We start from the raw sequence: 57,671 nt of genomic DNA on the forward strand, positions 1-57,671 counted from the left end.
CCCAGCTGAGCTAATCCTCCGAAGTGGTGACCCGTACGGGATTCGAACCCGTGTTACCGCCGTGAAAGGGCGGTGTCTTAACCACTTGACCAACGGGCCAAAATTATGGCAGAGAAGAAGGGATTCGAACCCTCGCACCGCGTAAGCGATCTACTCCCTTAGCAGGGGAGCCCCTTGAGCCACTTGGGTACTTCTCTATATTATATGGCTCCGCAGGTAGGACTCGAACCTACGACCGATCGGTTAACAGCCGATAGCTCTACCACTGAGCTACTGCGGAATAAGAAAGACATTTTTCATCTTATAAAAAATCATTTTACAAGTCAAGCACTCCTTACAATATCTTGTAGTGAGCTGACATGTTTATACTATACTGGATTGATTTTTAACTGTCAAGGTGTTTTTTCACCTGCTTCAAACATCCTTTACACTTTCCGCAAACGTAGCGATTTGTATTTATTCTTCTCCTTCTTATGTATTGGAAGCCACACGATAAACAAACATATACGTATTGTTTTTTCTCTCTCCTCTCATCAGGAATTCTTTTGCAAAAACGTGGCGCATCTACCTTATTCAACAACTCACGAAAATCTCTGTCTCTATGTTGATACCCTTTCCCCATAAGATGTAAATGATAATGACAAAGCTCATGCTTAATTACTGCAATTAATTCCTTTTCTCCATAAGCTTGATAATAATGATAATTCAATTCTATATTGTGTGTCTCTAACATATATCGCCCACCTGTCGTACGTAAACGTTTATTAAATGTCGCTTTATGCAAAAAAGGCCTCGCAAAATATTCTACTGATATTTTCTCCACCAATCTCTGAATATCTATTCCCTGCATCCGCATCTCTCCTACTTATAACTAAAATAAATTCACACGTCTTATCTGTCCCCTGCATACATTAAATAGTACATATACCCATCCTCACTTCTGTAAAAGGAGGGATTCATATGCCAGCATGGCTTCGTAAACAAATGCGGCGTGCTTATTATGAAAAAAACCGATATCAAATCAAATTACTTAACGAATGCTGGTTTTTTTATAAAAAAAAGCAATATCCTTAGTAAATAAAGGGAGCGGAACATCCCTCCACTCCCTTTTCATGTATCCGACACTTAATGGATAGCAGCTCCTATTAGCAAATTAACTCTCAGTGTAGAATGAAGAAAGCCACAATGATTCCTTTTACTTCATCACTCTATTGGTAGCATAGATAAAGCGACGCGTCCTTTTTTCATATCAACCTCATCGACCCACACTTTTACAATTTGTCCGACAGACACGATATCTAATGGATGTTTTACAAACTGCTTACTCATTTTTGAAATATGAACTAATCCATCTTGCTTCACACCAATATCAACAAAAGCACCAAAATCGACAACATTACGAACTGTACCTTCCAATTCCATGCCTCGTTTTAAATCTTCTAGTTTTAAAATACCTTTCTTAAGAAGCGGCTTCGGTAATTCATCACGTAAATCTCGCTCTGGACGAATAAGAGCATCAGTAATATCTCGCAAGGTCGGTTCACCAATGTTTGTTTGCTCTGATAATGATGAAATTTCTACTTCTTCTAAACGCTTCTGCAAATGAGGTTGTCCAACATCTGCAATAGATAATCCTAAGCTTTTCAATAACAGCTCTACATTCTTATATTGCTCCGGATGAATACTTGTTCGATCAAGTGGATTTTCACCTTCTAGAACACGTAAAAAACCGATACATTGTTCATATGTCTTTGCACCTAATCGCGGTATATCTTTCAGCTCAGCACGTTTTATAAATTTCCCGCTCTCTTCGCGTTTTTTTACAATGTTTTTCGCAACTGTTTTTGATAAACCAGAAACATATTGCAATAAGGAAACAGAAGCAGTATTTACATTCACTCCAACTTGGTTTACAGCTGTTTCAACAACAAATGTTAATGATTCATTCAACTGTTTTTGTGATACATCATGTTGATATTGCCCTACACCAACAGACTTTGGATCAATCTTTACTAATTCTGCAAGCGGATCTTGCAAACGTCTTCCAATGGAAACAGCGCTTCTTTCTTCAACTTGCAAATCAGGAAACTCTTCCCTCGCTAAGTCTGATGCTGAATATACACTCGCACCAGCTTCATTGACAATAATGTAAAATACATCACGTGTAACTGCTTGTAATACATCCACTACAAATTCTTCCGTTTCACGAGAAGCTGTACCATTTCCAATTGCAACTACTTCTACTTCATACTTTTCTAAAATTGAAATACATTTCTTTTTCGCTTCTTCATATTTCCTAACAGGCGGATGTGGATAAATAACATCGATATGAAGTACTTTTCCCGTATCATCTACAACGGCAAGTTTACACCCCGTACGATATGCTGGATCTACAGCTAATACAAACTTCCCTTTCATCGGCGGTTGTAACAATAAATTCCTTAAGTTCTCTGAAAAAATATGAATCGCTTGTTCTTCCGCTATCTCTGTTAACTCTTTACGAATTTCTCTTTCAATAGATGGTTGGATTAAACGCTTGTAACCATCTTCAATCGCCTCTTGCACATAAGAAGTACTTGGCGCGTATGATTTATGAATTACTTTTTTATGTAAAAACTGAATGATTTCTTCAACCGGAGGAACGATTGCTACTTTTAAAATTTCTTCTTTTTCACCGCGATTCATGGCTAATACACGATGAGGTACAACTTTTTGTACTGGCTCTTCATAGCTGTAATACATTTCGTATACATTCTTTTCATCTTTTTCTTCATCTTTTACAACTGCTGAAATGGTTCCTTTTCTAAAAGTAGTATTACGAATCCAACTGCGATAAGATGCTTCATCAGATACGTATTCTGCGATAATATCTTTTGCACCTTGTAACGCTTCTTCTGGTGAATGAACTTCTTTCTCTTCATTTACGAATACTTTTGCTCTTTCCAACGCATCATCCTTCGCAAACGTTAATAACCAATCTGCTAAAGGTTCTAACCCTTTTTCTTTTGCAATCGTTGCTTTTGTTCTTCGTTTTTCTTTATATGGACGATATAAATCTTCCACTTCTTGTAGTTTTGTTGCAGATACAATGTTACGACGCAACTCTTCTGTAAGCTTTCCCTTTTCATGAATTAAACGCAACACTTCTTCTTTACGATTTTCAAGTTGAGTGATATACTGCCATCTTTCTAAAATCGAACGAATTTGCACTTCATCTAATGAGTTTGTCCATTCTTTCCGATAACGAGCAATAAATGGAACTGTATTACCCTCCTCTGTTAATTGAATAACATGGCGTACTTGCTTCTCTGAAAAATTCAATTCTTTCGCTAACATTTTCATTAACTCTTGACGGTCATCTACCATTTCCATTTGCAACAAAACCTCCTTAATAATAAAAAAAGCTGCTCTTAAAAGAGAGCAACTTCAATGTTGAACTAAAAATCTATCAGTCCTAAACTAATTTGCAGGGCTTCATCTACACGATTCATCATCAGATCGTCTAACTGAGTGATTTTGTCCGTTAAGCGCTGCTTATCGATTGTTCGAATCTGTTCGAGCAAGATAACAGAATCTCTCTCAAATCCATACTTTTTTGCATCAATCTCCACATGAGTGGGCAATTTCGCTTTCTGAATCTGTGCAGTAATGGCCGCCACAATCACAGTAGGACTAAAACGATTCCCAATGTCATTTTGAATGACCAGAACCGGACGAACGCCTCCTTGCTCAGAACCAACAACTGGGGAAAGGTCTGCAAAATACACGTCGCCGCGTTTTACAATCAAAAGATTACCCCCCGCTAACTAAGCGTTCTACTGTATGAGCTGCTTCATACTCCGCTAAGAAAGCTTCAGATGCAATACCAAGATTAATTTTTCCCATTTCAATGTACCCACGTCGCATTGATTCATGCTGGTAGCGCTTCTTTGTTTTATGTTGGCGCAATAGCAATTGTGTTGCCTGGCAAATAAGTTCATGGCGATTCTTATTCTCTTGTTTTCCAATTCCGTCTAATTCTGTTACCACTTGTTTTGGCAACCGAACAACGATTTCAGTAGTTACACTTGATTCGGACACAAAAATACACCTCCACCGTCAACTACACACACACATATATATGACACCTATTGTAATAATACCATTGTATGAAGCCTGTTGCAAAGACTTCCTGATTTCTTGTTTTATGTTTTCCAATTTGGAAATAAAACATTCACTTCCTTGTACTTTTCTATGTCCTTCTTCCAAATTGAGTTTCTTAACTTGTCAAAAAGGGACATACTCACCTTTTTATAAAGGTACACTTGAACTATAGAATTCTCATCTTATATGCCATTTAAATAATTTACAACCTCTACAACTTTTCCATTTTTTACATATACACGCGGAACACGAAAACTAATTGTTGCAATAATTTCATAGTTAATTGTCTCTGAATACTCGGCAACCTCATTAGCACTAATATACCGATCATTTTGTCTTCCAATTAGAGTAACTTTTGTTCCAAGCGGCACTTCATATGGTACATGAATCATCATCATATCCATTGTAACCCTGCCTACAATCGGCACTCTTATATCATTTACAAGCACCTTGAACCCCTGCAACCTACGTAACCAACCGTCAGCATATCCAACAGGCAATGTGGCAATCCATCCTTCTGTTTTCGCTCGATAAGTAACGTTATAACTAATTCCAGCATCTTTTGTCACCTGTTTTATATGTGTAACCGTTGTATGCCAAGATAATGCAGGATCAAGCTTAATCGGTAAAAAAGGATGGATTTGCATAGATGAGAGCAGCCCATACATTGCAATCCCTATTCTGACAGCGTTAAAAGTAACACTTTGAAAACGTAAAGTTGCCACACTATTAGCTGTATGAATAAATTTTGGGGTTAATCCAAATTCTTTTAGCCAACTTAGTTGTTCCAAAAACATATTATACTGCTTATCAAAATAAGCTGTCTCCACTTCATCAGCTGTTGCAAAGTGAGTATAAACCCCTTCTAATTTTAAAAAAGGCGCATTTTGTAAACTTTTTAGAAACCTTTTCAATTCATCTTTTCTATGAATTCCAATTCTCCCCATACCGCTATCAAATTTAAGATGAAAATGGAGTGACCTTGAAGAATCCCACACCTTTTCCGCTTTTTCTATCCATTCTTTTTGAAACACAGTTAATGTAATCTCATTCTCCGCTGCCACATTAACGTCTTCCGGACGTGAAGAACCTAATACTAAAATAGGAACTGTAATTCCAGCTCTTCTTAAGACAAGAGCTTCATCCAAGAATGCAACAGCTAATCTTGTGGCTCCTGCTGCTAACGCTGTATTTGCAACTTGCACTGATCCATGACCATATGCATTTGCTTTCACAACAGCAAAAATCTCCACATTTTTCGGAATGATGGATTTAATACGAGTCAAATTATCATAAATCGCATCTAAATTTACCTCTACCCACGTATCACGATAAAATGGCGATTTTTCCATCCAGAAAAAACACTTCCTTTATACGATATGCAAAGCTTATTCTTTTATATTCACTTTTTTTCTTACCTTTATTCCATCATATTAAGCGCCGCTTTCATCAACAGATTCTACATATCAAAAATACTATTTGTTAAATCGTCATAAGGCGGAACTTCCATCAGTGGGGTTTTCTTCATCCACCACTGATGGAAAGCCCGCCCAATTGGGCTCTTACGGGATAAAAAACGTGGTGTACTCTGTAGCCACCACGTCTTAGTCGTTTACTTCACTTGTTTTTGAGTCACAGAGCGCGCTACCATTAACAACTCATCTTGTTTTAAACCTTTTGATACAAGCATATACTCGACTCCATTATGTGACCATGTAACAGAATCTTTTGTTAATGCACCAATTGCGAAACCTAAATCAACAGGCTCCCCATTCATATTTTGCAATGCGATAGTTGGTGCTACCTTCGCTTTTTCTTGTATTAATGTAAAACTCTTCTTATTGTCAGTGTACGTAAGAATACTACGTTTACCACTGTCTGTCTTAAATTCTTTCTCCTCTTTTAAAGTCATACCTTGCGGCGTATCACTTGGGTATAACACAGCAAATGACTTCTCTTCTTGTGCTGTCGTTTGTATATCGACTTGCGCTCTAGACATATTTTGTTTCGTATCAAACGCGCCTTTATCAAATTTTGTATCAAACTTTACTTTAGAAAAATCTACTTGCACAAGAACATTTTGATCATTGTCCATCAACTTCACCGAAACAGGTGCTAAATCTTTTTTATTAAATGTAATTTGTTGCCTTGGCAACATATTTTGATGATGATAGTTTGTTTTCGTTTCAAACACATAATATTTGTCTGTTTTCTTAAATGAACGGTCCTTATCGCTCAAAATATCCCTGACAAGTGATTCATATAAATATGCTTGGCTGCTATTTTGCGGCCAATCACTTTGAAAACGAAAACTTTTATTTAAAGACGGGGTAAGAACGAATACACCTTCATCATTTCGTAAAATAATCTGGCTTTGATCTTTCTTTGCATTTTTCAAATTCACTCGGTAATACGAGGGTTTTTTATACCAAACCTCAACATCGTATACTTGCGGTTCATTTCCTGTTTTAATCGATAATTTCGCTTCTGCTTGGTAGCTTTTCATATCTTTTACTCTTTCATTCAAATCTTGCACAACATCTTCCTTCTTCTTCTCCATACAGCCCGCTAACAGAAAAACGGTCAACAAACCGACAATAAACAAAAATAGCCGCCTTTTCATATGTTCAGCCCCTTTGTCTCAATAAGTAAGTGGAAGAAAACCTCTTCCTTAACGCTACTCAAATATATGAGACAAAGAGATGAAATATGCAGACTAGCTTGACGGGCTTTCTAAAATGACTTGTGCCACCGCAAACTCTCGGCTATGGCTAATCGAAAGATGAATAGTATGATTTGTATTTGCAAGTAAAATCGGTTTTCCTCTTTCATCATTCGTGATTTCAATATGTAAAAAGCTAACCTCTTTTCCAATTCCAGTACCAAGCGCTTTCGAGTATGCTTCTTTTGCCGCAAAGCGTCCTGCAACAAATTCACTACGCCTCTTTCCTTTTAACGAATGTGCTACTTGGCGCTCTTTTTCTGTTAAAATACGCTCTATAAATTTTGGTTGCCCCTCTATCATCTTTTCAATTCTTTCAATTTCAATAATATCGATTCCAATCCCTACAATCATATCCTTACGTTCCTTCCTTCTATTTTCTTCCTCATTTTCATATTGTAAGAATAACAGACAATCCGTTAACAGCAAAAGGGGTGAAGATATGAATACTCCATTAAAATACTCATTTACTTCTTTTCCTCCGATTACTACTGCATTACTTTTCATACAACTTACTTTACTATTATTAGGGAATAAGGTACTATCTATCGGAATCGCCTGTAATGAGTGTATCGCTGAAGGGGAATGGTGGCGAATTATTTCTTCATTGTTTATCCATACAACATTTTCTCATTTTTTATCTAATAGTATTTGCTGCTTAGCACTCGGCTTTTCATTAGAAAAACAACTGCGGAGCATTCGATTTTCACTTGCGTTTCTTATATCTGGAGTCACCGGAAATATCATCTCTTACTTTATACTTCCAATTCAGTATGCTCATACAGGAGCTTCAGGTGCCATTTTTGGGTTATTAGGTCTGCAGCTTTACATATTCTATATGCAATACCGCCCAAATAGAAAAAAAGAAACCCTTCTCTTTTTTGCTATTTTATCCATTCTCCTAGCGTTTACATTTGTCGACAAAGCAATAAACCCAATTAGCCATCTCGTTGGATTGCTCACGGGTGCCTGCTTAGGTCCATTACTCATAAAGTGAAACTTCCATCAGTGGGGGAGTTTTTCATCCCCCACTGATGGTTAGTTGAACCAATCGGGCTTTTACGGACAGTTATCCCCCACCTATCTTCCTTGCTTCTCTCTCAATCTTAAGGTGGGGGCTTACTGCCCGTTAATGCGGGATAAAAAAATAGATGGTGCATCGCTTACTTTACAAAAAAGCTTGCACCATCTACTATCTCTATCCCACCCTTATCTTTCATATCTCTCATCAACTGAAAGAGCGCTTCGTCTTTTTGTTTCGCTTCTATCATACAATGTATTTCCGGAACACTCTCTTTTATATATTGCAAGAAAGAAAAAAATTGATCAGAATCAATAAAATCAGCATGGGCCCTTAGATCATTTCCTTCTCGTGGACTAGAAATATGCATTTTAATCGGCAAAGGAGATTGCTCCCACGTTTGTACAACACGTTCCCAATGAGTTTCCCACTCTTCAAAGCCGTGATTTACCATATGATGATGCAAATCAAAAACTACTGGGATTCCAAGTTTTTCTCCTAAGTACAATGTCTCTTTTAAAGAAAATGTTGTATCATCATTTTCTAACATAATCATCTTTTGAATCCCCACCGGAACAAGTGACCAGTTTTCAATGAATTGTTCTAGTGCTTTCTCTTTATCCTCATACGCACCACCAACATGTAAAACACAGCGATGCGTTCTATCAATCCCCATTCCCTTTAACAACTTCCCATGCATCTGCAATGTTTTCACGGACTGCTTTAAAATCGGAGGATGTAATGAATTTAACACGACAAAATGGTCGGGATGAAAATCAATTCGCATTCCTTGACGCTTTGCATATTCTCCAAGTTGTTTTAAGTTTTCTCTTAACGGCTTTATATAATCCCACTCTAACAACGCCTCATGGTTTGCCAAAGGAATGATTTTCGAACTTAAGCGAAAAAATGAAACATCATGTCCATAATTATGTTTTAACAACCGTAGACAATTCTCTAAATTAGAATTAGAAATCCTCTCCAATTTTTTGATTGCTGCTTCTCGATCCTGTATTCGCCGAAACTGCGCATACGTCATTGTTTGCGAAGGAGAAGCATTCTTTAAATGGACACTCATTGCAACATACCCAAGCTTTACAAGCATTCCATTTCCTCTTTTCCGATACAAGTTTCTATGTAGTATACCCAACTAAAGAAACAAAAAAAGACAGCCTTTATGAAAAAGACTGTCTCTCTTCTATGAATTTAATTAAGCTTGCGGCTTACGGCTTGTGTGCTTTCTCTCGCTGCTACGTCCTCTAGGAGCTCCAGAACGACCTTCACGTCCTTGACCTTCTCCTTTACGGCCTCCACGATTGCGGTTACCATCGCGATTACGACCGCCTTCACGATTACGGTTACCATCGCGGTAACCACCTCTTCCATTTCCACTTCCGTTTCCGTTTCTCTTTCTAGAACGATCTTTTGAAACTACAGGTGGTTCTGATGTTAAAGAAACTGGCGTTGCATCCGGCTCTTTTGTCATCATTTTTAAAGCAGCTGCTACAACCGCTACAGAATCATGCTCTTCTAACAGCTCTTCTGCAATACGTTTGTAGTACGATAAGTTTTCACTTTCAATCGTGCTTTGAAGTTTTTCAGCGATTAAACGTTGTTGTCCTTCTAAAGCTTCATCTAAAGTTGGTGGATTCATACGATCCATTTTGCGTTTTGTTGTACGTTCAATATTCTTTAATTGACCCGTTTCACGTGGTGTTACAAACAGCATAGCAAGACCTGTTTTACCTGCACGGCCCGTACGACCAATACGGTGTACGTATGATTCTGGATCTTGTGGAATATCAAAGTTATATACGTGCGTTACACCTGAAATATCAAGACCACGCGCCGCTACGTCTGTCGCAACAAGAACTTCGATTGAACCTTCTTTAAATTTACGTAATACAGAAAGGCGCTTCGCTTGTGTTAAATCACCATGAATTCCTTCTGCTGCATAACCACGTAAATTTAACGCTTCTGATAATTCATCAACACGACGCTTTGTACGACCGAATACGATTGCAAGCTCTGGAGATTGAATATCTAATAAGCGTGTTAACACGTCAAATTTCTTTTTCTCTTGCACTTCTACATAGAACTGCTGAATGTTTGGCATTGTTACTTCTTTAGCTTTAACCTTAATATGTTTAGGCTCGCTCATGAAGCGTTCAGCAATGCGACGGATTGGGTCTGGCATTGTTGCTGAGAATAATAATGTTTGGTGTGTTTCAGGCACATCCGTTAAAATTGCTTCAATATCTTCAATGAAGCCCATGTTTAACATTTCATCTGCTTCGTCAAGAACAACTGTCTCTACGTTTTGCAGACGAAGTGTTTTACGTTTAATATGATCTAAAATACGTCCTGGTGTACCCACGATAATGTGTGGACCTTTTTTCAATGCACGGATTTGACGGTTAATATCTTGGCCGCCATAGATTGGTAAAATGCGAACACGCTTATGTTGACCAATTTTGTATAGCTCTTCACCTACTTGAATCGCTAACTCACGAGTTGGTGCGATAACAATACCTTGAACTGTATCTTGATTTGTATTTACTTTTTCTAATAGCGGTAATCCAAATGCAGCTGTTTTTCCTGTACCTGTTTGAGCTTGACCAATAATGTCATCACCTTGTAAGGCTACTGGAATTGTTTCTGCCTGAATTGGTGTTGCCTCTTCAAATCCCATACTTTCAACAGACTTTAATAAAGAACTGCTTAATCCTAATTCTCGAAATGTTGTCAATGTTACTTCTCCTTTTCTATCTAAAATAGCCCAGATTATTCCTTCTTCTAATATTCACAGGATATACAAGTAAGGTTGGGCTAAGTCTTCTTCAGACAAAATGCGTCATCAGCACAAGATTGCCTGACAATTATAATAAAACTAGCTTTTGAAAACTGAATGTAGAAAGTCGCAACAAAAATATGCGCCACACAAGACATTCAAACGTAAAGCTAGACAAAAGTAGTCCCAAAAAAATTTATCGACGGGATAGAGGGGTTAGGCGGAAATCAATCCCAACTCCACTAACGCCAAGCGCCGAGCAAAAATGCCTGGCACGCTAGAAACCCCCACTTCAAACAATTATAACTTTCAAGTGGCGGGAGCATTTTTCCTAACTATCCATTCAAAAAAGACATTTTCCGTGTTTGCGGAAAATGCCCTTTCCCTTATGTTCACGTATATAAACGGGCCTACATTTATCACAAAAATACTCTACAACGTTATTACACCCTATCAATTATAAGTTTTGTATGTGTAAAAAGCAAACCCAACTCTTCCCTTATTTTACATATTGATTTTTCTATCCTTGTTCCAACTTTCCATCTCCGTGTTGTAAGCGCTTCTTTATTTTATCCCGTATTAACGGGCAGTAAACCACCTACTAATGGAAGTTTCACTTTATCATCGCAATAACTTCTTCTAATTTCATTCCACGAGATGCTTTTACTAATACAACGTCTTTCACATCAACGACTTCTTTTAAATCTTTAACAAGTTCTTCTTTATTGTCATAAGCTTTCACGCGTTCACTAGAAAAATTAATTCTTGCACCTTCTGCCATTTGCGCCCCGAGCGTACCGTACGTAAATACATACGCAATACGAGCTGGATCAATTAATTTTCCAACTTCATAATGAAATTGTACTTCTTGGTCACCAAGCTCTAGCATATCGCCAAGCACAAGAATTTTTTTAGAAAATCCATTTAATTCATTCATTAAATGGAATGCTGCTTCCATCGCTGTCGGACTTGCGTTATATGCATCATTAATAATCGTTAACCCTGCATCTGTTTTCACAACTTCCATACGCATGCCTGTCATTTTCAAATTCACTAAACCTTGTTTCATTTCTTCCCAAGTTACACCGAAAAATTCAGCAACCGCTATTGATGCTAATGCATTATATACATTATGCTTCCCAAGAACGGGTAAATAAAATGCTACATTCTGCGCTTGATTCATCGTAAATTGTGTACCTGTTGCCTCTAATTTTACAGATACCGGGTAATAATCGTTCGCTCTTGCATCACCAAACGTAATTGTCTTTGCAGATAAATTCATCCCTGGCACGCGTGTAGTTAACAATGGTTCATCTCCGTTATAAACAAATACGCCATTATCTTGTAAGCCTGCGACAATTTCTAGCTTCGCTTCTGCAATTCCATCACGAGAGCCCAAATCCATTAAATGCGCTTCTCCAATATTTGTAATAATTGCTGCATCAGGGCGAGCAATCTTGGACAAAAATTCAATTTCCCCGCGGCTTGACATACCCATCTCTAATACAGCCATTTCTGTATCTTCTTCTAAATTTAAAATTGTCAAAGGTAGTCCAATATGGTTATTGAAATTCCCTTCTGTTTTTTGCACTTTAAATTTCGCTCCAAGTAAGCTTGTCACAATATCTTTCGTTGACGTTTTTCCGTTACTTCCTGTTACACCAATTACTTTCACGTTTAACTGGTCGCGATAGCTCTTCGCCAATGTTTGCAGCGCTTGTAATGTATCTTCTACAAAAATAACTGGTAAATTTGTTGGCGGGTTCGCTACACCTTTCTTCCAAAGTGTTGCAACTGCACCGCTTTCTATTGCTTTCTCCACAAAAGCATGACCATCAAAACGTTCTCCTTGAATCGGAATATATAAGTTTCCTTGTTCAATTTTTCTTGTATCAATGGAAACACCTTTTATAGCTACATCATTCCACTGCCCTGCTAGGCCAGTTCCGCATACCATTTGCTCAATTTGCTTCACTGTTCTTTGTATCATACAAAAACACTCCTTACACGGAAGAAACACTATTCATTTGAATAGTGCTTCTCCTTTCTTGTTAGATTGTATATTTAATTTTTTGTTTTTCTTCGTGACGCTCAATCGCTAAACGTACTAGCTCTTGAATAAGCTCTGGATACGGCACTCCCGTATTTTCCCATAAAAGAGGGAACATACTAAACGGCGTGAATCCTGGCATTGTATTTACTTCATTAATAAATACGTCGCCATCTTTCGTTAAGAAGAAATCTGCACGCGTTAATCCCGTACCATCTAAAGATTGAAATGCACGGATTGCATACTCTTTAATCTTCTCATATTCCGCTTCTGTAATTTCAGCAGGAATAACCATTGCTGTATCGCCATCAATGTATTTTGATTTATAGTCATAGAATTCTTTTTTCGCCACAATTTCGCCTACAACAGAACATTTCGGTGCATCGTTTCCTAATACTCCAATTTCCACTTCACGACCGATAATATTCTCTTCTACGATAATTTTACGATCAAATTGGAACGCCTCTTCAAATGCATTCTCTAACTCATCACGATTTTTACATTTATTAATTCCAACGCTTGAGCCAAGGTTTGCTGGTTTCACAAAACATGGATAGCCTAATGTTTCTTCAACTTTTTCATACGCTGCTGTACGATCTTTTTCCCATACACTGCGAATAAACGAAACATATTTAGCTTGTGGCAATCCCGCTTCTGCGAAAATATTTTTCATAATGACTTTATCCATACCTGCAGCCGATGCTAACACACCGTTCCCTACATATGGAATATTCATAAGTTCTAACAAGCCTTGTACTGTTCCATCTTCACCATTCGGTCCATGTAATAACGGGAAGATTACATCAATTGCATTCTCTTTATCAGAAGCTGCCATTGGGATAATCTCTGAACTTAATGATACAGGAGAAATTGCATTTTCTTCTCCATTTAATTGCAACGCTTGAACGCTTTTCACTTCACCTTCAATACGCTCACCGCGCATCCATTGTCCTTGTTCAGTAATATAAATTGGATGAACCTCAAATTTTTCTTGATCTAACGCTTTACTAACAGCAAGAGCCGTTTGTAAAGAAACTTGATGCTCCGCTGATTTTCCACCATATAATAAACCTAATTTAATTTTCATAATGAAATCCACCCTAATCGTTTGTTTTCATTTTTCTATTGTAGCACTTTTTACGAAAATAGGTAGTTCCTATTTGAAATAAAGTAAAACTTCCATCAGTGGTTTTTTCATCCCCCACCTATCTGCTTAATTCTCTCTACATCTTGAGGTGGGAGCCTTACTGTCCGCTAATGCGAGATAAAGTAAAACTTCCATCAGTGTGGGATTTCCCCCCCTACTGTTGGTTAGTTGGACCAATCGGGCACATACCAGCAGTTATCCCCCTACCCATCTTCTTCGCTTCTCTCTGAATCTTGAGGTGAGGAGTCTTACTGCCCACGAATAGCGAGCTAACTAAGCTAACATAATAATTTTTCTAGTTATGTACCTAATAATATGAAAAAAAGAACCTATTTGTGTATGCAGAAAACTTTATGACGTTTGTTTGACCATGTCATCTTTTTGTCTTTGCTCTACAAGTCGGTCTAATGATACGTAAACAAGGCCCGCTATCATACATCCAATCCCTAAAATCGTAAATAAAATGTGACCCAACAAACGATCAAGTAAAATACCACCCAGTAAAGGTCCAAACGCATTACCTGTAATCCATTGTAAGCTAGCTGCTCCCATATACGTACCTCGTAAATGTTCTGGTGCTAAATTTGCTACAAATGTCATTTGCACAGGAGACATAACCATTTCTCCTAGTGTATAAATTACATATACGATTAGTAATGTAACAAGCACTACAGTAGCATTTGTCCCAGCTCCTCCAAACCACCTCGGAAGCCAACCGATTGCAAGAAGACCTATTCCAAATAACCAAGCACCATACAACATCGTTTTCCCAACCGGTTTATCTGTCGCCCATTTCGAAATTTGAAATTGAAACAAAACCACCAAAAGTCCATTTACTGCCATTAAATAAGGAAATGGATTATTCATTCCAAATATCCCCTTCATTTCATTATCAAAATGAAGCGGAAGCATACCTTCTGTTTGCGAAAATCCCATTGAAATAACAATTCCGGCTAATAAATAGATTAGTAAAATTTTATCTTGAAACACAACTTTCCATACAGATTGTCTCGTTCCCTCTCCCTCACTCACTTGTTTTACTACACCCTTCGGCATTGTTTCTTTAATAAGTAGTAAAACTAGCAGCGCATAGAATAACATAGAGGACGATGCGATAATAAAAATAACAGTTTTAGACAGAAGTACAACCGAAGCACCTAGAATCGGCCCAATTGCCGCTCCAATATTATGTCCCATCCGCAGCAAACCATATGCTTCTGTTCGCTTTTCAGGTTCTGTTACATCCGCTACCATCGCAGAGGCTGCCGGATGAAACAGCGAATTACTAAGACCTAGACAAATAGATAGAATAGCATACGGTATAAAACCATCTATAAATAAGAAACCAAGCATTAAGACCGCATTACTAGCCATCGAAAATATCATAATTGGCTTTCGCCCATAAATATCTGCAATTCTCCCACCTATAAGCGAACCAAAACTTGCTGCAATAGGGGACAACGCCATAATAATTCCTACCTGTAGTAGTGAATCCACTTTATCTTTTAAATATAATGCAAAAAATGGCATTAACATCATCATTGCAATTCCATTTAATGTTTCTCCAATAAACCGGATCCAAACATTACGATCCATCCCCTTTAACTCTTGCCATGTCTTCTTCATATTCCCACCCCTTTTATCGACCACCTTTCATCTTATATCAATTTTAGAAAAATGTAAATTTTCAAAATAAAGAAGCCGTTCTTTTTGTAAGAACGGCTTTCTCTTTATAAATTCACAGTTTTTTTATCATCTTTTTCTTTATTTAATGCACTACGCTTTCTGCTATATACGAAATAGACTATAACTCCAATCGCCAACCAAATACCAAAACATTCCCATGTAATCGCTGGTAATTGAAGCATTAAGTATAGACAAAAAATTACTGCTAACGCTGGTAAAAACGGTACAAGCGGCGCTTTAAAGGCACGCGGTAAATCCGGATGTGTTTTTCGCATTACAATAACCGCTATTGCAACAAGTACGAATGCAGATAGAGTTCCGATATTCACAAGGTGAGCCAATACACTTAGATCAACAAGCCCTGAAATAAGAGCTGCTACAATACCTGTTATCCACGTATTTAAAAATGGCGTTTTAAACTTCGGATGTACTTTCGAAAGACGTTTCGGTAATAGACCATCACGGCTCATTGCATACGATACACGTACTTGACCATACATCATAACTAACATAACAGTTGTAATCCCTGTAATAGCACCTACCGAAATAACACCCGCCAAACCATCTTGTCCAATAAATTGAAGCGCAAATGCTACTGGATCTGATCTATCCAATTGACCAAACGGTACAATACCTGTCAAAACAAGTGAAACCGCAATATATAGGACTGTACAAATTAATAGTGATGCAATAATACCAATCGGTAAATCACGCTGCGGGCGTTTTACTTCCTCCGCTGCCGTTGAAACAGCATCAAAACCAATAAAAGCAAAGAATACTGTCGCTGCACCTACCATTACACCATTAAAACCAAACGGCATAAACGGTGTCCAGTTTTCTGGTTTTACGTATTTAAATCCAGCGAAGATGAATAATAGTACAACGGCTAATTTAATGAATACCATAATGTTATTTACGCGGGCACTTTCACGAACACCTCGTGATAAAAGAATAGTCATAATTAAAATAATAAGAACAGCTGGTAAATCAATTATTCCACCTTTTCCTGCCCCTGGAGCAGAAGCTAAAATCGTTGGAATATGAATTCCAAATCCATTTAATAAAGACTGAAAATAAGCTGACCATCCATTAGCAACAGCTGATGTCGCTAATAAGTATTCAAGCATTAAATCCCATCCAATTAAGAAGGCAAATACCTCTCCCATCGTTGCATACGTATACGTATACACACTACCAGATACCGGTACACTGGAAGCAAATTCAGCATAACAAAAGGCAGCAAAGGCACAAGCTAGTGCAGCTAATGCAAACGATAAAATAACGGCAGGCCCAGAATGTTTCGCAGCAACTACCCCTGTCAGCACGAAGATCCCTGTTCCGACAATTGCTCCTACCCCTAACAAGGTTAAGTCTAATGCCCCTAATGTTCGATCTAATTTTTTCTGACTTCCTTCTTGTAACAATTGTGTCAGCGGCTTTTTTTGAAAGATTTGCTTCATACTCTGCACCTCAACATTTATAATTTTCTGAAAATTTTAATATTTATTTTTATTGTACTTATTACATCTTTTTTCGTCAATAACTTCTGTCGAATTTAACAGAAAATTCATATTTCTTCATGAATAAAAAAATTTGTACGAAACAGATTGAGATTTTATACATTTTCTTTATCCTTCCCCTACCTTCTTTAAGCCTTCAAAAGATTGTGGTAAGTTACCATACTACTGTATGCAAAGAGGTTATATAGTTATATGGTTATATTTTTATATCTTTTTATAAACATTTTTGGTATTTTATATAATGTCGATTCTTTTATTAAAACAAGCACGCTCATAAATGAGCGTGCTTGTTTTGTTTTTCATACATAATAGGCATTCACCTTATACAGTATATGAGCCTTGTTCTAGCCAACTATACATATATTGTCCATCTTCCATCTCATGTGCATGCTTTATCACGCGTAGCGGACGGAATGTATCAATCATAACAGCTAGTTCAATAGTTTCTTTTTTACCAAGACTTGCTTCTGTTTTTCCAGGGTGCGGACCATGTGGGATTCCACTTGGATGAAGCGTGATAGACCCTTCCTCTACACCTTTTCTGCTCATAAAATTCCCTTCCACATAATAGAGCACTTCATCACTATTTACATTACTATGATAATACGGCGCCGGGATTGCTTCTGGATGATAATCATATAGACGCGGAACAAATGAACAAATGACAAAGTTATGCCCTTCAAATGTTTGGTGTACTGGTGGTGGCTGATGAATGCGCCCTGTAATAGGCTCAAAATCCTCAATATTAAATACCCATGGATATAAATGACCATCCCATCCAACAACATCTAACGGATGATGCTGTAAAACATGCTTATGCATATATCCTCTAGACTTTGTCATCACAACAAAGGCACCTTTTTCATCATACGTTTCTAACGTCTCTGGACCACGAATATCACGCTCACAAAATGGACTATGTTCTAATAATTGTCCATACTCATTGCGATAATTACGCGGTGTGGTAATTTGACTATTTGCTTCAACAACGAGGAATTTCGATTCTCCAACTTCAGGGATTACACGGTAAATCGTACCGATTGGAATGATAATATAATCTCCTTTTCGATAATGAATCGTACCGAACATTGTCTCAATTTTCCCAGATCCATAATGAACGAATAGCATTTCATCTCCATCGCCATTGCGATAAAAATAGTCCATTTTCTCCGTCGGGTTTACAACCCCGATTATTAGATCTTCATTTCCTAATAGAAAATTCCTTCCGTTCACGGCATCTCCTGTTTTTCTATATTCTTTCGTACGAAAATGACGATGCGCTAACGCCACGTCTTCTTCATACTGCATATGACACGATTGAGCTAAAGAAGCATGACCGACTTCAGTTGGCATGTAATGATGATACAAAATAGATTGCGTACCAGAAAAACCTTTCGTTCCCATTACTTGCTCACGATAGAGCGACCCGTCTTGTTTACGAAATTGTACATGTCGTTTACGAGGAAGTTCCCCCATGCGACGATAATACATGCTCATCCCCCGCTTTCTTTTCTGCTTTTACCGTATTACGCAATGTTCCTAAGCTAGTAATCTTTAACTCTACCACATCACCAGCTTTAAGCCATTTTTCTGTTCCAAGCTCTAAAATACAGCCGCTTCCAACTGTACCAGAACCAAGTATATCTCCTGGGTACAACGTAACATCTTGGGATGCTCGTTCAATCATTTCAGCAAACGTATAATAGATATCTTGAAAATTACCTTTTGACCATTGTTCTCCATTAATATGAGCTGTCATTTCTAAATTATAACGATCATCGCTTCGATATACGTCTAACTCATCTTTCGTCACAATATACGGCCCAAGTGAGGTAGCAAAGTCTTTTCCTTTTGCTGGTCCAAGCCCGACTTTCATTTCATGCGCCTGTAAATCTCTAGCGCTCCAATCATTCATAATGCAGTAACCAAAAATATATTCATGAGCTTGTTCACGCGAGATATTTTTACCTTCTTTACCAATGACACAAGCAATCTCTAACTCATAGTCAAGTTTCTTTGTTGCACCTGGGCACAAAATAGCTTCTTCCGGCCCAATAACAGCACGATGATTCGTAAAATAAAACACCGGAATATCATACCACTCTGGAACAACATCTAAACCACGGCGACCACGCGCTGTTTTTACATGTTGTTCAAATGCATAAAAATCACGAATACTCCCTGGGTTTGGTAAAGGTGCACAAAGCTGTACATCCGTAATATGATAAACACCGCTCGTTGGTGTGCCAATCTTACGAACTATTTCCATATATTCATCTGATTTCTCTAAAAAAGAAATCATTGTAGAAGGAAGTACCCCTCCACTTGCTGTATGCATATCAATAACCTTGTCACCTTCAAGCCAACCAGCTCTCATTTCTTCTGAAGGAAGACGAAATGTAATAAACTTCATCGTTTTCTCTCCTCGCTTTGAAAGTAAAGCAGCGGGCGGAAGGAGTATCTCTCCTAACCGTTATCCCGCTCCAACGGAAAACTTGATACCTATCTATTTACTGAGAAATCAAAGAAGATAACTATCAATACGAGTCCGATTGATTCCACTAACTATCAATTTGGAACTGCTAAGTTTCACTTTATAGATTTCCTCTGCGTGCCTGCTCTCTTTCAATCGATTCAAATAATGCTTTAAAGTTTCCTTCACCAAATCCCCTTGAGCCTTTACGTTGAATAATCTCAATAAATAAAGTTGGACGATCCACAATTGGCTTTGTGAAAATTTGTAATAAGTAGCCTTCCTCATCACGATCCACAAGGATTTTCAGCTCTTTTAATTTTTCAATTTCCTCATCAATTTTACCAACACGTGCTGTTAATTCTTCATAATACGTATCTGGTGTATCTAAAAATTCCACGCCGTTTGCACGAAGCGCAGAAACAGTTTTTACAATATCATTTGTTAATAACGCAAGATGTTGTACGCCTGCTCCGTTATAGAACTCTAAATACTCTTGGATTTGTGATTTTCTTTTTCCTTCTGCTGGTTCATTGATTGGAAACTTAATACGACTTCCGTTTGTCATTACTTTCGACATTAAAGCAGAATATTCCGTACTAATATCATCATCGTCAAAATGAATCATTTGTTTAAAGCCCATTACATTTTCATAATAACTTACCCATTCTTCCATTTTTTCAACATTACCAACAACATGATCAACAGCAATTAGTCCTGTTTCTTCAAAAGGAGTAGTAGATTCTAGTGGTTCATATCCTGGCATAAACGCACCTTTATAATTTTTACGCTCTACAAGCGTGTGAATTGTATCACCATATGTGCCAATAACTGCCTTTTTAATTGTTCCATGTTCATCAGATAACACTTCTGGCGGAGCAATTGCAACTGCACCGCGTTTTACAGCTTCTGCATATGCTTTCTCTACATCTTCTACAAGAAGTGCCACATCTTTTACACCATCGCCGTGCTGTTTCACAAACTCAGCAATGCGGCTATTCGTGTTTAAAGCACCTGACACAACAAAACGCATATTTTTTTGCACAAGTACGTAAGATACTTTATCACGGTTTCCTGTTTCTAAACCGGAATATGCAGCTATACGGAAACCAAATGCTCTCGCAAGGTAATAGCTCGTTTGTTTTGCATTACCAACATAAAATTCTAAATGATCCACATCACGTACTGGAAAAAAATCCTCCATTTGTGCTGCTAAAGTGTCCATAGACTTTTGTTCCATATTTTCCTCATCTCCCTGTAATATAATTTTCCAAATATTTCTCCTAAAAGAACGCAAGCGCTTCCAAATATCAGTAAAAAATAAATTGCACCGCAATTATTTTTTGTCAATTTTAATTTTTCTATTTTTTCTGTCAAATACCTCCCTTTTTCTTGCATAGAAAATTCGACTTTTTTCTATTTCTCTCCTTATATTATATAAAGTGAAACTTCCATCAGTTCCTCTTTACTGATAACTCAACGAAAACACAAAGAGGGACTCCGTTTTTTCGAAGTCCCTCTTTTCATTCACGTTCAAATTTACACAGAATTTAAATTATACTAAAGCACTTGAAAGAAACATGATAAGTGCTGTTAATGCTGTTGCCACTCCTGCTGATCCTAGTAAATCCATTTTTGTTAATTGTAATACTTCTTTAGTTTCCATTATTCTCATGCTCCCTTTAATAGATTTCTGTATGTAACTTTCATTTTGTAATAGTTTTCCGCCCTACTATGTACAAAAATTACTATGAATTATACTAAAACGCTTGAAAGAAATACAATAAGCGCTGTTAATGCTGTTGCCACTCCTGCTGATCCTAGTAAATCCATTTTTGTTAATTGTAATACTTCTTTAGTTTCCATTACTCTCATTCTCCTTTTTATAGATTTCTATATATAATTTGCACTTTGTAATAGTTTTCCGCTCTACTATGTACAAAAATTACTATGAATTATGCTAAAACGCTTGAAAGAAATACGATAAGCGCTGTTAATGCTGTTGCTACTCCTGCTGATCCTAGTAAATCCATTTTTGTTAATTGTAATACTTCTTTAGTTTCCATTGCTCTCATTCTCCTTTTTATAAATCTTTATATTAAATTCCCAAGAAATAATTTATTTATAGTTTTTAACTTAATGTCATATTGGATTATATAATGTAACGTTTGTAACATTACTGTAACATAACTTTTTTACTTAAGCAATAGTTCGTATAAAATTATTATGTTTTTTTTAACAAGTATAAAGCGTGGGGAGAAGATACCTCTCACATTTTTACCTTCTCAAGCATATTAAGTAGTTAAAATAAGCGAGTATATCTGTGTAACATTAATGTAACAGTTTCGATATAACATTTAATTTAGTATGATTGAAACAAAGAGGTGATCAGCTTGAAATTAATCGCACTTGATATGGATGGTACGCTCTTATCATCTAATCTAGAAATCTCCAAGGAAAATTTAGAGGCAATACGCAACGCTGAAGAAGCAGGACATATCGTTATGATTTGTTCTGGTAGAGCAAAAGAAGATATTTTAAAACTGCTTGAGCAATACCGCTTGTCTCTTCCACTAGGAGCTAGTAATGGAGCAGTAGTATACGCTGATGGAAAAGTAATTCATTCGCGCACTTTGCAAAAAGAAAAAGTATATGAAGTTGCAAAACAGCTCGAAGCTGGGGGATTTCCGTATAAGCTCTATACAAATAAGGGTGTATATGCACCGTATAATTGGAAAGAACAAGTAACAAAAGCTTTTCAACTAAACAAAGATTCCCTTGATGTTACAATTGAAGAAATTGAGCGAATTAGCGAGAAGCAACTAAAAGCTAATTTAATTACAACTTTTCAAAGTATTGAAGATGTGGTATCCGACTCAACCATTGAAATTTCAAAGTTTTTTATCCTTACATTCAACAAAGAGAAGCGTGTACAATTGCTACAATCTTTAGAGAAAGATGCGGCAATTATGGTGACAGCTTCCGCTCCAACAAACTTAGAGATTATGGACAAACATGGTCATAAAGGCAATGGATTACAAGAAATGGCAAAACATTTTCATATTCCTTTACAAGATACTGTTGCCATTGGAGATAACTTTAATGATGTCCCAATGTTAGAGGTGGCAGGTTTATCAATAGCAATGGGAAATGCAGAACACGATGTCAAACAACTATGTGACATTGTAACAGCGACAAACGATGAAAATGGCGTAGCTTATGCAATCGAGCAATACATTTTACAAAAAGCGCAACAAAGATAATAGAAAAGGAGAAACCATTAAATTGGTTTCTCCTTTTCTCATAATATATGGTTTTTACCAACATACAAGAATCCTACTTAAAAAATTATTCTATTATCGATAGATCCAGCATACGATAATAACAGTTTCTTAATAAAGGAGAGAAAACATGGACAAGTTATTCCTAGATGTTTTGAACTATATTTGTTTAATGCTCGTTATATTAGGAGCATTACTCTTATTTCCTTTCTTCCCGACACTCGTCCTCTTTTTAGTGTTTCTCTTCATGTTCGGGATTGCTATTATCATTTCACTTGGGCCATCAGAAGAAAAAGAAAAAGAAAGCAGAATTCAGCGCGCAAGGCTGTAAATTCTGCTTTCTTTTTGTTCAATCATAACGTATTCTTGTTAAACCGATGATAAAGAAGATACCAGCAAACAGAAGTAACACGCCAATATATCCTACACCAGCTTTTTAATTCTTCATATCCATACTATTCTCTAAATCCTCATATAATTTTGTTCTTAACAACTCTTTTTGCTCTTTTTCTTTATATAGTTTCTCCAATTCTAAAACATTTTTAGTTTCAGCCATTTTGCATTCTAACTCGTATATACTTTGCTCCACATTCATAAGCTGTTCTTCCAAATTTATAATGTCTTTATCTATAGGTATTTGTTTTGACACAGCTACTATTTTTTCCTTTTGTACAACAGTTTGTTGTTCTTTTTCTCTGCTCTCTTGCCACTTCTCGCGTGCCCAAGCATAATTCCCAGCAAATCCATACACTGTTTGATTATCAATCCAATACGTTTTCGCAAACAATTTATTTAAGAAATAACGGTCATGGGATACAGCCAGAATAGTTCCATTATACTGTTCAAGCGCTTCTTCTAATACTTCTCTCGATTCAATATCGAGATGGTTTGTCGGTTCATCGAGTACAAGAAAATTAATATCTTGATGCATGAGCTGTGCCAATCTTAAACGCATTCGCTCGCCCCCGCTTAATTGATTCACCTTTTTAAATACAGCTGGTCCGTAGAATAGAAAGCGAGCAAGTATATGGCGGGCTTCTCCTTCTGTTACTGCTACCTGTTCTCTGAACATTTCTAATACCGTTTGTTTACCGTTAACGATCATATGTTGAGACAAATAGCCGAGCTTTACTCCACTCCCAATACGAATTTCACCTACATCTGGATTCATTTCTTGTAGTAATAAATTCAATAATGTTGTCTTTCCTGTACCGTTACGTCCAACAATCGCAACGCGCTCTTGAAAACGAACATGTAATTCTACATTTTGAAATAAGATGCGTTCACCAAAATTCTTTCCAACTTCTTTCATGATAACAACATCTTTCCCGCTGCGTTCTTGTCCTTCAAACTGAAGCCCCATTTGCTTATGCTCTAAGACAGGCTTCTTCAATTTTTCCATACGCTCTAAAGCACGTTCCATATTGCGGGCGCGTTTATGCAATCCTTCATTAGGCGGATTCGCTTGGTTAGCCCACTCCCTAAGTCTTTTAATTGCCTCTTTCATTTTCTTTATTTTCTTTTGCTGCTCTTGATACGCTTGGAACTCTTGCAGTAATCTTTCTTCTTTCTCCTTTACAAACTGTGAATAGTTCTTATGATATACATGCAATTCCCCATCTTCTAAATCAAAAATCTTCGTTACGACCTCATCCAAGAAATAACGATCATGTGAAATCACAACGACTGTCCCATTGTATTCCTTTAAAAATTGCTCAAGCCATTCCACCGCGAATAAATCTAAATGATTTGTCGGTTCATCGAGAAATAGTAAGTCTGGCTTCTTAAGGAGCATATAAGCTAAGCTCACTTTCGTCTGTTCACCACCGCTTAGCTCTATAAAACTTCGCGGAAATAATTCTGTTATTTGCAGTCCATTAGCGACTTTCATGATATTCGCTTCGATTTCATAACCACCTAAAAAGGAAAACTGCTCCTGTATTTCTCCGTACTCTGTCATCATTTTTTCCGTAACGTTTATGGCCATCTTCTGTTCAAGTTCACGCATTTTCTTTTCTAATGCTTGCTCTTTCGTAAATGCAGAGCTTAATACATCATATACAGTCATTCCTTCAGTAAACTTCGGAATTTGAGCAACATGACCAATACGCGTACCTTTCTTCATATGGATCGCACCGCCATCCACATGTTCAATTCCCGTTAACAGTTGAAAAATTGTTGTTTTACCACTGCCGTTACGACCAACTAAACCAATGCGGTCGCCTTCCTTTATCTCAAACGATATATTTTCAAATATAATATTTCCACCAAATGTCTTCGCTATATTGTTTACACTACAAATCATCATCTTTTCCGTACTCCTTTCAACGTAAAAAAGCCATGAGTAAAGAACCTTACCCACGGCTTTTATTTCAAAATAGAAAAGGGAACCACCATAGTTCCCTTTTCACACGTTTCTATAAAATGGGTGAAGAGACCTCTATCGTTCAATAGTTGTTATGAAATTGCTAAAAAAGGGCATACGTATCCCGTTAGCAACTACACGATGAAAAATTGCACGACAAATGTAGATAAAATCTAAAAATTGCGTGCGTACAACTATAGAACGATTCATCTCTTTCACCTCTTTCGTACGGAATTTTATACTTACCATTTTATTATACTCTCCTAAAATACGTTTGGATAGTCATTTTTCTGAAAATAATGTAAATAGACACATTCATACATAAAAGACAGCTGTGGTTCAAAAATAAAAGGAGGCATAGCACATGATAGATATTGTAAAAACTGTTATTCAAATTTTAGTTGATGCAAAACCAATTGTTGATGAAATTAACAATTCATGAAAAAGACGGCGAAAAAAATAAAGACGAGATATCCTAAATTAGGCAGGGTATCTCGTCTTTGTTTTGCTCTACCGCAAATTGCTGTTATACAATTTTTTTATAATATGCGTGCTTCTCCATCAGTTCCTCATGCGTACCTTCACCTGTAATATACCCATCCTCTACTACAAGAATTTGATCTGCTTGTAGTATTGTCGATAAGCGATATGCGATGACAAACATCATTTTATTGGAAACGATACATTTCTTTCTTCTTTCATATGATAACTCTATTTTCTAATTTTTCCCTAATCCCACTATAAAGGATTTAAAATGACTTTTCACGAATATGTACTAGTTGGAATATGGCAAATAGGGGGAGAAATATGTTTTTAACAATGGTAAATTATATCCAACCACTTGAGGTTGTAGAACATTATCTGTAGGAGCATATTCAATTTCTAGATAAATACTACGACCTAAACAAGTTTATATTTTCAGGGCGCCGTAACCCTCGCGTTGGTGGAATCATTTTAATGAATGCTGTATCTGAACAAGAGATAGAAACAATTATTGCAGAAGATCCTTTTTATATTCATAACATTGCTCGTTATGAAATTATTGAATTTACACCAACAAAATACACAGACCCTTTTCAAATATTCATTAACGATACGCCAAATATAGGATAATTTTTCATATACATACGGTTACAGGGGGAGAAAAATGGAGACACAACAACAGCTATTCTTTTTAAATCAGATTGGACAACAAAAGCCAAACAGCATGCAAAATAAAGAAACAGCCTGCCCATTTTGCGATCAAACACAACTAAGCAATATTTTAGAAACGGATGAAACAATTATTTGGCTAAAAAATAAATATCCGACATTACAAAATACATTACAAACAGTCATTATCGAAACTGATAATTGTCACGATCATATTGCCACCTATACACAAAAGCATATGCGAAAGCTTATACGATTTTCAGTTAAGCACTGGTTATCATTAGAAGAAAGCGAAAAATTCCAATCTGTCATTTTATATAAAAACCATGGAACGCTATCAGGGGGAACAATCCACCATGCACATATGCAAATTATTGGTATGGAACATGTCGACTATCGACAAAATGTAAAAACCGAACATTTCAAAGGAGTCATTGTAAACAAAGAACACGGAATCGAGTTGAATATTTCTACTCATCCAATTATCGGTTTTACAGAATTTAACATTATAATAGAAAATACGAATCTAATTGATATGATGGCAGATTATATTCAAAAAACGGTACGCTACGTATTACACGATTTTCATAAACGGTGTAATAGTTATAACATGTTCTTTTATAGCTTAGATGGAAAAATTATATGTAAAATTGTTCCCCGATTTGTCGTTTCACCACTATACGTTGGATATAACATCCCTCAAGTTTCTACACAATTACAAGGAGTAAAAGAACAGTTAAGGACATATTTCATAGAAAAATAGAGTAGGTCATCATACAACCTACTCTTTCATAACACCTTTATTTTTATAATACGCATTCTCTAACCCGATATTGTAATTCATATTTTTATCCGTCCACTCCGTTCCAAGATTACCAGGCCAGCCGGATGTGTTTGCTATATATTTTAGTAACTCAAATTCTGTTAAACCTTTCTCTACACCTCTTTTATACCCTTTTGCCAAATGAGGCATGGCAATTTGAGCATTTATTCGCGGATCTTTTAATTGCTCATCTGTTACATTCTCAGGAGCAATTCCACCACCCCGATGCAATTGAAATAGCCCAAATGATGTTCCATGATCTCCAACGGCTCTTGGATTTAGACGACTCTCATGCTCGGCAATTGTAAGAGGTATCCATTCTGGAAGATTATATTTCTCAGCCTCTTCGCTAATAATTTGTTTCATCTGTTTTGCTTCTTCTGAATCAACATAACTTGTTGAATTTATAACTCTGTCCATTCCTTCTGATTCGCCCCGAAAAAACGTATATATTCCCACTACAATTAAGAACCCTACAAAGAACTTCTTCACGTATCTTACCTCTTCTTTCGCTGAAATTTGTCGCCTTTCAGCCTTACACATATACAATTGCTTCATTTCTATCATACCAAGAATATTCTACATCACCATCCTTCTTAAGTCTGATTTTGTGATGCAAAAGATATTAAACATACATGAAAATGTAACATTTCTCTATCAATCATTGAAACTAACTTAAATCACATACCATTTATAGAATTACATTCACTATTATTTCACTCAATATAAATAGAATAGGAGAAGTCAAAATGAACGATATCGAGATTACTTCTGATAAAGTAAAACTTCCCTTAGTGGGGGCTTCATCCCCCACTGAGGGTTAGTTGAACCAATCGGGCTTTTACGGGCAGTTATCCCCCACCTATCTTCTTCGATTCTCTCTAAATCTTGAGATGGGGTCTTACTGCCCGTTAATGCGGAACCAACATGGTCTTCATGTGAATAAGCCATTTACCGAAAATCATTTTGTAGATTTATTGAAAAAATACGGATTTTTTATCATTATCGGATGTATAGCTCTTATCTTCTGGTTATTAATCAGGCGTGACAAAAGATTTAAGTAATAGAAAAGATTCAGGGAAACCCTGAATCTTTTCTATTACATTTTATAAAACTGAACTGTGTTTTTATAAATAGTTTCCGCTGTATCTTCAAGTGATAGTCCTTTTATTTCACTCATACTCTTTAACACTTGTAAAATCATATATGGATGTGTCATTTCATCATTAAATTTCCACGGTCCATCCGTTTCTACCATAAGGTGCGATAACGGATAAAAAGCAGCAATATCCTTGATTTTTTCTTTATATACAATGTCAGGTGTAATAGAAATGTAATACCCATTCCCTATCATTCTCTCCATCGTTTGTTGACTTCCCTTGAACCAATGAAAGTGAGCTCGGCGTATTTGATAAGATTCAAGTAAATCACAAACAACTTCTGCGTCATCATATACAGCGTGCAGTACAATTGGCAAATCATGTTTTTGGGCCAAGTATACGAATCTTTCTAGTATTTCAATATATGGTTTCAACCACAACTTGGGATTCTCTTGCCGTAAATAATAAGGCAAACCAACTTCTCCGATCGCAACAATGTGATGTGCTTCTTTTTCAATCAGTTGATAAATTTTTTCGCATTGTTCAAAATCAATGTCTTGCTCGGGATGAAATCCAAGTGCTGGATATATAGACGGATAATTCTTCGCTAGCTCCAACGTTCGTTGACAAGAATGATAATTCTTCGACACAGCAATCATTCCTGCTATTTCCTTCACCTTTTGTATATCTTCAATTAACTGTAATTGCTCTTCTTTTTTATATTGATCCAAATGTATATGACTATCAATCCATCTCACTTCTATCACCTCTTTCTTTCATTGTAATATGACTTTCTAAAATGTATATAAAATAAAAAAACAAGAAGGCTCTCCTTCTTGTTCGTCTATTTATTAAACAATTAAATTTGTAATCACGTCAAAAATCCCAATACATACAATCGCAACACCAAAGTAGCTAAAACATTCTACAAATGGAAATTTAGCCATTTCTTCTTTTTGCATCCCACTTGTCTCCCTTCTATAATCTCCCTAACTTCTATGTCTATTTGTATTATGAGTGAAATATGACAAAAGTGCCATCGAATTCGCTTACTTTAATCTTACATTTTTGTAAGGTTTAAAAAAATAGCCACATCTCTTTTAAGATGTGGCTTACAGTTAGTTGGTCGTTAATCCTTTTCATCACATTATTACTTTAGACAGAAAGACATATTTCGTTCTTTCTACTTTTATTATAGGTGATACTATTCATTACAACTATCGAGTTACATTACATGTACCTTACAAAAATGTAATCATGCTGTAAGCTAATTCGATAGTTATAACTCCTCATATTTCGTACAATGTAGTCAGAAACAAGGCAGCACCCAATCACGATGAAGCGAAAACTGTTTCTACTACATTGGACCAGTAATGATACTGCCGCAATGAGCCTTGTATAAATTTGTGTCCCCCTTTCCCCTTATATAGATAAAATTGAAAAGACGACCTTCTATGCCAGGTCGTCTTTTCCTATTTCCATTATGCTTTTTTATCTTCTTGCAGTCTTTCTTTTAACTGTGCAAACGTCTCATTTAATTTTTCTGTCATTAGTTGCATCACTTCTTTACGATCCATCTGTGATGATTGCTCCACTTGAATCGGATCACCAAAAATTAACTGCGCTCTTTTTCCGCGAAACAATTCTTTTAAATTTTTAGGTCCAACATATGCCGCTGGAACTAACGGAACATTAGAACGAAATGCAATTGTAACAGCGCCAGCTTTTAATGAGACAGCTTCTGCTGTTCTCGTTCCGCTCGGAAATATCCCAACAACTTTTCCTTCTTTTAATAATCTAGATGGAATTTTCAGTGTGCTTGGTCCTGGATTTTCACGATCAACCGGGAAGGCATTTACATTCTTAAAAAACCAATTCCCAAATTTACTTTGAAACAATTCTTTTTTCGCCATGTAATGAATTTTCGTTGGTAACATTCCCGTTGCTAACATTACAACATCCATCCAGCTTGTATGCGTACAAGCTACAACATACGCTCCGCCTTGCGGTAATTTTTCTTTTTCATATACTTCCACTTTTCCAAATGTTTTAAATATATATTTCAACAGCTTTGTAATGAATGTATACATTCGATCTGTTCCCTTCTACAATTCAATTTTTATAACTGTATTTATTTTTAATTATAACACTAAGTATTAATAGTTAGTAATAAAAATAAGTGACAAATTTTAAAATATTATTCTTACAAAAGCTATAGTTCTACCGTAAGCTAATTCGTCAGTAACTTCTCCTCATATTACGTTGGACTTATAAGCGGTGCAGCTCTTCTTTCAACAATTGTGTGTACTTGTACATGTTCTATAGGTTCCCCGTTCCCCTTTATATAAAGTGAAACTTCCATCGGTGGGGATTTTTTCATTCCCCACTGATGGTTAGTTGAACCAATCGGACTTTTACGGGCAGTTAGCTCCCACTTATCTTCCTCGCTTCTCTCTCAATCTTGAGGTGGGGGTCTTACTGCCCGCGAATAGCGGGATAAATGAAAAGGGCTGCTTGTCATCATACAAGCAGCTCTTTTTAATTTGTTTCGTACATAATTTTACCTGTTTTACTTATATCATAACCACCGATAGCACGCAGTTCATTTTGAAATTCAGGAGACTGTAATACTTCTTTTACTGTTTCAATCAACGCGGTATTTTCTTCTGTTTTTAAAATCACTAAATCATAGCGTTCTTGTATAAGTGGGACAAAATCTATATTCACAATTTGTGCTACCTTTTCTGCTCCTATCCCTACATCGGCTTTTCCATTCGCTACTTGAGAAGCAACACCAATATGGTTTGACTCTTCCCAGTCATACCCAACAATACTCTTTTTGGATACTCCATTTATACGCAATTGTTCATCAACAAGAACACGAATGCCAGATCCTCGTTCCCTATTTACAAATTGAACGGATGCATCACATAAATCCTGCAATGTCTTTATACGTTTCGGATTTCCTTTTTGCACATAAAAACCGGATGTTCTTGATAATAAATTAATAACAATACAAGGTTGTCCAACTAAAATTCGTTTCACATACGGAATGTTGTATTCTCCTGTATCCCCATCGAACAAATGGAGACTCACAATATCTCCTTTTCCTTGATACATTTGAATTAAACTTGTTAAGCTCCCTTGATATGCCCTTAGTATATTAGGAGCTTTCAAATGATTTTCTAGATGTTTGGTTAACATATCTAGAGACAAATCTTGTCCGCTAATAATACAAGAATCGGATTTGTTTGTTTGATTTATTACCTGTATAGATGATGAATCAGCTTGTATCTTCCCTGTTTTCATCTCTGTAATATATCTCTCTAAATCACTTGCATCAATACGCATTTGCCTACCAACTCGATAAGAGGGCAAATCACCTTTTTTTATCAAATCATACACTGTTAATTTTGATACTTTTAATCGTTTCGCTACTTCTTCCGTTGTGTAGGAATGATGATCCATAAGCCGATTCCTCGCTTTCTGCCTTCATTGTAACAAAAATAACAGTTTTTCTTCTATTTATTTTTACTATTGTGAGAAAAATCACAACATATCTAATTATAACTATTTATAATTAGATATAATTAGTTATAATTGGAATGGGATGAAAGAAAGGAGAAATAAAGATGAACAAACGCATATTTCGTTCTATTTGCAGTATTTTATTCGTGCTACTTCTCGTAATAAGTACGGGATGTACAAATACAAATAAACAAGAAAAAACAACTGCTAAAGAGGAAAACGTTGAACTTACTATTTCTGCTGCAGCTAGTCTACAAGATGCACTAAAAGACATTCAAACACAATATGAAAAGAAAGAACCAAATGTAAAGCTGTCATTTAACTTTGGAAGTTCTGGCGCTCTTCAGCAACAAATTGAACAAGGAGCTCCTGCCGATCTATTTTTCTCGGCCGCAGAAGACAAATTCGAAACGCTTGTAAGCAAAGGAATTATTGATCAAAAAGAAGGAAAAAATCTGCTCGGCAATGAGTTAGTATTAATTGTCCCAAAAGATAGTAACATAAAAGATTTTCAATCATTAAAAGAAGATCAAGTAAAGAAAATTGCATTAGGTACACCTGAATCTGTTCCGGCAGGTAAATACGCAAAAGATGCTCTTACTCATTTAAACCTTTGGAACGATCTCCAAAATAAAATAGTATACACAAAAGATGTACGCCAAGTATTAACATACGTAGAAACAGGCAGCGTTGATGCAGGAATTGTTTATAAAACAGATGCACTTATTTCTAAGAAAGTAAACATCGTGAACACAGCACCAACAAATTCACACGAACCAATACACTATCCACTAGGCATTATAAAAGCAACGAAACATAAAAAAGAAGCAACTGCTTTTTATGAATATTTACAGTCTAAAGATGCTATAGCGATCTTTAAAAAATATGGTTTTACAGTGCTGCAGTAGTCATTATGGTATTTGATGCATTTTGGTCACCTATCATTCTTTCACTAAAAGTTGCTGCGCTTGCTACTATAATCGTGATGGTGTTCGGAACGATAATTGGACGTGTTTTAGCTCGTTCGTCAAAACGCTATAAAATTTTATTAGAAACATTTTTCCTATTGCCAATGGTACTCCCGCCTACAGTAATTGGATTTTTTCTTATTATCATCTTTGGAAAAAATAGTCCAATTGGTCAGTGGATAGAAACTTTGTTTCAACAATCTATTATGTTCACATCTTGGGCTGCTGTTATCGCTTCAACTGTAGTTGCATTTCCACTTATGTACCAATCAGCAAAAACAGGGTTTATCATTGCTAATGAACAAATTGAAGATGGAGCTAGAGACCTCGGAGCAAATGAAATACAAGTGTTCTTACATGTAACATTACCACTTGCGTTCCCTTCTCTACTTAGCGGAATGATTTTAAGTTTCGTACGTGCTCTAGGAGAATTTGGTGCAACACTTATGTTTGCCGGAAACATTCCCGGTAAAACACAAACGATTCCAACAGCTATTTATATGGCAATTGACGGAAGCAATATGTCACTTGCATGGGCACTTGTTCTCACAACTGTCGGTATGTCACTTATCTTTTTATTGCTCATTCAGCTTATAAACAAAAGAATAGCATCTTCCTAACAGCAGCTTTCGACAAAGCTGCTGTTTTTTGATTATTTCCCGTGAAATGAGATGAAAATACGATTTCCTTGTAGAATTATAGAAGAAAAGGAGAGATTTCATGTTCAATCAAACACTTTGTTTTATAAGAAAAGATGATGAAATATTAATGCTCAATCGACAGAAAGCACCTCTGCAAGGCCTTTGGAATGGCGTTGGCGGTAAGATGACAGAAACTGAAACACCAACCGCATGCATTTTACGCGAGATTGAGGAAGAAACAGGTCTATCCTTAGCAAAGCAAGAAGTTGCATATAGAGGAACATTATCATGGAAAATTGACAATACACACTTCGAGGGATTACACCTTTTTACAGCAAACCTTCCAGCTCATATTCTTTACCACACTCCTAAAAAAGTAGCTGAAGGTATTTTAGACTGGAAACATATTTCTTGGATTTTATCTGAACAAAATCAAGGAGTAAATTCTTTAACGAAGAAATTTTTACCCACGGTTTTACAAGAAGATGGCGTATATGAACATACTTCCGTTTTTCAAAATGATCAGCTTACACAATACGAAAAACAAGCATGTGCACATATAAAATAGCCTCTGATAAAGTAAAACTTCCATCAGTGGGGGGCGTTTTTCATCCCCACTGATGGTTAGTTGAACCAATCGGGCGCATGCCAGCAGTTATCCCCTACCTATTTTCCTCACTCCTCTCTGAATCTCTCTACCTTTTTATACCTTTATAAAATATTAAAACTTTTCACATTCATATAAATATACATTCTATTTGAATTTACTTTCTAAATGAGATACTTTCCTGTTATTATATGAAGGTGCGAAAAAGGAATAAATGAAAACGCATAAATTATATTGAAAACGCATTTATATAATAATAGTGCTCTTCTTATTCACAGCACTACTTCATAGATGTGGAGTCATGTTTTAACAATCGGTAATCCTCTACTTCTTAAGTAGGAAATTACCGATTGTTAGAACGGAATACATTTTATTGATATAACAAGAAGGGAGTCTTGTAATGGACATTTTATTAGCACTTCTTCCTGCATTAGCATGGGGAAATATTTTAATAGTAAGTGTAAAAATGGGCGGCGGTGCATATAGCCAAACAGTTGGTATGACTATTGGCGCTCTATTCTTCGCTACAATCATATATGCATTTACAACACCTGCATTATCTTTAACTATATTAATTGTTGGCTTTGTTTCAGGGTTATTCTGGGCTTTAGGACAAGTTAATCAATTAAAAACAGTAGAAAAAATGGGTGTTTCAACAACTGTTACAATTTCAACAGGTATGCAGCTTGTAGCTACTACTATCTTTGGGGTTATCGCATTTCATGAATGGACAACTACTACTACAATCATTCTGGGAACGATTGCAATCCTTTTAATTGTGATTGGTGTTGTTTTTACTTCTTTAGATGATAAAGAAAATGCACAGCCACCTGGACAACTAAAAAAAGGAATCGTTACTTTAATTACTTCTACTTTTGGTTACCTTGTATATGTAGTCATTATTCGTTGGTACAACGTTGATGGTTGGTCTGCTATTTTACCTCAAGCAGTTGGTATGTTTGTTGGAGCCGTTATACTAACAGCTAAACATAAACCTTTCAATAAATATGCAATTCGTAATATCTTATCTGGTTTATTATGGGGTACAGGTAACTTATTCTTATTCCTTTCTCAACCAAAAGTTGGTGTTGCAACAAGTTTCTCGTTATCCCAAACTGGGATCATTATCTCAACATTTGGTGCAATTATCTTCTTAGGTGAAAAGAAAACAAAACGCCAAATGGTATTTATCGCACTTGGTAGTGCATTAATTATTGGCGGTGCAGTTCTTCTTGGTATGACAAAATCTTAATTATATATCCTAGTTTCGGAAATGATACTTTCTGAGACTAGGATTTTTTTATACACAAGTCTTTTCTTTTTACAATTATCTTTCATCAATGTTATCGTTTTGTTACTACATTTCCTACAGGAAGGATTAAAGGATATGCAAAAAAAACAACGAATTTTATTTATTGGTGCAGGCCGTATGGCTGAAGCAATATTTACTGGTCTACTTAAAACAAGTAAAGAATACATCGAAGAAATTATTGTATCTAATCGAAGCGATACAGAAAAACTCAAGCAATTAGAGCAACGATATGGCGTATCGACCACAAATGATTGGAAACAGTACATCAAAACTGTGGATACCATCGTTTTAGCAATGCCACCAGCTGCACATGAACATTTATTAGCGGAATTATCTCCTCTTCTAACTCATCAGTTTGTAGTGACCGTTGCTGCTGGAATTGGCCCATCTTACTTAGAAGAAAAACTTCCTCAAGGTACACCAGTTGCCTGGATTATGCCAAATACAGCTGCGACGATCGGACAGTCTATCTCCTTATATACAATGGGACATTCCGTAAATGAAGAACAGCAAGAAACGTTACAACTTCTTTTAAAAGGCATTGGTACATCACAACTCTGCACAGAAGAAGAAATTCATCAACTAACTGCTGTTACTGGCAGTGCACCAGCCTTTCTTTACCACTTTGCTGAAGGTCTAATTGAAGCAACAAAAAGTTATGGGATTAATGAAGCAACAGCAAAACATCTTGTCATTCAAATGATTGCTGGTTCTGCTGCTATGCTCGAACAAGAACAAGATCCAGCTATGCTGCGTGAACAAGTGACAACGCCAGGTGGTTCAACTGCAGAAGGTTTAAAAGTTTTATATGAGTATAATTTCTCAAAGGTCATTCACCAAGCAATTGAAGCAACAAATAAAAAAGCGAGGGGGAATTAACATGAAATTAACGAGCTTACAAGATTGCACAACTTTACATAACGGTGTGAAAATGCCATGGTTTGGTTTAGGTGTCTTTAAAGTAGAAGACGGCTCAGAGGTTATTGATTCTGTAAAAGCAGCTATCAAAAACGGATACCGTAGCATTGATACAGCGGCTATATATAAAAATGAAGAAGGTGTTGGACAAGCAATTCAAGAATCCGGTATTCCACGCGAAGAACTATTCATTACATCAAAAGTATGGAATAGCGACCAAGGCTATGAATCTACACTACAAGCGTTCGAAACAAGTCTACAAAAGCTTGGCTTAGAGTACTTAGATTTATACTTAGTACATTGGCCTGTAAAAGGTAAATATAAAGAGACGTGGAAAGCATTAGAAAAGCTTTATAAAGACGGTCGTGTTCGTTCTATTGGTGTTAGTAACTTCCAAGTCCACCATTTACAAGACGTACTAGAAGATGCGGAAATTAGACCAATGATTAACCAAGTAGAATATCACCCACGCTTAACTCAAGAAGAACTGCATACTTTTTGTAAAGAGCATGGCATTCAATTAGAAGCATGGTCACCATTAATGCAAGGTCAGCTTCTTAATCATCCAACTTTACAAGAAATTGCAGCAAAGTATAATAAATCTACTGCCCAAGTAATCCTGCGTTGGGATTTGCAAAATGAGGTTGTTACGATTCCAAAATCCGTAAAGGAGCATCGTATTATTGAAAATGCAGATATCTTTGACTTTGAATTAACTGCTGAAGATATGAAAGCAATTCAATCTCTGAATGAGAATCACCGTGTTGGTCCTGATCCAGATAACTTTAATTTTTAATGTATAAGGTCATCAAGCACATGTTTGATACCTTTTCGCTTTGATAAAGTGAAACTTCCATCAGTGGAGGGCTTTTCATCCCCCACTGATGATTAGTTGAACCAATTGGGCTTTTACGGGCAGTTATCCCCCACCTATCTTCTTAGTTCTCTCTGCATCTTGAGGTGGGGATCTTACTGCCCGTTAATGCGGAATAAAACTATCAATAAAAAAGGTATCCCCTCACAGGATACCTTTTTCTTTATGCTTCATCTCCTTATTGTAAAAAATCATTACTTTTTCTTACATAAAAATATAAAAAATGGAAAAACTTTTATTGAAAAATAATAAGGAGGCATACAACATGAGAATCTTATTTTCAATCCTTTTAGCATTCATGCTAGTACCTGCAATGACAGGATGTACAACAACAAAACAGGATACAACTACTAATAAGAAAACGACAGAAGGAACAAAAGATGCAGTAAATCAAGATTTAAAGTTAAGTTTTAATGAATTCAATTTAAAGGCAACTTATCAAGATACAAAGAAAGACTACGAAGCAGAATATAAACAGAAAAAAGCAACTGACAAACCAGAAGCAAAAGTAGACGATAGTAAAACAAATGAAAGGTTGGCTGGAGATGAAGCAATGAATAAATTGGCTCCACTCTTACAACAGCTTAAATTCGATAAGGACACAAAAGACCAAGATGTCGTTGATCAAGTAGTAGATGTATTCCAACTCGATAAAGATTATCAAAAATTCGACTTAAAAGTTGTCTTTACAGATGGAACGAAAAAAGAATATAAAATGCCAAAATAAAGTGAAACTTCCTTCTGGGAACGGTTTTTTCCCAGAAGGTTAGTTAAACCAATCAGGCTTTTACGGGCGGTTACTCCTATATACTCTTCATTTCCCTTAAATCTTAATCTGAGGAGTTACTGCACGTTAATAAGGTAAACAAAAGCAAAGCAGCTCTTTTAGCTTCCGTCTAAAAGAGCTGCTTTTATATAGTGAAAGTTATTTCTACTGATTCCATATAACAATAAACTAACATTTTTTATGAAACCTTTTTCCGTTCATTTCGTTATAGTATACTTCATATTTCTCTCTCGTAATTGGATCAAAATATATTTCCCCTGTAAACAAATACCCATTTGGTACTTCTGTGCCATGATTATCTTGTAATCTTTTATCTTTTCTTTTAGCAATCATTAAAATAATAAGAAAAATAATCACCTGTACACAGAAATATATGAAAATGCCTTTCCACATACTATTCAACCGTTTCTACAATAACAGCTGTACCATATGCTACAATTTCACTCATATTATGACTAAGACTGCCTGAATCAAAACGAACCATAATAATTGCATTCGCTCCCATCGCTGCAGCATTTTCAATCATACGATCTAACGCATATTTTCTTGCATCCTCAAGCATTTCTGTATACTGTGAAATCTCTCCGCCAAATAAACCTTTGAATGCAGCCATAATATCTTTTCCTAAGCCTCTTGCCCGTACCGTTAATCCAAACACAGTTCCTAACGTCTTTTTTACTTCGTAACCTGGCACACTTTCCGTTGTTACAACAATCATTTCGTTCAACCCCTTTAAAATTTATTATTATTATCAATAATGATAATAATATATGCAAAGAATGTCAAATATTCCTCTATCTTAAAATTTATTTACAAAACAACAAAAAACCCCCACCTATCTTCGATTTCTTAAAATCTTGAGGTGCGGGTTTTATAGTCGTTAAGTGCAAAATATAACTTTGTTTGTAAACAAAGTTATTTCGCTCCCTGCTCTTCTTTTTTAAAACGATCATAATAATTAACTGCTGTAGAAAAATGTACTTCAACATCACGAATTAATGCAGAATTTTCTTCTTTCGCTAATTGCGCTAATTTTTTCATCGCCTGTTCTGTTTCATCTAAAAAACCTACATACAAGGCGTTTTCACTTTCTTTTGATTTTGGAACCCGAATTTCTTTACGCACATTCTCAATATCTGCTAACGTATTTTCTGTTACCTTTTGTACGTCTTCTTTAAACTTCGGAGATTTTAATGTGCTTGCAGATCCTTCTTTAGCTTCTTTCCAAAGCTCCATAGCCTGATTTAATTCGTCATCAATTTTTTTCTCATATTGACTATGTACGGAATTATACACTTTCACATCTTCCGGATTGTCTGCCTTTTGATCTTTTTGATCTATCTGTTCTAAGTTTTCTTTCGTTTCTTTTTTTACTTCTTTATTACTAGTACACCCTGTTAATAGTAATGCACTACTAAGCAGAATCGCACCCCAAGCTTTTTGTTTCATTTCAAACTACTCCTTTTATCCACTGTATTTCTTCTATATATTATATCGACAATGAGTAGAAAATTACACGTTTCTGCTTTCTTTTGTACCTATGACGATATTCTTTTCACAATATTGTCACCTTATCTACATTACTTATACTAAAAACCTACACGACTACTACCTTTAAAAAGAAAGTTTGAACATCCTTACACAAAAAAATGATATAGAATATTCAGTCATAAAAGCAAGGTAATCTATTCCTTTTAATTTAAAAATTGTAAAATCATACAATATGCTATTTTATACAATTGGGGGGTATGACATTTTGTTCTTTTCGAAAGCAATAGACTTATATGCCTTATATGGTTTGCATAAGAAACGCAGCAAAGAATTTCAATTTTCTTCTCTTCCTAGTAAAGTTTTAGAAACGAAAGACATCCAAGAGTTTTATAAAACCAATTCAATCAATATTCAATTTAAAATAAAAGATTTCAATAATCAAAATTATAACATCGGTAAATTTGAATATAAAAGCTCAATTCAATCTGGTATTTCATGTAATGATATTGTGACTGGAGAGGCTTTTTTACACCAAAATGATGCCTCACCTAACATTATTTTTGTTCATGGTTGGAGAATGGATTCAAATGAAAGAGTAAAAAAAATATTTCATGATCAAATAATGAATTTGAAATGGAATATGTATTATTTTACGCTACCATATCACTTCGAAAGAAAGCCAGAATGTTCACTATATAGCGGAGAATACATGATTAGCGCCAACATTGAGCGAACAGTCCAATCATCTCAGCAAGCTGTAGCTGATTTAAGAGGATTAATACAATGGATTAAGAAAAACAAACAAGGACCGGTAATTTTAGTCGGTATTAGCCTAGGTGGATTCATTACAAATTTAATGGCTTTAGTTGAATCTCAAATTGATGTACTAGCTTCTATTTTTTATGCCAATCGTCTTTCTTATTCCATTTGGAATACAAAGCCTGGGAAATATATTAAAGCAGACTTACAAGAACACGGAATTACTTATAATGATTTAATACAGTATTGGAGAATTACAGAACCTAACCAAACGGTTCCAGTAATGAATAAAGACAACATCCTGTTAATTTCCGCCAAAAACGATCAGTATGTCCATATCGAAGACACTGATTACTTATGGCAGTCCTGGGGAAAACCTACACGACATGTATATAATGGCGGACATGCTGGAATTGTCCTTAATCGCAAAAGAATTGCAACGGATACCATTAACTTTATCCAAAAACGGATAGCTGGGGAAAGAAACCATTATGCAATGGATTCAATAAAATGAAACTTCCGCCAGTGGGGGTCTTACTGTCCCAAAATAGCGGGATAAACTAATTTTTAAAAAACTATCCACCTATTATAGTGGATAGTTCCTTTTCCCCTTATATTCTTCATTCCTTTTAAAACAAACGATCATTTCTACTGCTTATGCACTATACAGCTTTCTTCGTCTCTTTCAACACTTTCATACCAGAAACTGCTTCTGCATATTTTGCTTCATCAAATTCGTTTTCACTCTTTGCAACAATCATCGTAGCGATCCCGTTTCCAATTAAGTTTACAATAGCTCTGCCTTCACTCATGAAGCGATCTACTCCAAGAAGTAATGCTAATCCTTCCAAAGGAATAACCTTTAATGCTGATAAAGTAGACGCTAATACAATAAATCCACTTCCTGTCACACCTGCAGCTCCCTTAGACGTTAACATAAGCACTAAAATAATTGTAACTTGCTGCCCAATTGTTAAATCGATACCAAATACTTGTGCTAAAAAGACAACTGACATGGATAAATAAATAGACGTACCATCAAGATTGAAGGAATAACCTGTTGGAATAACGAGACCAACAACGGATTTTGAACATCCATATTGCTCCATCTTATTCATCATTCTTGGCAGTACAGATTCAGAAGAACTTGTTCCTAATACAATTAATATTTCATCCCGAATAAACTTTAAATAATTCCATAAACTAAATCCATATATCTTACAAATAATATTTAAAACAACAAAAACGAATAGGAACATCGTTATATATACTGACATCATTAATTTTCCAAGTGGCACAAGCGAAGCAAGTCCAAAGTAACCGATTGTATATGCCATAGCACCAAATGCCCCGATCGGTGCAGCTTTCATTACATAGCCAATAATGTTAAAGAATACGTGTGAAAGTTTGTCTAAGAAATCAATCACTGACTTTCCTTTTTCTCCAAGAGCCGCTAGCCCTATACCAAATAAAATCGAAAAGAATAATACTTGTAAAATATCACCCTTTGCAAACGCATCAACCATATTAGAAGGCACGATATGAGTTACAAAATCAATCCAGTTAATTCCATGTCCTCCGCCTTGTGTATATTTTGATACGTCCCCTTTTGCAAGCTCATTAAAATTAAGACCTTCACCTGGCTTCATAATATTTACAACAATTAAACCAACAATAAGTGCAAATGTCGTCACCACTTCAAAATAAATAAGAGCTTTTCCACCAACCTTACCAACCTTTTTCATATCTCCCATTTTGGCAATACCAAGTACAATTGTTAAGAAAATAATCGGTGCAATTACCATTTTTACAGCATTGATAAATGTATCGCCTAATGGCTTCATTTGTTTACCGACACTTGGCCAAAGTAATCCAACTAACACACCAAGCACAATAGCCGTTAATACTTGAAAAGTTAAATTTTTAAAGAGTCGTTTCACTTTTCTTCTCCCTCCTCTAATTTTATAAGCTTTTCTACCCCTTTGTTTCTAACATAATGATAGCGTTTACATTAAAAAGAGAGAAGTTTATGGTCATAACGAATATTTTGTTCATTTTGGTCTTAGTTTTTCATTTCATGAAACACATAACGATTAATTGGTCTTCCAACTCCACCATATTGAACTGCCAAATGAATTACGCCGCTTTTTTCTAAATAATCTAAGTAACGCCGGGCCGTAACTCTAGCTATCCCAATTGCACGTGCCACTTCTTCGGCAGAACGAGGTTCTTCTTGCTTTTTTACATACGTTACAATTTCATTTAATGTAAATTCGTTCAAGCCTTTTGGCAAATTGCTCACAGTTTTCTCAGAACGCCCAGAATATAGTAATAAATCTAGTTGCTCCTGCGAAATAACCCCAGAATCTCTCAAACTCGTTCTATATTGGCGGTACTTCTCTAATGCTTGCTGAATACGATACAGCTTAAAAGGCTTAATGATATAGTCTAGAGCTCCATTTTGAAGCATGAGTTTAATTGTTTCCCTATCTTTAGCAGCAGAAACAACAATTACATCCGTTTCTAATTCTTGCTTTCGAAATTCCTGCAGTACTTTAATACCATCCTTTTTAGGCATAAAGATATCCAAAATAACAAGATCTGGATTCATTTTTTTGACAAAACGAATCCCCTCCTCACCATCGCTTGCAACAGCTATTACTTGAAACCCTTCTACACTTCTTATAAATTCTTTATTCACTTCCTGAACCATTGGATCATCTTCTATCAACACTACTTTAAATTCCTCTTTACATGCCATACAATTCCGCCTCCATCTCCATTGGAAAAGTAATGATAAAAGAAGTTCCTTCATCTTGAAAAGATGAAATCCTAATTTCTCCTCTTCCCTTTTCAACAATTTGTTTTACTAGAAAAAGACCATACCCTGTCCCGCTACGCTTATTCACAGTAAACCCTTTCTCATATACCCTTGGTAAATGCTCTTCTTTTATTCCGCAGCCATTATCTTCAATTAATATCGCACATACGTCCTCTGACTGCTCAATACTAATATCAATTCTTTTATTCGCGGCCTCAATTTTTTCAAATGATCCGAATGCATTTTCTATTAAATTTCCTAATAATACAACGAAATCGTGTTGATCTAATTGGTATGGAAAAGCCTCCAAATAACTATTTTGATCAATGACCACTTGAATTCCAAGCTCTTTTCCTCTACTAACTTTACTTAAAAGCAGACCTGCAACGGCATCATTTTTAATTGTCTCATTTAAAAAATTTGTTGCATTTTCCTGTTCTTCTGAAGTGTTATATGCAAGTTGTAATGCCTTATCAGCTTTACCGAGCTGAATTAAACCTGCTATTGTATGAAGCTTATTCATATGCTCATGACTTTGCACACGCAATGCCTCTACAAAGTTCTTCACTCCAGTTAATTCTTCCGCAAGCTTTGTTACTTCGGTACGATCTTGGAAAATTGCCACAGCTCCAATTAATTCCTTCCCCTTCTTAATAGGGATACGATTACTTAAAATAACCTGTCCGCTGACTTTTATCTCTTCATTGTATACTGCCTGATTTTTCTCCACGATTTCTGGAAGCCTTGTATCCTGTAATACTTTACGAATAGGCTTTCCTACAACATCTCCATCTACATGAAAAACTTGCTTTGCTTTCTCGTTGAAAACCGTAATAATTTCTTGATTATCAATCGCAATCACACCCTCATTCATGGAATGGAAGGTTGCTGTCCTTTCTTCAAGTATCCGTTTAATTTCATATGGCTCTAACTGAAACATTTGTTTTTTTATATGATTAGCGAGCATTAATGAACCTATTAATCCAAATATTAAAGTTAATATGACTATAAAAAGAATTTCTCCTCGTAATTCAACCATAATCCCCCAAAAGCTTGGTATTTTGTTTCCCACAACGACAACACCGATTTGGTTTAAGTCTTGATCTTTAATAGGCATAAACGCACGAATTACAGTACCTATTTCTCCCTTTGCTTTTGAAAAATAAATATGTTCTGCAAATGCAGGTTCTTCATCTGCTCCTTTTGAAGGTTTCCCGATCATTTCTTTCACAGGATGCGAATATCGAACTCGTTCCATATTCATAACTACAATATAATCTGTTTCATTAATTACTCTAATCTTTTCAATAACAGGATTTAATGTAACCCATCCATTTACTTCTTGAAGAGCCCTCTTTACATCTGACATTTCTGCTACCGTTCGCGCTGTATTCATAGATCTAATTCTTAATTCTTTCTCTTCTTTTTGTTGAATATTTGCGATTATAACCCCTCCACTAATCATGAGCGAAAATATAACTACTGCATAAGAAAGAATCGTAATTTTCCAACGGATTGGTAATTTCCTCACTTCTGGCCCTCCTTTCCTCAAAAAGCATCTTTACGAATAGAAATCTTCTCGATATGCTTACAATAACAACCTCAAAAGGAGAACTAAGATGAAAAAAGCAGCTACTTTTATACTCCTTTTCATCACTTTAATTGCAAGCGCTTTATTTATTAAATATCAGGGTTATTTTTCTCAAAATACACTCTCATACGATGATGAACAAGAAGGACTAGAAGACCAAATCGTCTTTAAATTTAGCCATGTTGTAGCCGAAAACACACCAAAAGGACGTGCTGCCAACAAATTTGCTGAACTCGTTGATGAAAAATCAAATGGTAAAATAAAAATAGAAGTCTTCCCTAATGGAAGCTTATATTCTGATATAGAAGAATTTCGTGCTTTAAAATCTGGGCAAGTACAAATTATTGCTCCCTCTACATCAAAACTTGGAGCGTTCTCCCCTGAATGGGGCGTACTTGATTTACCATTTGCCTTTTCAAGTTATGAAGCCTTACAAGAAGGCTTAAACGGAAAAATTGGGGAACAATTACTTCAATCCTTACAAAAAGATGGAATAAAAGGGCTTGCCCACTGGTCCAACGGCTTTAAACAAATCACTTCAAATAAAGGACCCATTTATACACCCGAAGATATAAAGGGACAATCTTTTCGCATCATGCAAAGTAATGTAATCAAGTCCCAATTTGATTTATTAAAAGTTCACACATATCCTGATTCATTTAACTCTACATATCAATTAATTGAATCAGGAAAAGTTGATGGCGAAGAAAATACCATTTCAAATATCTACTCTAAAAAATTCTATAACGTCCAAAACTATTTGACAATTACTAACCATGGGTATTTAGGATATGTTGTCATGATGGATCAAAAAACCTGGGACAAACAAACGAAAAAAACAAAGCAAATACTAATGGAAGCAATGGAAGAAACGACTGCTTGGAATAATCAACAATCCATTCAAATGAACAAAGAACAACTTGAACTCATGAAACAAAACTCATCAATTCAAATTCATGAATTAAACGACGAACAACGAAAAGAATGGGAAAAGACACTATCACCTATATACGACCAACTTACTCCTACGATTGGGGAGAATTTGATGGAAGAGTTGAAGGAATTACAGCGGAAGTACGAAACACATGTTCCGCAATAGCAAAACTCATAAATATTCAAGGATAGATACCTAAAAAAATTCGTCCTTTCTTAAGAAAGGACGAATTTATTATTATAACAGGGAATCCCAAATCATAATTACATGCGAACGTTACGCACTCTCGAAACTCTTCAAATCGTGATGAAGAAAAAGTAGAAACGAAATCAAGTGGATTTTCCGCAGTATCAAGACATCAGGAATGATTGACGTGAACCCGCGGTGTTGTTAAAATTATTGTTGGAATTAATGTGAAAGGATTCACAAGTTTTGACCTTCATTGTGAAATTATTCACAAATATTACTTCTGAATGTGAAAAGTTTCACAATATTTAACTCTTATTTCTTCAAAAAACATTTTAAAAAGGAGTTGTGCGTTATGAAAAGAATCGTAACACTGAGCACTTGTAAACTGAAGGATACCGCAAAACACGGTGGATGCGGTGCATGCCAAACATCTTGCCAATCAGCTTGCAAAACGTCTTGCGGAGTTGCAAATCAGAAGTGTGAAAACACAATGAGCAGATAGGAAATAAGAAATGTACCGCCCAACTGCTTTCCAGATGGGCGGCAATTTTTATCCCGCTAATAGAAGTTTCACTTTATGGACAAAAGGAGTTTGATTATTAAGTATGATTCATCAATATAAATTAAATGGATACAACATCGTGCTGGACACCTATAGTGGATCGGTGCATGTTGTCGATGACCTCGCCTATGAAATCATCGGGCTTTATGAGAATACTCCTGCAGAAGAAATCGTGACAATGATGCTGGAGAAGTACAAATATGATTCCAACATCTCCGAGGGGGACATTCGCGAAACAATCGCGGATGTCGAAGAGCTAAAAAATGATGGACAACTCTTTACTGAGGATGAATTTAAGGACCTCTCAATCGATTTGAGAAATCGTCAAACTTATGTAAAGGCTCTCTGCCTCAATGTCGCGCATACCTGTAACCTATCATGCGAATACTGCTTCGCCAGCCAAGGAAAATATAACGGAAACAGAGCAATCATGAGCTATGAGGTTGGACAAAGAGCCATCGATTACCTATTAGAAAACTCCGGTCATCACCGAAACCTCGACGTCGACTTCTTCGGTGGAGAACCACTCATGGCATGGAAGGTTGTCAAACAGATTGTCGCTTACGCAAGAAGCAAAGAAAAAGAGCACAAAAAGACTTTTCGCTTCACCTTCACTACGAATGGCATGCTGCTGAGCGATGAGATCACCGATTTCTTGAACGAGGAAATGTACAATGTAGTACTAAGTCTTGATGGAAGAAAAGAGGTTCATGATCACCTTCGCAAAACCGTCACCGGAAAAGGAAGCTACGATTATATCGTTCCGAAATTCCAGGAATTCCTCGAAAAGCGTGGAGACAAAGAATACTATGTACGTGGAACCTACACTCGCAACAATGTCGACTTCACCAATGATATTTTTCACATTGCAGATCTTGGTTTCGACAAGCTCTCGATGGAACCAGTCATCTGTGATCCACGTGAACCATATGCGCTCACTGATGAGGACCTCCCAGAGATTTATAACCAGTACGAAATTCTCGCCAAAGAAATGCTAAAGCGCGCGGAAGAAGGGAATGGCTTCACCTTCTACCATTACATGCTTGACCTCTCAGAAGGTCCTTGCATCCAAAAGAGAATTTCCGGCTGCGGCTCAGGAACGGAATATCTCGCTGTCACACCATGGGGCGAGCTCTTCCCTTGCCACCAGTTCGTCGGCGATGAAGAATATAGCCTGGGAAACATCTGGGATGGAATCACAAAACTAGAGACGCAATGCCAATTTAGAGAAAGCAACTGCTACTCGAAGACAGAATGCCAAGACTGCTGGGCGAAACTCTACTGCAGTGGCGGTTGTCCTGCCAACGCGCTGCACGCAACCGGCTCTCTCAATGGAACTTACGACTTCAGTTGTGACATCTTCCGCAAGAGAATCGAATGTTCTATGATGGTTAAAGTAGCTCAATCCATCAGAGGTATGGAGCAAAGTGAACAGGCCATAGTGGAATAAACATAAAGATGCCAAAAGAGGCTGGGACATAAATCAGAAAAAATCTGGTTTATACTCAGCCTTTTTGAAAATATTTCAATGTCTTGGTTTAAATTCAAGAATTCACATCCTGATATGTCTATCCTTAGAACAACTTGAATCTATCTCTAAAAACAAGAATGATAAAAACACTTTTTCAGTCTATAACTTTTTTACCAGTCCAATATTTTATAGTCTAAAATACTTTGTATGTAATCGAAAATACCGTTAAGATAACAGCCAGAAGCATCATGAATTTTGTCCATTTTTGATTCACTTACACTTCTCCCTTACATCTCTCTATAGGAAATTTAATCCAATACACTAAGAAGAAACTGAAAAGATTGTGGTAAAATAAAAAAACTTTATTAGTTTGTATTCCATATAAGGAGGCAGTGTATTCTTGAAACCAGTTAATGATCATATTAAAAAAGGGTTAAAAATTTTGTTTGTCGGCTTTAATCCAAGCATTCGCTCAAGTGAAACAGGGCATCACTTCGCCAATCCTAATAATCGTTTTTGGAGAATTCTCCATGAAGCGGGACTAACACCAAGAAAATATGATGCCTCGGAAGACTATAAATTATTAGATTTGGATATGGGTCTTACAAACATAGTAGCAAGACCAACTAAGGCAGCAGATGAGATTACCAAAAAAGAATATAAAGAAGGAAAAGAAATTTTAAAACAGAAAATTACACAGTTAAAGCCCGAAGTAGTCTGCTTTGTTGGGAAAGGTGTTTATCAAGAATATAGCGGTCAAAGGGTAGCCCCATGGGGACAGCAGCCTGAGCCAGTCATACCTGGAACAATTGATTTTGTTGCTCCCTCCTCAAGCGGGTTAGTAAGAATGAAGCTTGAAGAAATTGTGAAGATCTATAAGCAGCTGACTAAATTAGTATGCAAGTAAAACATCGTTATGTATTTAGTACCGTCGTTTTCTTGCAATAAAGTGAAACTCCCATCAGTGGGGGTTTTCTTCATCCCCCACCTATCTTCTTCGCTTTTCTCTGAATCTTGAGGTGGGGGTCTTACTGCTCGTTAGTGTGGGATGAACAGGCAGGCCTAGTTCCGATGACAACGGTGGCATCCAGTTCATTAGAATGGGCCACCTGCGGTATCAACCCATTACGAGCGAAGATCTCGACAGTTTGCTTTGCCTGCCGTTCACTAGTCTCGACCAACAAGTGACCGCCAGGTGCCAGCCAACCTGGCGCCGCAGCCGCCAACCGTCGCTGGACATCAAGCCCATCCACACCTCCGTCAAGTGCCACACGCGCCTCATGTATGCGAGCCTCTGAGGGTAGTATCCTAATCATCTCAGTAGGTACGTAAGGTACGTTGGCGACCAGGATATCGACGCGGCCCCGCAGTGTAGCAGGCAGCGGCTCGTAAAGGTCACCTTCGTACACGTGACCACCGGTAGCAGCGACGTTGCGCAAGGCGCACTGCACCGCGGCGGGGTCGATGTCGGAGGCATATAACTCAATCCGTTCCTGCACCGCCGCCAGCGCGGCCGCCAGCGCGGCCCCCAACGCGCCCGAACCGCAGCACAAGTCAACCACGACAGCTCCTTGCCGCGTGAGGGCGGCGGCCTGGCGGACGAGAAACTCTGTGCGGCGGCGAGGTACGAAAACGCCCGGGTCCACCGCTATCCGCAGACCGCAAAACTCCGTCCAGCCGATAACGTGTTCGAGGGGCAAACCAGCTACTCGCCGGTCCACCATGGCGGCGAGATCATCCAGCGTCCTGGCCGTAGAAATGAGTAACCGTGCCTCATCTTCGGCGAAAACACAACCAGCAGCCCGAAGCTTAGTAACGATGGCTGTACAGACGATATCTCCATGAAAACCGCCACAATTGACTTTCTCGAAGTTCAAAGATGCTTTCCTTGAGTCCATAAGTTCCCCCTCATTCCTATCTTCATAATCTGTCCGTTAGCTTACTTAATGAATTAAATTGCAGTTCAGTTTAATCTGTTTTTCCAGTCTACAACTTTATTTTCATCGGACACTTGGAACTGGAATTTTTCTTATTACTCTTTATAAAAAAACACACCAAAGGAGATGTCATCATGAGATCCCAAAGGTGTGTTCTTAAGTGACTTTATTTTAGATTAAATAACTTTATTGCCCCTCAACATCAAAATGACTAAAATTCATTTTCATGTTTGTTCCCTATAATTTTGTGAATTACTTTTTTTCCATAACTGCAAAATAATTGTTTTCATTATCAGCAAAGTTAAATACTCTACCAGAAGGCATACTTACAATTTCTCCGACTGTGATTTCTTTATCCGATAAATCTTTATATAACTTATCGAGATTTTCCGTAAAAAACATCAGCGAAGGTGTGCCAAGATTTAATTCAGGCTGCATTTTAGCAATTAATTCTTTATTGTGAAGAATGATACTCGTTCCTGCTTCCTTTGTTGGAGAAATTTCAATCCATCTAAATCCTTGGCCGTTATCTTCTTCAGAAACTACACTAAACCCTACTTTTTCTGTCCAAAATTGCAATGCCTCATCTTGATTATTTACATATAGCATAATTTGACCGACTTTATTAATCATTTACTTTCCCCACTTTCTTCTATTTGTTTTTACTTAATAATTATACAAGAACATACGTTCTAATGCAATTTCAATTAGAATTACTTTCATTGATATATCTTTGCTGTATTCCCTATAGCTATTGAATTACCTAGGTTCAATTATTTTCTCTCCTTAAAATGATGCCCTGTACTTTACCTAATAAATTCAATGTAATTATAGTGAAATCCTTTTGCTGCTAAACTACCCCTTTAGTTAAATAAAAAAGATCCTATAAAACAGGATCTAAGCAAGCTTTAGAACATCGTAACATTTTTTAAAACGTCGCGACTTTATGCAAATGTTACTTTAAAATAAAGTTTGTTCAAAATACGTTCTTAAAATATTCTATTGGATCATTTTTGTAATCCTTCCCCCATTAAAATGCTCGATTACGGAAAATCAACAATATTATGAAAGGTGTACTGAAACTCCCTTCCTAAATATCTATATTAATAATCTTTCAGTTCAATTTCATTGGAAGCTTTCACTATCATTTTTGTAATCATCTTGAACATTGCGCTCATAAGGAAGGGGACACGCAACATTAAATTGCGCAGCAAGATTTTGGAGCTTGAGCTTTCGATCATGCCTCCAGCGGCTGTTAGCCCTATTTTTTGATTTTTCTCAACAAAATTTCTCATCTCTTTTTCATAGGCAACAAAGGCACGGTCGTAATTGCCATGCGCAGCTTTCAGTTCACCAGCTAGTACATAAGCTCCGACAAGTGCGAGGCTAGAGCCTTGACCCGAAAGTGGTGATGGGCCATACGCCGCATCGCCTACCAATGTAATCCGACCCTTTGACCATGTCGGCATATGAATCTGGCAAATCTCATCAAAGTAAAAGTCTGTCGCCTCTTTCATAGTTTTAAGTAGATGCGGAGTTTCCCAACCCGTATGACCTTGGAAAGCATTGTCTACAAGTTCCTTTTGGGCTTCCACATCATAGCGATCGTACTTCAGTGCCTCTGATTTAAACACGAGTATCCCCTTTGCTTCAATATTATCACGGGCACTATACATACCTACAGTTTTGCCTGGCATCGTATAAAGCAGCTGGCGGTGGTCGAGGCTAAGATAATTCTCGAGGGTAAAAATCGAGATATAACAGCCAAGAGTATGTTTAAATTGTTCTTTGTCACCAAAAATTAAGGTACGCACATTAGAATGGAGCCCGTCCGCACCGATGACCAGATCGAATGTCTGCGGCTTACTACGAATAAATTGGACTTCTGCACCTGCTTCAGTCTCATGTATAGCGGTAATCGAATCGTCCCATATATATTCGATTGTATCCTTGGTCAAGTCGTACAAAATATTACTAAGGTCCTCGCGCATGACTTCAATATCCAGCCCCTGCTGATTCCCCATACTCGCTTCGCTTATTTTACCTTCGATTTTGCCTTTGCTATTCACGAAGTAAACACCGGTCATGTGCGTGTCAGCTGCACGAACTTGATCGAGTATTCCCATCCGCTTAAGCACCGTAATGGCTACACCACGAATATCAACACCATATCCACCTGGACGCAATGCGGGCGCACGTTCTACTACAGTCACGTCGAAGCCGTAGCGGTGAAGCCAGTAAGCTAATGCCGGCCCAGCAATGCTCGCACCGGAAATAAGGACGCGCATCGTTTGTTCACTCCTATCCTAATTAAAGTCATACAACATATCCACAGTATATTCACGGCCTATTTTATATATGTAACGCAGTAAAATAATAGGAATCTAATAATTTAACAAAATATCCTCAAAAACAGCTAAACTCAAAAATGAAACAATAATTTTTCTTTTTTCATTTTCTTACCTCTTTTATTTAAATTTGGTGAAACCTGTTTCATTATAAAAAAGGAATGTTGAACATTTTTTAGAAAATTACAAAAGTAATGTAAACACCTTAAACGAAATATGAAATTTTGAATAAACTATGCAAAATTTCATAAAGGGACAACATTTTAAACAATGAAGAGCTTACAAAGTTCAAGCATGACGCGAATTGTATAATTGGTATGGTACTTGCAATAGAAGAGAGTAAATAAAACCGCTCAAAAAAGACTGAATTTTCAATCTTAAAAGAAAGGAGGGAAATAAGCTAGGAGAGTATACAACGCGCAGGAAAATCGAAAGGGGGCTTTTTATGCAAACAAAAATCAAGCAGGAAACGAATAACATGGAGCAATATCACTACAAGCAAGAATTACAGAGATCCTTAAAGTTTTTTAGCTCTTTTGCAGTCGCGTTTTCATTTATGTCTATCACAACGGGCATTTTCACAAATTTTGGTTTTGTTTTAAATAATGCGGGACCCGCAGGTATTTGGACGTGGCCAATCGTATTAGCAGGACACTTGCTTGTCGCTCTTGTTATTGCCGAATTGGCAGGAAGAATGCCACTCAGCGGCTACTCGTACCAATGGGTGACGCGGCTGGCAAATCAAGGATTAGGATGGTTTTCCGGCTGGCTCGGATTTTGCTTTTTTGTTATTGTCATTCCTGCCGTCGATTTCGGCCTGTCTCCACTCATTGCTGATGTATTCGGCTGGAATATCGGGGGAAAAACCCTTTTGTATATTGCACTCGCAACCCTACTGCTACAGGCTGCCCTCAACATTTTTGGCGTAAAATTGGCTTCTCGCCTCAATGACATTGCAGTATATACCGAAGTGATCGGTATGGTAGGTATTCTTGTTATTCTTGCTGTTGTTGCGCTATTCACAACTCCGAATTGGGATATGCTAACAAATATTGGCGAGCAGAAAAGCGGCACGTACCTTGGCGGTTTTGTGATTGCTATGCTAATGGGATCGTGGACCATGGTCGGCTTTGAAGCCGCGGCGAATCTTTCGGAAGAAACAATTGACGCGAGTAAAAATGTACCGCGTGCTGTATTTTTCGCGTTACTGATTGGTGGTATCATTGGGTTTGTTTTTCTTTTTACTGTTACAATTTCTATTACGGATTTAGCCGGTGTGACAGCTTCCGCCAACCCGCTTCCACTTATTATTAAAACAAAGCTCGGCCAATTCATCGGCACTTTGTTTATGCTTCTTGTTATCATTTCCATTTTTGCATGCGGATTAATCGGAATGGCTTCCGCTTCCCGTGTCATTTATGCAATGGCGCGGGACGATGTATTTTTTGCTTCACGTTATTTTAAAAAGGTGAACCCTGAAACATCCGTACCAGTAAATGCGATTTTGCTTGTATTAGTTCTCGATATTATAGCAGTCTTATTCTCTGATTCTTTAACTTTACTAGTCGGATCAACATCTGTTGTTCTTACCGCTTTATACTTCATAACAGTTTTGGCTTACTATTTGCGTAGAAAAGATTTGCCTGACGCGGAGACGTTCAATTTAGGGAAATGGAGAGCACCTGTCACGTATGGCGCTTTAATATGGCTCGTGTTCGAAATGGGGGTATTGACTATCCCTGATATGTTTCATGGAGTGGCAATTGTAGGCGGAACACTATTTGCAACGGGAGCTCTTGTATATTTTGTGTTGTTCCGAAGCAAGATTAAAGCAGGAAAAATCGGGATTCAAAATACAAACATTGATGAAGGGCACTCGTAAGCAATCCCCCCGTTACTGAAGTGAACCCTGAAAATGGACAAACATCAAAACACTGAAATTACCTGTTCGCTATATTCTTTAGTGGACAGGTATTTTCATTTTTCTTGAACTCGCACACAATTAATTGTAGTAATTAAGTGTTTACCCCAGATTTAAGTTTCGATTTTATAAAAAAGCTTAATCATCTTCTATCAATAATATTCTGCAATCGTCCTATTTTGATCTAAATGATAACCCATTTGTCTGCAAGGCAGTCTTAAGTTTAGGTAAAGAGCTTGGTCCCATACCATGAAATTGCAAAATCTCGTCTTCACTAAAGTTTGATAGCTGTTGTAAAGAAGTTATTCCATTGTTTTCTAATGCTCGTCTGGCTGGTGCTGATAGCAATGAAAGAAATCCGTTGTTAGGTTTCCGTTCTTTCTCACAAATCGGGCAGGTGGGACAATCGCTACTTTTATAGTATTCGTGCCCTTTGTTGCAAGTTCTTAAGCTTTTCTTTGAAGTTGCCATTTTTGATGTCTCCTTTTCCTAAGAACTGGGGTAGTATTTTGACGGGCGTTCGCATACGGCTACTATTAAGGTGTGATGTATTATTTCCGCCAAAAATTCGTATATTCTGCTTTATCCTGAATATTAAATTCAATCATTTTCTCAAGCAATTCGTAATTTACCAGCTCACTCCACGGAATTCGAAATAAGCCTTTGGTAGCACTGTAGCCAGCTTGTGCAATGTCATCGGCAAAGTGCGCAATGCCTACTTCTTCGGGTGAAACGCTCAAATGATGTTTCGCTGTGGAAAAGCCGATGATAAATGTGCCGTGATCGGAAAACATTGGCGTATTCCACTTGATTTGCGGTTCCAAATTTGGGAATTTATTAGCAACCCACGCCAAAATTTCCTCTGTTCGGTCGCGGTGGTCGGGGTTATCGATACCTGCTAAATATTTCACAAAAACTTCCATGTCTTCCTCCTTCGATATTATGCTATTGCCGCCAAAAATTTGAATTCTCAGCCTTATCCTTGATATTAAATTCAATTATCTTCTCTAGCAATTCGTAATTAACTGGTTCAGTCCATTGAATTCGGAACAAGCGTGAAGAAGCGCTGTAGCCAGCTTGGGCGATTTCATCGGCAAAATGCACCATTGTCTCTTCTTCGGGTAAAATTTTAAATCATTTAAGGAATGCTCATTAATATTGCATGCAATTACTTAAGCACTGTTTAACAATTTCTTTTCCAATTCCAGAAGCTGCACCTGTTATTATTTTTTTCTCCGTTTCAATTCTATATAACCTCAAATACTACTATGGAACCAATTGTAACATGATCCTAACCCTTTCACCTTTTTAAATAACCGCCGTTACTTTAATAAAAATAGCTGCCTAATTTGGCAGCTATTTCTTAAAGTAACGCGCCCTAAACATAAAGAAAGATCACAATGCTTATTGAAGAATTGCGCCCGATTGCGGAAGACCGTTCTGTAGATCTGTGATTGAGAGATATTGCAGAAATGCCCCCGTTTGCTTAAAAACACCTCGTAGGTTCTCATGGGGTGTTTTTTTGCCAGATAATTCGTGCACATTCTTCTGGCGATATCTTTGTTGTGTCAACTTTGATGTCATAATGTATGCCAACGTGAACCGAAGTCGCTTGTGAAACTGCCATTCCTGCAACGCGGTCCGTTCGTTCCCTCTCACGAGCGGACGCCACAATAGGGTCACAGAAAACACCAACCCATAGCACCTGCACCCCTTCCAAGGCAGCTTTCCAACGATTACAAGAATCTACTCCGCTAATGAAGACATCGTCGATAATCACTCGGGCTCCTCTACGGACCATCTCGCCAATACCGTGCATCCATGCAGATTCTAATGTACGAAATTCCGTACCTGGACTGACAGACCCATCGTCACCGAATTTAATTCCACTGTCTGCTTTCATCATTGCATCGGGCATGGCGTCGATTAAATCGTCGATACTGAACCTTAACCATGACGTTGGCAATGAATTTTGAAGACATTTTGCGATAGTGGTTTTCCCTGAACTCGATCCACCATTCAGAATAATTACTTCTACCATACCTTTAACCTCTCTTTGGAACATAAGCTTAAGGGCTTCTTATGTCGCCATGCTGTCCTTTAAACTTAATAACAATTATGTCAAAATACCATCACTTTCACAAGAATTATTCCAGAATATGGACCGATTGCGGAACAAAAAAAGTCCTGTATATCATACAGGACTTTTAATCAAACTTTATTGTAAATCAACACAAATATCTATCAAATTGCCAAACTCTTACTCAACAGTAACTGACTTAGCTAAGTTACGTGGTTTATCAACGTCACACTCACGGTGAAGCGCTGCATAGTATGCAATTAGCTGTAATGGAATAACTGCTACAAGCGGTGCTAGTGCTTCGTGTACAGCTGGTACGATGAAGCGGTCGCCTTCCATTTCTAAGCCTTTCATTGCGATGATGCAAGGGTTTGCTCCGCGTGCTACTACTTCTTTTACATTACCACGAATACCTAAGTTTACGTGCTCTTGAGTAGCAAGTGCGATAACTGGTGTACCTTTTTCAATTAGCGCGATTGTACCGTGTTTTAACTCTCCACCAGCAAAGCCTTCTGCTTGGATGTAAGAGATTTCTTTTAGCTTTAATGCGCCTTCTAAACCAACATAGAAGTCAACACCGCGGCCAATGAAGAAACAGTTGCGTGTTGTTGCTAAGTATTCTTTTGCAATTGCATCCATTTCATCTTTTTGATTGCAAAGTACTTCCATTGCGTTTGCAACAAGACCAAGTTCTTGGATTAAATCAAAATCAACTGCTAAGCCTTTTGCCTTTGTAATGTCAGCTGCTAAAATCGCTAGTACTGCAAGCTGTGCTGTGTATGCTTTTGTAGAAGCTACTGCGATTTCTGGGCCAGCATGTAATGGTAATGTATAATCAGCTTCACGAGACAGTGTAGAACCTGGCACGTTTGTAATTGTTAATGCTTTATGTCCCATTTCATTTGTTTGCACAAGTACTGCGCGGCTATCTGCAGTCTCACCACTTTGTGAAATGTAAATAAAGAATGGTTTTTCTGTTAATAATGGCATGTTGTAAGAAAATTCACTTGCTACATGTACTTCTACTGGTACTTTTGCAAAACTCTCAATGAATTGTTTTCCAACAAGACCCGCATGATAACTCGTTCCACATGCGATAATATAGATACGATCACTTTCTAAAATCGCATTACGAATCTCTTTATCTAGTTCGATTTCGCCATCTTCATTTTGGTACTTTTGAATAATATTACGGATTACAAGCGGCTGTTCATCAATTTCTTTTAGCATGAAATGAGGATATGTTCCTTTTTCAATGTCACTTGCATCTAATTCTGCTGTAAATGGTGCACGATCAATCGTTTCACCTTGTAAATTTTGAATTGTAATCTTTTCTTTTGTTACAAGAACCATTTCTTTATCCATTAGCTCGATAAATTGATCTGTAACTTGTAGCATTGCCATTGCATCACTTGCAACAACATTAAAGTTATCTCCAGTACCCACTAATAGCGGGCTTTTGTTTTTAGCAACATAAATCATGTCTGGGTTTTCTGCATCAAGTAATGCCAATGCATATGAGCCGTGTAATAATGTTAACGTTTTACGGAATGCTTCTTCTACCGTCAAACCTGTCTCCACTTGTTTTTCTACAAGCTGAACGATTACTTCTGTATCTGTTTCACTTACAAAGTTCACATCTTGAAGATATTCATTCT

57 protein-coding genes, 3 tRNA genes and 1 pseudogene (1 of these 61 running past the window's edge) are annotated in these 57,671 nt (G+C 36.9%); 19 read left to right on the forward strand and 42 right to left on the reverse strand.

Annotated features, from left to right (window positions below; all coding sequences use genetic code 11):
* Positions 1 to 24 precede the first annotated feature (24 nt).
* From CN326_RS12040 to CN326_RS12055, 4 genes are all read right to left on the reverse strand, one after another.
* Positions 25 to 99: transfer RNA gene (locus CN326_RS12040), tRNA-Glu, on the reverse strand.
* 7 nt (positions 100 to 106) lie between these two features.
* Positions 107 to 197 (reverse strand) — tRNA-Ser (locus CN326_RS12045).
* A gap of 8 nt (positions 198 to 205) precedes the next feature.
* Positions 206 to 280 (reverse strand) — tRNA-Asn (locus CN326_RS12050).
* Between the two features lie 105 nt (positions 281 to 385).
* Entirely contained in the window at positions 386 to 850 is a 465-nt protein-coding gene (locus CN326_RS12055; protein ID WP_098309273.1) for a SprT family protein, read from the reverse strand.
* 110 nt (positions 851 to 960) lie between these two features.
* Between CN326_RS12055 and cmpA the strand changes: the two genes are divergently transcribed.
* Positions 961 to 1,074, forward strand: coding sequence for a cortex morphogenetic protein CmpA (cmpA, locus tag CN326_RS12060; RefSeq protein ID WP_098309274.1), 114 nt, complete (start codon positions 961 to 963; stop codon positions 1,072 to 1,074).
* A gap of 129 nt (positions 1,075 to 1,203) precedes the next feature.
* Here cmpA and CN326_RS12065 read toward each other — a convergent pair whose 3' ends face one another.
* From CN326_RS12065 to acpS, 6 genes are all read right to left on the reverse strand, one after another.
* Positions 1,204 to 3,372 (reverse strand): Tex family protein, encoded by a 2,169-nt coding sequence (locus tag CN326_RS12065; RefSeq protein WP_141525036.1) that lies wholly within the window; start codon positions 3,370 to 3,372, stop codon positions 1,204 to 1,206.
* Between the two features lie 65 nt (positions 3,373 to 3,437).
* Complete coding sequence (gene ndoA, locus CN326_RS12070; RefSeq protein ID WP_020063273.1) at positions 3,438 to 3,788, reverse strand: type II toxin-antitoxin system endoribonuclease NdoA; 351 nt, start codon at positions 3,786 to 3,788, stop codon at positions 3,438 to 3,440.
* A 4-nt stretch (positions 3,789 to 3,792) separates the two neighbouring features.
* Positions 3,793 to 4,080 carry an antitoxin EndoAI gene (locus CN326_RS12075; protein WP_000004571.1) on the reverse strand — a complete coding sequence of 96 codons (288 nt, stop codon included), beginning with the start codon at positions 4,078 to 4,080 and terminating at the stop codon, positions 3,793 to 3,795.
* A gap of 245 nt (positions 4,081 to 4,325) precedes the next feature.
* Positions 4,326 to 5,495 carry an alanine racemase gene (gene alr, locus CN326_RS12080; RefSeq protein WP_098309276.1) on the reverse strand — a complete coding sequence of 390 codons (1,170 nt, stop codon included), beginning with the start codon at positions 5,493 to 5,495 and terminating at the stop codon, positions 4,326 to 4,328.
* Between the two features lie 260 nt (positions 5,496 to 5,755).
* A complete protein-coding gene (locus tag CN326_RS12085; protein ID WP_141525040.1) occupies positions 5,756 to 6,703 on the reverse strand; it encodes a LolA family protein in 948 nt (315 codons plus the stop codon).
* A 156-nt stretch (positions 6,704 to 6,859) separates the two neighbouring features.
* Positions 6,860 to 7,219, reverse strand: coding sequence for a holo-ACP synthase (gene acpS / locus CN326_RS12090; protein WP_098309278.1), 360 nt, complete (start codon positions 7,217 to 7,219; stop codon positions 6,860 to 6,862).
* Between the two features lie 88 nt (positions 7,220 to 7,307).
* Here acpS and CN326_RS12095 point away from each other — a divergent pair, with 88 nt between their 5' ends.
* Positions 7,308 to 7,862, forward strand: coding sequence for a rhomboid family intramembrane serine protease (locus CN326_RS12095; RefSeq protein WP_098309279.1), 555 nt, complete (start codon positions 7,308 to 7,310; stop codon positions 7,860 to 7,862).
* A gap of 166 nt (positions 7,863 to 8,028) precedes the next feature.
* Here the strand turns inward: CN326_RS12095 and uvsE are convergent, their stop codons facing one another.
* From uvsE to CN326_RS12160, 12 genes are all read right to left on the reverse strand, one after another.
* Positions 8,029 to 8,991, reverse strand: coding sequence for a UV DNA damage repair endonuclease UvsE (gene uvsE, locus CN326_RS12100; RefSeq protein ID WP_098309280.1), 963 nt, complete (start codon positions 8,989 to 8,991; stop codon positions 8,029 to 8,031).
* A 105-nt stretch (positions 8,992 to 9,096) separates the two neighbouring features.
* Complete coding sequence (gene cshA, locus CN326_RS12105) at positions 9,097 to 10,635, reverse strand: degradosome RNA helicase CshA (RefSeq protein ID WP_098309281.1); 1,539 nt, start codon at positions 10,633 to 10,635, stop codon at positions 9,097 to 9,099.
* 655 nt (positions 10,636 to 11,290) lie between these two features.
* Positions 11,291 to 12,667, reverse strand: a complete 1,377-nt coding sequence (locus CN326_RS12110) for a UDP-N-acetylmuramoyl-tripeptide--D-alanyl-D-alanine ligase (RefSeq protein WP_098309282.1) — start codon at positions 12,665 to 12,667, stop codon at positions 11,291 to 11,293.
* Positions 12,668 to 12,728: 61 nt separating this feature from the next.
* Complete coding sequence (locus CN326_RS12115) at positions 12,729 to 13,817, reverse strand: D-alanine--D-alanine ligase (protein WP_098309331.1); 1,089 nt, start codon at positions 13,815 to 13,817, stop codon at positions 12,729 to 12,731.
* Positions 13,818 to 14,225: 408 nt separating this feature from the next.
* Positions 14,226 to 15,500 (reverse strand): MDR family MFS transporter, encoded by a 1,275-nt coding sequence (locus CN326_RS12120; RefSeq protein WP_098309283.1) that lies wholly within the window; start codon positions 15,498 to 15,500, stop codon positions 14,226 to 14,228.
* A gap of 104 nt (positions 15,501 to 15,604) precedes the next feature.
* Positions 15,605 to 17,020, reverse strand: a complete 1,416-nt coding sequence (gene bcaP / locus CN326_RS12125) for a branched-chain amino acid transporter BcaP (protein ID WP_098309284.1) — start codon at positions 17,018 to 17,020, stop codon at positions 15,605 to 15,607.
* A gap of 381 nt (positions 17,021 to 17,401) precedes the next feature.
* Positions 17,402 to 18,577: a homogentisate 1,2-dioxygenase gene (locus tag CN326_RS12130; RefSeq protein ID WP_141525037.1), complete on the reverse strand. Its 1,176-nt coding sequence runs from the start codon at positions 18,575 to 18,577 to the stop codon at positions 17,402 to 17,404.
* The gene (locus tag CN326_RS12135) at positions 18,537 to 19,493 is read right to left on the reverse strand and encodes a fumarylacetoacetate hydrolase family protein (protein ID WP_098309286.1); all 957 of its coding nucleotides are present in this window, start codon (positions 19,491 to 19,493) and stop codon (positions 18,537 to 18,539) included. The genes CN326_RS12130 and CN326_RS12135 overlap by 41 nt, the downstream gene beginning before the upstream one ends.
* 181 nt (positions 19,494 to 19,674) lie before the next feature.
* The gene (hppD, locus tag CN326_RS12140) at positions 19,675 to 20,793 is read right to left on the reverse strand and encodes a 4-hydroxyphenylpyruvate dioxygenase (protein ID WP_098309287.1); all 1,119 of its coding nucleotides are present in this window, start codon (positions 20,791 to 20,793) and stop codon (positions 19,675 to 19,677) included.
* A gap of 315 nt (positions 20,794 to 21,108) precedes the next feature.
* The gene (locus tag CN326_RS12150; protein ID WP_141525038.1) at positions 21,109 to 21,219 is read right to left on the reverse strand and encodes a DUF3948 family protein; all 111 of its coding nucleotides are present in this window, start codon (positions 21,217 to 21,219) and stop codon (positions 21,109 to 21,111) included.
* 89 nt (positions 21,220 to 21,308) lie between these two features.
* Positions 21,309 to 21,419 (reverse strand): DUF3948 family protein, encoded by a 111-nt coding sequence (locus CN326_RS12155; RefSeq protein WP_098309290.1) that lies wholly within the window; start codon positions 21,417 to 21,419, stop codon positions 21,309 to 21,311.
* Between the two features lie 89 nt (positions 21,420 to 21,508).
* A complete protein-coding gene (locus CN326_RS12160; protein ID WP_154709425.1) occupies positions 21,509 to 21,619 on the reverse strand; it encodes a DUF3948 family protein in 111 nt (36 codons plus the stop codon).
* A gap of 327 nt (positions 21,620 to 21,946) precedes the next feature.
* On the opposite strand from CN326_RS12160, the gene CN326_RS12165 reads away from it, so the two are divergent.
* Both CN326_RS12165 and CN326_RS12170 read left to right on the forward strand, forming a co-directional pair.
* Positions 21,947 to 22,816 (forward strand): Cof-type HAD-IIB family hydrolase, encoded by an 870-nt coding sequence (locus CN326_RS12165; protein WP_141525039.1) that lies wholly within the window; start codon positions 21,947 to 21,949, stop codon positions 22,814 to 22,816.
* Between the two features lie 148 nt (positions 22,817 to 22,964).
* A complete protein-coding gene (locus CN326_RS12170) occupies positions 22,965 to 23,165 on the forward strand; it encodes a hypothetical protein (RefSeq protein ID WP_098309292.1) in 201 nt (66 codons plus the stop codon).
* A gap of 105 nt (positions 23,166 to 23,270) precedes the next feature.
* On the opposite strand, the gene abc-f is transcribed toward CN326_RS12170, so the two are convergent.
* The 3 genes from abc-f to CN326_RS24625 all read right to left on the reverse strand — a co-directional run bounded on the left by abc-f (position 23,271) and on the right by CN326_RS24625 (position 25,866).
* On the reverse strand, positions 23,271 to 25,142 hold the full coding sequence (gene abc-f, locus CN326_RS12175; RefSeq protein ID WP_098309293.1) for a ribosomal protection-like ABC-F family protein: 1,872 nt from the start codon (positions 25,140 to 25,142) through the stop codon (positions 23,271 to 23,273).
* Positions 25,143 to 25,274: 132 nt separating this feature from the next.
* Positions 25,275 to 25,409: an RAxF-45 family protein gene (locus CN326_RS24620; RefSeq protein ID WP_098309333.1), complete on the reverse strand. Its 135-nt coding sequence runs from the start codon at positions 25,407 to 25,409 to the stop codon at positions 25,275 to 25,277.
* A 316-nt stretch (positions 25,410 to 25,725) separates the two neighbouring features.
* Positions 25,726 to 25,866, reverse strand: coding sequence for a hypothetical protein (locus CN326_RS24625; RefSeq protein WP_176524607.1), 141 nt, complete (start codon positions 25,864 to 25,866; stop codon positions 25,726 to 25,728).
* A gap of 206 nt (positions 25,867 to 26,072) precedes the next feature.
* On the opposite strand from CN326_RS24625, the gene CN326_RS12185 reads away from it, so the two are divergent.
* Both CN326_RS12185 and CN326_RS12190 read left to right on the forward strand, forming a co-directional pair.
* A complete protein-coding gene (locus tag CN326_RS12185; RefSeq protein ID WP_309247645.1) occupies positions 26,073 to 26,312 on the forward strand; it encodes a YciI family protein in 240 nt (79 codons plus the stop codon).
* Positions 26,313 to 26,346: 34 nt separating this feature from the next.
* Positions 26,347 to 27,114, forward strand: a complete 768-nt coding sequence (locus CN326_RS12190) for a DUF4931 domain-containing protein (RefSeq protein WP_098309294.1) — start codon at positions 26,347 to 26,349, stop codon at positions 27,112 to 27,114.
* Positions 27,115 to 27,132: 18 nt separating this feature from the next.
* Here CN326_RS12190 and CN326_RS12195 read toward each other — a convergent pair whose 3' ends face one another.
* The 4 genes and pseudogenes from CN326_RS12195 to CN326_RS12225 all read right to left on the reverse strand — a co-directional run bounded on the left by CN326_RS12195 (position 27,133) and on the right by CN326_RS12225 (position 31,770).
* Entirely contained in the window at positions 27,133 to 27,666 is a 534-nt protein-coding gene (locus tag CN326_RS12195; RefSeq protein WP_098309334.1) for a transglycosylase SLT domain-containing protein, read from the reverse strand.
* A gap of 607 nt (positions 27,667 to 28,273) precedes the next feature.
* The gene (locus CN326_RS12205; protein WP_098309296.1) at positions 28,274 to 29,032 is read right to left on the reverse strand and encodes a TatD family hydrolase; all 759 of its coding nucleotides are present in this window, start codon (positions 29,030 to 29,032) and stop codon (positions 28,274 to 28,276) included.
* Positions 29,033 to 29,755: 723 nt separating this feature from the next.
* Complete coding sequence (locus CN326_RS12215; protein ID WP_098309298.1) at positions 29,756 to 30,364, reverse strand: lysophospholipid acyltransferase family protein; 609 nt, start codon at positions 30,362 to 30,364, stop codon at positions 29,756 to 29,758.
* A 448-nt stretch (positions 30,365 to 30,812) separates the two neighbouring features.
* Positions 30,813 to 31,770: pseudogene (locus tag CN326_RS12225) on the reverse strand (substrate-binding domain-containing protein).
* A 136-nt stretch (positions 31,771 to 31,906) separates the two neighbouring features.
* Here CN326_RS12225 and modA point away from each other — a divergent pair.
* The 7 genes from modA to CN326_RS12260 all read left to right on the forward strand — a co-directional run bounded on the left by modA (position 31,907) and on the right by CN326_RS12260 (position 37,849).
* On the forward strand, positions 31,907 to 32,710 hold the full coding sequence (gene modA / locus CN326_RS12230; RefSeq protein ID WP_098309300.1) for a molybdate ABC transporter substrate-binding protein: 804 nt from the start codon (positions 31,907 to 31,909) through the stop codon (positions 32,708 to 32,710).
* A gap of 5 nt (positions 32,711 to 32,715) precedes the next feature.
* Entirely contained in the window at positions 32,716 to 33,390 is a 675-nt protein-coding gene (gene modB / locus CN326_RS12235; protein ID WP_098309301.1) for a molybdate ABC transporter permease subunit, read from the forward strand.
* 100 nt (positions 33,391 to 33,490) lie between these two features.
* Entirely contained in the window at positions 33,491 to 33,979 is a 489-nt protein-coding gene (locus CN326_RS12240) for an NUDIX hydrolase (RefSeq protein WP_098309302.1), read from the forward strand.
* A 439-nt stretch (positions 33,980 to 34,418) separates the two neighbouring features.
* Positions 34,419 to 35,270 (forward strand): GRP family sugar transporter, encoded by an 852-nt coding sequence (locus CN326_RS12245; protein ID WP_098309303.1) that lies wholly within the window; start codon positions 34,419 to 34,421, stop codon positions 35,268 to 35,270.
* A gap of 135 nt (positions 35,271 to 35,405) precedes the next feature.
* On the forward strand, positions 35,406 to 36,209 hold the full coding sequence (proC, locus tag CN326_RS12250) for a pyrroline-5-carboxylate reductase (protein ID WP_098309304.1): 804 nt from the start codon (positions 35,406 to 35,408) through the stop codon (positions 36,207 to 36,209).
* Position 36,210: 1 nt separating this feature from the next.
* Positions 36,211 to 37,044, forward strand: a complete 834-nt coding sequence (locus CN326_RS12255; RefSeq protein WP_098309305.1) for an aldo/keto reductase — start codon at positions 36,211 to 36,213, stop codon at positions 37,042 to 37,044.
* Between the two features lie 343 nt (positions 37,045 to 37,387).
* On the forward strand, positions 37,388 to 37,849 hold the full coding sequence (locus CN326_RS12260) for a YusW family protein (protein WP_098309306.1): 462 nt from the start codon (positions 37,388 to 37,390) through the stop codon (positions 37,847 to 37,849).
* Between the two features lie 228 nt (positions 37,850 to 38,077).
* On the opposite strand, the gene CN326_RS12265 is transcribed toward CN326_RS12260, so the two are convergent.
* The 3 genes from CN326_RS12265 to CN326_RS12275 all read right to left on the reverse strand — a co-directional run bounded on the left by CN326_RS12265 (position 38,078) and on the right by CN326_RS12275 (position 39,358).
* Entirely contained in the window at positions 38,078 to 38,302 is a 225-nt protein-coding gene (locus tag CN326_RS12265; RefSeq protein WP_098309307.1) for a hypothetical protein, read from the reverse strand.
* A 1-nt stretch (position 38,303) separates the two neighbouring features.
* Complete coding sequence (locus tag CN326_RS12270; protein WP_098309308.1) at positions 38,304 to 38,627, reverse strand: YbjQ family protein; 324 nt, start codon at positions 38,625 to 38,627, stop codon at positions 38,304 to 38,306.
* A 197-nt stretch (positions 38,628 to 38,824) separates the two neighbouring features.
* The gene (locus CN326_RS12275; RefSeq protein ID WP_098309309.1) at positions 38,825 to 39,358 is read right to left on the reverse strand and encodes a hypothetical protein; all 534 of its coding nucleotides are present in this window, start codon (positions 39,356 to 39,358) and stop codon (positions 38,825 to 38,827) included.
* Between the two features lie 307 nt (positions 39,359 to 39,665).
* On the opposite strand from CN326_RS12275, the gene CN326_RS12280 reads away from it, so the two are divergent.
* Complete coding sequence (locus CN326_RS12280; RefSeq protein ID WP_098309310.1) at positions 39,666 to 40,673, forward strand: alpha/beta hydrolase; 1,008 nt, start codon at positions 39,666 to 39,668, stop codon at positions 40,671 to 40,673.
* A gap of 148 nt (positions 40,674 to 40,821) precedes the next feature.
* Here the strand turns inward: CN326_RS12280 and dctP are convergent, their stop codons facing one another.
* The 3 genes from dctP to CN326_RS12295 all read right to left on the reverse strand — a co-directional run bounded on the left by dctP (position 40,822) and on the right by CN326_RS12295 (position 44,511).
* Positions 40,822 to 42,099, reverse strand: a complete 1,278-nt coding sequence (dctP, locus tag CN326_RS12285) for a C4-dicarboxylate transporter DctP (protein ID WP_098309311.1) — start codon at positions 42,097 to 42,099, stop codon at positions 40,822 to 40,824.
* A 122-nt stretch (positions 42,100 to 42,221) separates the two neighbouring features.
* Positions 42,222 to 42,920, reverse strand: a complete 699-nt coding sequence (locus tag CN326_RS12290) for a response regulator (RefSeq protein WP_098309312.1) — start codon at positions 42,918 to 42,920, stop codon at positions 42,222 to 42,224.
* Complete coding sequence (locus CN326_RS12295) at positions 42,910 to 44,511, reverse strand: ATP-binding protein (protein ID WP_098309313.1); 1,602 nt, start codon at positions 44,509 to 44,511, stop codon at positions 42,910 to 42,912. Before CN326_RS12295 ends, CN326_RS12290 begins: the two co-directional genes overlap by 11 nt.
* An 88-nt stretch (positions 44,512 to 44,599) precedes the next feature.
* Between CN326_RS12295 and CN326_RS12300 the strand changes: the two genes are divergently transcribed.
* The 4 genes from CN326_RS12300 (at position 44,600) to mug (ending at position 48,634) form a co-directional block, all read left to right on the forward strand.
* A complete protein-coding gene (locus CN326_RS12300) occupies positions 44,600 to 45,670 on the forward strand; it encodes a TRAP transporter substrate-binding protein (protein WP_098309314.1) in 1,071 nt (356 codons plus the stop codon).
* 376 nt (positions 45,671 to 46,046) lie between these two features.
* A complete protein-coding gene (gene scfA / locus CN326_RS12305; protein ID WP_098309315.1) occupies positions 46,047 to 46,196 on the forward strand; it encodes a six-cysteine ranthipeptide SCIFF in 150 nt (49 codons plus the stop codon).
* 103 nt (positions 46,197 to 46,299) lie between these two features.
* Positions 46,300 to 47,706 carry a thioether cross-link-forming SCIFF peptide maturase gene (scfB, locus tag CN326_RS12310; protein ID WP_098309316.1) on the forward strand — a complete coding sequence of 469 codons (1,407 nt, stop codon included), beginning with the start codon at positions 46,300 to 46,302 and terminating at the stop codon, positions 47,704 to 47,706.
* A gap of 421 nt (positions 47,707 to 48,127) precedes the next feature.
* Entirely contained in the window at positions 48,128 to 48,634 is a 507-nt protein-coding gene (gene mug, locus CN326_RS12315; RefSeq protein ID WP_098309317.1) for a G/U mismatch-specific DNA glycosylase, read from the forward strand.
* A gap of 121 nt (positions 48,635 to 48,755) precedes the next feature.
* Here mug and CN326_RS12320 read toward each other — a convergent pair whose 3' ends face one another.
* The 3 genes from CN326_RS12320 to CN326_RS12330 form a co-directional block, all read right to left on the reverse strand.
* Entirely contained in the window at positions 48,756 to 49,625 is an 870-nt protein-coding gene (locus CN326_RS12320; protein WP_098309318.1) for a putative protein N(5)-glutamine methyltransferase, read from the reverse strand.
* A gap of 291 nt (positions 49,626 to 49,916) precedes the next feature.
* Positions 49,917 to 50,297 carry a VOC family protein gene (locus CN326_RS12325; RefSeq protein ID WP_098309319.1) on the reverse strand — a complete coding sequence of 127 codons (381 nt, stop codon included), beginning with the start codon at positions 50,295 to 50,297 and terminating at the stop codon, positions 49,917 to 49,919.
* 470 nt (positions 50,298 to 50,767) lie between these two features.
* Entirely contained in the window at positions 50,768 to 51,952 is a 1,185-nt protein-coding gene (locus CN326_RS12330; protein ID WP_098309320.1) for an FAD-dependent monooxygenase, read from the reverse strand.
* Between the two features lie 505 nt (positions 51,953 to 52,457).
* On the opposite strand from CN326_RS12330, the gene CN326_RS12335 reads away from it, so the two are divergent.
* Positions 52,458 to 53,894 carry an APC family permease gene (locus CN326_RS12335; protein ID WP_098309321.1) on the forward strand — a complete coding sequence of 479 codons (1,437 nt, stop codon included), beginning with the start codon at positions 52,458 to 52,460 and terminating at the stop codon, positions 53,892 to 53,894.
* 213 nt (positions 53,895 to 54,107) lie between these two features.
* Here CN326_RS12335 and CN326_RS12340 read toward each other — a convergent pair whose 3' ends face one another.
* From CN326_RS12340 to glmS, 4 genes are all read right to left on the reverse strand, one after another.
* A complete protein-coding gene (locus tag CN326_RS12340; protein WP_098309322.1) occupies positions 54,108 to 54,404 on the reverse strand; it encodes an RNA polymerase alpha subunit C-terminal domain-containing protein in 297 nt (98 codons plus the stop codon).
* An 80-nt stretch (positions 54,405 to 54,484) separates the two neighbouring features.
* Positions 54,485 to 54,856 (reverse strand): iron chaperone, encoded by a 372-nt coding sequence (locus tag CN326_RS12345; protein ID WP_098309323.1) that lies wholly within the window; start codon positions 54,854 to 54,856, stop codon positions 54,485 to 54,487.
* A gap of 584 nt (positions 54,857 to 55,440) precedes the next feature.
* Positions 55,441 to 55,974, reverse strand: coding sequence for a chloramphenicol phosphotransferase CPT family protein (locus CN326_RS12350; RefSeq protein ID WP_098309324.1), 534 nt, complete (start codon positions 55,972 to 55,974; stop codon positions 55,441 to 55,443).
* Positions 55,975 to 56,193: 219 nt separating this feature from the next.
* Positions 56,194 to 57,671 carry the 3' portion of a glutamine--fructose-6-phosphate transaminase (isomerizing) gene (gene glmS, locus CN326_RS12355; protein WP_098309325.1) on the reverse strand. The gene runs 325 nt beyond the window's last position, so the window shows 1,478 of its 1,803 coding nt (coding positions 326-1,803); its start codon lies beyond the right edge, outside the window; the stop codon is at positions 56,194 to 56,196.

It is taken from the genome of Bacillus sp. AFS018417, assembly GCF_002560985.1.
Taxonomy (GTDB): Bacteria; Bacillota; Bacilli; order Bacillales; family Bacillaceae_G; genus Bacillus_A; species Bacillus_A rhizoplanae.

Excerpts from the sequence above, each read along its gene's own strand:
- alr (WP_098309276.1), bottom strand. The coding sequence starts at position 5,495 with ATGGAAAAATCGCCATTTTATCGTGATACGTGGGTAGAGGTAAATTTA.
- CN326_RS12290 (WP_098309312.1), bottom strand. The coding sequence starts at position 42,920 with ATGGCATGTAAAGAGGAATTTAAAGTAGTGTTGATAGAAGATGATCCA.
- CN326_RS12340 (WP_098309322.1), bottom strand. The coding sequence starts at position 54,404 with ATGGCAACTTCAAAGAAAAGCTTAAGAACTTGCAACAAAGGGCACGAA.
- CN326_RS12170 (WP_098309292.1), top strand. The coding sequence starts at position 22,965 with ATGGACAAGTTATTCCTAGATGTTTTGAACTATATTTGTTTAATGCTC.
- proC (WP_098309304.1), top strand. The coding sequence starts at position 35,406 with ATGCAAAAAAAACAACGAATTTTATTTATTGGTGCAGGCCGTATGGCT.
- CN326_RS12350 (WP_098309324.1), bottom strand. The coding sequence starts at position 55,974 with ATGGTAGAAGTAATTATTCTGAATGGTGGATCGAGTTCAGGGAAAACC.
- CN326_RS12240 (WP_098309302.1), top strand. The coding sequence starts at position 33,491 with ATGTTCAATCAAACACTTTGTTTTATAAGAAAAGATGATGAAATATTA.
- CN326_RS12320 (WP_098309318.1), bottom strand. The coding sequence starts at position 49,625 with ATGGACTCAAGGAAAGCATCTTTGAACTTCGAGAAAGTCAATTGTGGC.
- CN326_RS12275 (WP_098309309.1), bottom strand. The coding sequence starts at position 39,358 with ATGAAACAAAAAGCTTGGGGTGCGATTCTGCTTAGTAGTGCATTACTA.
- CN326_RS12055 (WP_098309273.1), bottom strand. The coding sequence starts at position 850 with ATGCAGGGAATAGATATTCAGAGATTGGTGGAGAAAATATCAGTAGAA.
- bcaP (WP_098309284.1), bottom strand. The coding sequence starts at position 17,020 with ATGAAGCAAATCTTTCAAAAAAAGCCGCTGACACAATTGTTACAAGAA.
- CN326_RS12190 (WP_098309294.1), top strand. The coding sequence starts at position 26,347 with ATGGAGACACAACAACAGCTATTCTTTTTAAATCAGATTGGACAACAA.
- CN326_RS12260 (WP_098309306.1), top strand. The coding sequence starts at position 37,388 with ATGAGAATCTTATTTTCAATCCTTTTAGCATTCATGCTAGTACCTGCA.
- abc-f (WP_098309293.1), bottom strand. The coding sequence starts at position 25,142 with ATGATGATTTGTAGTGTAAACAATATAGCGAAGACATTTGGTGGAAAT.
- CN326_RS12130 (WP_141525037.1), bottom strand. The coding sequence starts at position 18,577 with ATGAGCATGTATTATCGTCGCATGGGGGAACTTCCTCGTAAACGACAT.
- uvsE (WP_098309280.1), bottom strand. The coding sequence starts at position 8,991 with ATGCTTGTAAAGCTTGGGTATGTTGCAATGAGTGTCCATTTAAAGAAT.
- CN326_RS12335 (WP_098309321.1), top strand. The coding sequence starts at position 52,458 with ATGCAAACAAAAATCAAGCAGGAAACGAATAACATGGAGCAATATCAC.
- CN326_RS12110 (WP_098309282.1), bottom strand. The coding sequence starts at position 12,667 with ATGATACAAAGAACAGTGAAGCAAATTGAGCAAATGGTATGCGGAACT.
- CN326_RS12155 (WP_098309290.1), bottom strand. The coding sequence starts at position 21,419 with ATGGAAACTAAAGAAGTATTACAATTAACAAAAATGGATTTACTAGGA.
- CN326_RS24625 (WP_176524607.1), bottom strand. The coding sequence starts at position 25,866 with ATGATGTTTGTCATCGCATATCGCTTATCGACAATACTACAAGCAGAT.
- CN326_RS12300 (WP_098309314.1), top strand. The coding sequence starts at position 44,600 with ATGAAAAAAGCAGCTACTTTTATACTCCTTTTCATCACTTTAATTGCA.
- CN326_RS24620 (WP_098309333.1), bottom strand. The coding sequence starts at position 25,409 with ATGAATCGTTCTATAGTTGTACGCACGCAATTTTTAGATTTTATCTAC.
- CN326_RS12150 (WP_141525038.1), bottom strand. The coding sequence starts at position 21,219 with ATGGAAACTAAAGAAGTATTACAATTAACAAAAATGGATTTACTAGGA.
- CN326_RS12120 (WP_098309283.1), bottom strand. The coding sequence starts at position 15,500 with ATGAAGAAGACATGGCAAGAGTTAAAGGGGATGGATCGTAATGTTTGG.
- CN326_RS12095 (WP_098309279.1), top strand. The coding sequence starts at position 7,308 with ATGAATACTCCATTAAAATACTCATTTACTTCTTTTCCTCCGATTACT.
- CN326_RS12245 (WP_098309303.1), top strand. The coding sequence starts at position 34,419 with ATGGACATTTTATTAGCACTTCTTCCTGCATTAGCATGGGGAAATATT.
- CN326_RS12065 (WP_141525036.1), bottom strand. The coding sequence starts at position 3,372 with ATGGAAATGGTAGATGACCGTCAAGAGTTAATGAAAATGTTAGCGAAA.
- CN326_RS12215 (WP_098309298.1), bottom strand. The coding sequence starts at position 30,364 with ATGTATACATTCATTACAAAGCTGTTGAAATATATATTTAAAACATTT.
- CN326_RS12135 (WP_098309286.1), bottom strand. The coding sequence starts at position 19,493 with ATGAAGTTTATTACATTTCGTCTTCCTTCAGAAGAAATGAGAGCTGGT.
- CN326_RS12345 (WP_098309323.1), bottom strand. The coding sequence starts at position 54,856 with ATGGAAGTTTTTGTGAAATATTTAGCAGGTATCGATAACCCCGACCAC.
- CN326_RS12085 (WP_141525040.1), bottom strand. The coding sequence starts at position 6,703 with ATGGAGAAGAAGAAGGAAGATGTTGTGCAAGATTTGAATGAAAGAGTA.
- hppD (WP_098309287.1), bottom strand. The coding sequence starts at position 20,793 with ATGGAACAAAAGTCTATGGACACTTTAGCAGCACAAATGGAGGATTTT.
- modB (WP_098309301.1), top strand. The coding sequence starts at position 32,716 with ATGGTATTTGATGCATTTTGGTCACCTATCATTCTTTCACTAAAAGTT.
- modA (WP_098309300.1), top strand. The coding sequence starts at position 31,907 with ATGAACAAACGCATATTTCGTTCTATTTGCAGTATTTTATTCGTGCTA.
- CN326_RS12325 (WP_098309319.1), bottom strand. The coding sequence starts at position 50,297 with ATGATTAATAAAGTCGGTCAAATTATGCTATATGTAAATAATCAAGAT.
- acpS (WP_098309278.1), bottom strand. The coding sequence starts at position 7,219 with ATGATTGTAGGGATTGGAATCGATATTATTGAAATTGAAAGAATTGAA.
- CN326_RS12270 (WP_098309308.1), bottom strand. The coding sequence starts at position 38,627 with ATGATTGTTGTAACAACGGAAAGTGTGCCAGGTTACGAAGTAAAAAAG.
- scfA (WP_098309315.1), top strand. The coding sequence starts at position 46,047 with ATGAAAAGAATCGTAACACTGAGCACTTGTAAACTGAAGGATACCGCA.
- CN326_RS12265 (WP_098309307.1), bottom strand. The coding sequence starts at position 38,302 with ATGTGGAAAGGCATTTTCATATATTTCTGTGTACAGGTGATTATTTTT.
- scfB (WP_098309316.1), top strand. The coding sequence starts at position 46,300 with ATGATTCATCAATATAAATTAAATGGATACAACATCGTGCTGGACACC.
- CN326_RS12330 (WP_098309320.1), bottom strand. The coding sequence starts at position 51,952 with ATGCGCGTCCTTATTTCCGGTGCGAGCATTGCTGGGCCGGCATTAGCT.
- CN326_RS12255 (WP_098309305.1), top strand. The coding sequence starts at position 36,211 with ATGAAATTAACGAGCTTACAAGATTGCACAACTTTACATAACGGTGTG.
- CN326_RS12160 (WP_154709425.1), bottom strand. The coding sequence starts at position 21,619 with ATGGAAACTAAAGAAGTATTACAATTAACAAAAATGGATTTACTAGGA.
- cmpA (WP_098309274.1), top strand. The coding sequence starts at position 961 with ATGCCAGCATGGCTTCGTAAACAAATGCGGCGTGCTTATTATGAAAAA.